Source organism: Citrobacter sp. CK198 (genome assembly GCF_030333295.1).
In the GTDB taxonomy this organism is placed as follows: domain Bacteria; phylum Pseudomonadota; class Gammaproteobacteria; order Enterobacterales; family Enterobacteriaceae; genus Citrobacter_B; species Citrobacter_B koseri.
This window is the reverse complement of the sequence record NZ_JAOWGE010000027.1, coordinates 229,179-286,849: the sequence shown is the minus strand read 5'-3', so window position 1 is coordinate 286,849 and position 57,671 is coordinate 229,179. Positions and strand designations below refer to the sequence as shown.

Sequence of the window (57,671 nt, the reverse complement as noted above, 5' to 3'; positions counted from 1 at the left end):
GTGCCCGGGCTGGTTGACGTTACAGAGGTTTTAAAGTCAAACGTGCGAAAAAATACTTATGCCATGCGCTATATTGCCGGACAACCCGCCGAGCGGATTTTACCGCCTGGGTCGTTTGCGAGTATTGGCCAGGCATTACCCGCCGGAGTGCCGTTAAGCAGTGAAGACCGCATTCGGATTCTGGTGTGGAATATCTTTAAACAGCAGCGGGCCGAATGGTTATCGGTGCTGAAAAACTTTGGCAAAGATGCGCACCTGGTTTTATTACAGGAAGCGCAAACCACGCCCGAACTGGTGCAGTTTGCGACCGCTAACTATCTTGCCGCCGATCAGGTTCCCGCTTTTGTGTTACCTCAGCATCCTTCGGGCGTTATGACGCTTTCTGCTGCTCATCCCGTCTACTGCTGCCCGCTGCGCGAACGTGAGCCTATCTTACGTCTGGCGAAGTCAGCGCTGGTGACCGTTTACCCTTTGCCTGATACGCGATTGTTGATGGTGGTAAACATTCACGCCGTTAACTTCAGTCTTGGGGTGGATGTGTATAGTAAGCAGTTACTTCCTATTGGCGATCAAATTGCGCATCACAGTGGCCCGGTGATTATGGCTGGTGATTTCAATGCCTGGAGCCGACCACGAATGAACGCGCTGTATCGCTTTGCGCGCGAGATGTCCCTGCGGCAGGTGCGTTTTACTGACGATCAGCGCCGACGGGCGTTTGGCCGTCCTCTTGATTTTGTGTTTTATCGAGGTTTGAACGTTAGCGAGGCTTCCGTACTGGTCACGCGCGCCTCCGATCATAACCCGCTACTCGTTGAATTCAGTCCCGGCAAACCTGAGCAATAAGGTGTGTCAGGTCTGCCGTGGGGCAGGCCTGAAGTGGTGCTGCCCTTTATTTTGCAAACAACCAAAGGACAACACGATGACAACACACTCCCACCATGACAACGTCGAAAAGCAGTTTGGCTCTCAGGCAAATGCCTATTTAACCAGCACCGTTCATGCTTCTGGTCGTGACTTACAGCGACTGGCGGAACGGCTGTCCTCTTTTCCACATGCCAGCGTACTGGATATGGGATGTGGCGCCGGGCACGCCAGTTTTATTGCTGCGCAGAACGTAAAGCAAGTGGTGGCTTACGATTTGTCTTCGCAGATGCTTGAGGTCGTCGTACAGGCGGCGAAAGAGAAAGGTTTAGAAAATATCGCGACCCGACAGGGGTATGCTGAAAATCTGCCGTTTGAGGATCACGCCTTTGATGTTGTGATTAGCCGCTATTCTGCACACCACTGGCATGATGTTGGGCAGGCACTGCGTGAAGCCAACCGGGTCCTGAAAGCGGGCGGCGTGTTGATTATGATGGATGTGATGTCGCCTGGGCATCCGGTGCGCGATATCTGGTTACAGACTGTAGAAGCGTTACGCGACACTTCTCATGTACGTAACTATTCCAGCGGTGAGTGGCTGTCCCTGGTTAATGATGCGAATCTGATTGTCGATACGCTGTTAACGGACCGCTTACCGCTGGAGTTCAGTTCATGGGTAACGAGAATGCGTACGCCTGCGGCGCTGGTTGAGGCTATTCGTTTGTATCAGGAGAGCGCATCCGCGGAGGTAAAAGCGTATTTCGCTTTGCAGGAGGACGGTTCGTTTACCAGCGATACGATTATGGTTGAGGCGCATAAAGCGGCATAAATAAAAAAGGCACTGGGGGGAAACCAGTGCCTTTTCTGAGTCATGCTATCAGGAGTCAGGTGTGCTGCTGTTCTTCACAAACAACGTTAGCTGATCGCCTGGTTGCAGATTTGCTGTATCGCTGTTCCAGCGCATCACATCTTTGATGTTCACCCCGTGACGTTTGGCGATACTCGAAAGCGAATCACCTTTCCGCACACGATAAGTAATGCTATCGCTGTTGTTGGCCAGACGCTGTGCGCTACTGCCTGCGCCAATCGTCAGACTTTGGCCCACTTTCAGGTTAGATCCGCGCAGACTATTCCACTGCTGCAAATCTTTCGTGCTCACGCCAAGGCGTGCCGCGATGCCGGAAAGCGTATCGCCAGAGCGAACTTTGTAGCTACGGCTGTTCAGCGGCGTATTGTCTGCGACCAGCGTAGACTGTACGGCAGCAATTTCGCCTGAAGCCAGAGACTCACGCAGTTGTTCTGCATGCATCTTTGGCACCATCACGTACTGTGGACCGCTAACGCCTAGCGTAGAGCCCTTCACGCCAGCATTAAACGCCTTCAGCTTGGTGACGGACATGCCCGCCATATCTGCAACCTGCGCCATCTCAACCGGGCTGCTCAAACGAACGCGCGCCAGCGCACGGCTTTCGTCTGTGGTTGGCAGACGCACGCCATAGCGTTTGCTGTTTTTGAGAATATCGCTCAATGCCAGCATTTTTGGCACGTACAGCTTCGTTTCCTGAGGTAACGAAAGCGACCAGAAGTCGGTGGCTTTGCCACGCGCCTTATTCGCTTTGATTGCCTTCATCACGCGACCTTCGCCGCTATTATAAGCTGCAACGGTCAACAGCCAGTCGCCATCAAACATCTTATTCAGACGCTGCATCATGTCTAACGCGGCCGTTGTGGAAGCCACAACGTCACGACGCGCATCATAATTGCGGGTCTGTTTCAAACCATAATTGCGCCCTGTGCTCGGAATGATCTGCCAGATGCCTGCGGCATTGGCGCCAGACGTTGCGTGAGGGTCAAAAGCGCTCTCCACTATGGGTAGTAGTACCAGTTCCATCGGCATGTTACGTTTCTTAACCTGCCCGGCTATCCAGTACATATACGGCTCTGCCCGTAAAGTTACATCGTGGAGATAGCTCTTATTGCGTAAATACTTCTGTTTCTGTTCGCGTATCCGGTTGTTCTCCGGAATTCCCATCTTTAGCTCGTCGCCAATGAAAGCCCACAAGTCTTGATCTGGCGCGAGAGACGTCCCATCGTCCATCCATCGTGCCTGACTCGTAAACTTTCCTGCTTCCCCTTGACCAGCTGCAGAAAGGCTCTGTGCGTGCTGTTGGACGTTGCCAGTGTTCTGAGACGACTGGCACCCCACAAGCAGGACAGAGGCGAGTAATATCGCTTTTGCCTTCATGTGTGTGTCAATAGTTGCTTAAAAGACGACCGATCATAACGGCGAAGTTCGCCAATGACAAGTAGGAATTGTCAGAAGCTGTCTTTCTTTGACCTTAACCAGGCAAAACGCTCTTCAGGTTGTTGCAACTTTGTTTCTTTGTTTATTTCATTAATTAAATCAGGATCTTCCGTTCTCAAAAAAATATTATTTTTCCGCTCATTTTTCAGAATTACGGGGAGTGTAATTTGGTTTTTTGCGCGTAACTCATTAACTTTACGATAATATTCATTTATGAACGAATCGTGCGGTAGGATGCTCAATGCAAACTTCATGTTTGCTAAAGTATACTCATGTGCGCAACAAATCAGTGTATCGTCATGAAGGGCGCTGATTTTTTTAAGTGATTGATACATCTGTGATGCTGTACCTTCAAACAGGCGTCCACAGCCTCCAGAGAAAAGGGTGTCGCCGCAGAAAAGGTAAGGATGGCTAAAGTAACAGATATGTCCTAAAGTGTGACCTGGTGTGGCAAATATACTAAATTCATGCCCTAAAACGAGGGCGCTATCGCCATCTTTGACTACGCGCGTGGTTCCCTTATCTTGTGTTTCTGCCGGTCCGTAAACCACTACGTGCGGAAAATGTTGAAGAAGTTCTTTCACGCCGCCAACATGGTCGTGGTGATGGTGAGTGAGGAAAATCGCTTCCGGCTGCCAGTTCTTCTCTTTGATGGCATTTAGCACGGGAGCCGCTTCGCCAGGATCAACGATCAGGCAACGTCCTTCATTATTACTCAGAACCCAGATGTAATTGTCCTGAAATGCGGGAATACTGTTAAGATTCATAAATTACCTCTTAGTGCGTAGCGGAAGGTTGTGATGAAACCGGCAAGGATCCCTCAAACAGTCATAGCTCCCCATCGCTGGGGCGATTTGCCCTGGGGTGAATACTATCGTGAGGCGCTGGAGCATCAGCTTAACCCGTGGTTCGCCAAAATGTATGGTTTTCATTTGCTTAAAATTGGTAATTTAAGCGCAGAAATCAACTCTGAAGCGTGCGCCGTTTCTCATCAAGTCAATATTTCCCTGCAAGGCGCGCCCGTCCAGGTTCAGGCCGATCCCTTACATCTTCCCTTTGCCGATAAGTCTGTTGATGTTTGTCTGTTGGCGCATACGCTACCGTGGTGCGTCGACCCACATCGGTTACTGCGTGAAGCCGACCGGGTGTTAATTGATGATGGCTGGCTGGTTTTGAGTGGTTTTAACCCGATTAGCCTGATGGGCCTGCGTAAGCTGGTGCCCGTCTTGCGTAAATCTTCACCTTATAACAGCCGGATGTTTACGCTGATGCGCCAACTGGACTGGCTCTCATTATTGAATTTTGAAGTGCTGCACTACAGCCGTTTTCATGTTTTACCCTGGTCAAAGCAAGGTGGAAAGCTGCTGAGCACGCATATTCCGGCGTTGGGCTGCCTGCAACTGATTGTGGCGCGTAAGCGAACCATTCCGCTTACGCTTAACCCGATGAAACAAAATAAAAGCAAAGCGCGGATTCGCCAGGCCGTGGGCGCGACCCGGCAATACCGTAAGCCAGACGCTTAAGCCTCTGCCTGATAGCCAACGTCTTCCTGCGTAGGATTCATCGCTGCCGCACGCGCCAGCTCATCGCAACGTTCGTTTTCAGGATGGCCGGCATGGCCTTTTACCCATTCCCATTTGATTTGATGTTGGCCCAGCGCGGCATCAAGGCGCTTCCAGAGATCGACATTCTTTACTGGCTTTTTCTCTGCTGTTTTCCAGCCGCGCTTTTTCCAGTTGTGGATCCATTGTGTAATTCCCTGACGGACATACTGGCTGTCCGTGCTTAATGTGACTTCACAATGTTCTTTTAACGCTTCCAGCGCGACGATGGCCGCCATAAGCTCCATGCGATTGTTAGTTGTGAGGCTATATCCTTCACTAAAGGTTTTTTCATGGCCGCGATAGCGTAAAATAGCGCCATAACCACCTGGACCTGGATTTCCCAGGCAAGAGCCATCGGTGAAAATTTCTACCTGTTTAAGCATCTCTGGTAGACTTCCTGTAATTGAAATCGATCGTAAAACGACAAGTCTGACATAAATGACCGCTATGAGCACTGCAATTACACGACAGATCGTCCTCGATACCGAAACCACCGGTATGAACCAGATCGGCGCCCACTACGAAGGCCATAAGATCATTGAGATCGGTGCAGTCGAGGTCGTGAACCGCCGCCTTACCGGCAATAACTTCCACGTCTATCTAAAACCGGACCGACTGGTGGACCCGGAAGCGTTCGGCGTACACGGTATTGCGGATGAATTTCTGCTTGATAAACCCGTTTTTGCCGATGTGGTTGACGACTTCCTGGAGTATATCCGTGGCGCGGAACTGGTGATCCATAACGCATCGTTTGATATCGGCTTTATGGATTATGAGTTCGCCAAACTCAGTCGTGGTATTCCGAAAACAAGCGAGTTCTGCAAAATCACCGATAGCCTGGCGATGGCGAGGAGGATGTTCCCCGGCAAGCGTAACAGCCTTGATGCGCTTTGTTCACGCTATGAGATAGATAACAGCAAACGTACGCTGCACGGCGCATTGCTCGATGCCCAGATTCTGGCCGATGTCTATCTGGCGATGACCGGTGGGCAAACGTCGATGGCCTTCTCAATGGAAGGGGAAACGCAGCAACAGCAGGGTGAAGCGACAATCCAGCGTATTGTCCGCCAGGCCAGCAAGTTACGCGTTGTTTTAGCGACTGATGAAGAGCTGATGGCGCATGAGTCGCGTCTCGACCTGGTGCAGAAGAAAGGCGGAAGTTGCCTCTGGCGGGCGTAATTCGGGGTTTTACGACGTAAAAATAGCCGTCCGGGTGATTTTTACAGCAAACGATTCAAAACGTGAGAAAAACCGTTGACGAGGTGCGAGGCAATCCGTAATATGCGCTTCGTTCCCAAGAGGAACACAACGCGGAGCGGTAGTTCAGTTGGTTAGAATACCTGCCTGTCACGCAGGGGGTCGCGGGTTCGAGTCCCGTCCGTTCCGCCACTATTCAGAAAGCCTGAATCAGAAATGATTCAGGCTTTCGTCGTTTTAGCCTTCAACAAAAATTATCCTTCTCTGTAGAAATGCCAGAATCGTTGCAGAGAAGGATGAACAATCATCAGCGTAACGTGAATGGGTCGGCGTCCTGCCATGCCGGAAATTTCTCGCGGTATTCCCGTAACGCCGTGAGCGACAGGTCTGCATCAATACGTGTCGCCTGATGTGGCTCGGCGGTGGCGATAATCTCTCCTTGCGGGTTAATCACCCGGCTGTCCCCACGGTAATGGTGCCCGTTGCCATCAGTGCCAACACGGTTGCAGCCTGCTACATAGGCCTGGTTTTCAATCGCGCGTGCGGTGAGCAGCGCCTGCCAGTGTAGCGAACGTGGAGCAGGCCAGTTCGCTACATACAGCGCCAGGTCATAATCATTAAGATTGCGGGACCATACCGGAAAACGCAGGTCATAACACACTAACGGTAGAATACGCCAGCCGCGCCATTCAACGACAACACGTTTATCGCCCGCCTGGTAATGATGATGTTCATCCGCCATGCGGAACAGATGGCGTTTATCATAGCAATGAACGTTGCCGTCAGGTTCAACCAGTAAAAAACGGTTTACCGGGCCACGTTCGGTTTGCAACGCAGCGCTGCCCGCAATCAGGGCATCAGTCTGTTGTGCTTTGGCCTGCATCCAGTCGATCGCATCTTCTTGCGGGAGTGACTGAAGTGCGGCTTCCATTGCAAAACCGGTGGTAAACATTTCAGGTAAAACAATGACGTCACGTCCGGTGATGGTTTCCAGCAGTCTGTCAAAATGACGTAAATTGGCCGGACCGTCCATCCAGACCAGCGGTTGTTGCAACAGGGTAATTTTCAAACCAGGCACGATCGGGGCTCCTCGTTGAACAGCATTTTTACACTGTAGCATGAGCATCAACGAAAATGTGGCAATAAAAAGCCCCGCAGAAGCGGGGCTTTCAGGGGAGATGAGGATTAAGCGGCTTCTACTTTACGCACTTGCTTCTCTGGCAACTTTACCGGCTGAGTCGCCAGCGCGTCGGCATCAAAATCATCAACGTTAATGCTGCGCAGACGGCTTTCTTCCGCTTTCACCAGAATGGCGGCTTCATCGTTATCAATCAGCCCTTTTGCTAGCGCGTTATGCGCCAGTTCATCCAGACGGGTAAACGGCAGATTTTTACCCAACTCTTTGCAGATCCGCTGGTGGATAGGATCTGCTGCTATCACGTCCAGCAGCGCTTCTTCCAGCAAGCCGACCGGGTTATGCTCGCTCGGCGTCAGGTATTGACCGCGACCGATACGTGAACGGGTTGCGCTCGGTACTTGTAGAATCTGCGCGACCTTATGATCCAGCTTGTCGGAAGGGGCAAGGTAGTGACGACCGGTTGGGAAGATCACCACGTTCAGCAGACCCGCAACAAAACGGTTTGGGAAGTTTTGCAGCAGTTCATCCATCGCTTGCTCCGCCTGATACAACGCATCCTGTACGCCCCAGTGCACCAGCGGCAGATCGGCTTCGTTACGGCCTTCATCGTCATAGCGTTTCAGCACGGCGGAGGCCAGATACAGCTGGCTTAAAATATCGCCCAGGCGTGCGGAAATACGTTCACGACGTTTCAGGCTACCGCCCAACACCGCCATTGAGACATCAGACAGCAGGGCCAGGTTGGCGCTCAGTCGGTTAAGGTGCTGGTAATAACGTTTCGTTGCGTCGCTGGTCGGGGTGTAGCTGGTCAGGCCGCGGGTCAGACCGAGCCAGAAGCTGCGTACTTTGTTACTACCGACATGGCCGATATGTTTAAACAGCAGATTGTCGAACGCATTCACATCGTTGCTTTGCGCGGCGGCCATCTCTTCCAGAACATACGGATGGCAGCGAATCGCCCCCTGACCGAAGATCATCATGCTGCGGGTCAGGATATTCGCACCTTCAACGGTGATGGCGATAGGCGCTCCCTGGTAAGAACGCGCCAGGAAGTTGCTTTCGCCGAGCATAATGCCTTTACCACCGGTAATGTCCATTGCGTCGATGATGGACTGCTGGCCGCGATGGGTACAGTGGTACTTGACGATAGCTGACAGCACCGCCGGTTTTTCACCCAGCATAATGCCGTAGGTAATCAGTGACGCTGCGGCGTCCATTACGTAGGCGTTACCGGCAATGCGCGCCAGCGCCTCTTCAATACCTTCCATCTTGCCGATAGAGATTTTGAACTGGCGACGAATATGGGCATATGCCCCGGTTGCCAGCGCGACAGATTTAACCCCGCCGGTCGAGTTGGACGGCAGCGTGATACCACGGCCTACCGACAGGCATTCCACCAGCATACGCCAGCCCTGGCCTGCCATCTTCGGCCCGCCAATGATGTAGTCGATTGGCACAAAAATATCTTTGCCGTGCGTAGGTCCGTTCTGGAACGGTACGTTCAGCGGGAAGTGACGGCGACCAATTTCTACGCCAGGCGTTGAGGTCGGGATCAGCGCACAGGTGATACCCAATTCTTCTTCGCCACCCAGCAGTTTTTCCGGGTCAGAGAGTTTAAAGGCCAGGCCCAGCACGGTCGCGATAGGGGCCAGCGTAATGTAACGTTTGTTCCAGGTCAGGCGCATACCCAGCACCTGCTGGCCTTGCCATTCGCCCATGCAGACGACGCCGGTATCAGGAATTGCGCCCGCATCGGAGCCCGCTTCCGGGCTGGTCAGCGCGAAGCAAGGGATCTCCTGACCACGCGCCAGACGCGGCAGGTAATGGTTTTTCTGCTCTTCAGTACCGTAGTGTTGCAGCAGTTCACCTGGGCCTAATGAGTTAGGTACGCCCACGGTAATCGCCAGAATCCCGGAAACGCCGGAGAGTTTTTGCAGCACGCGAGACTGCGCATACGCCGAAAACTCCAGGCCGCCGTACTCTTTCTTGATGATCATCGCGAAGAAGCGATGCTCTTTCAGGTAGTCCCACAGCTCCGGCGGCAGATCGGCTAATTCGTGCGTGATCTGGAAATCATTCGCCATACGGCAGGCTTCTTCTACCGGGCCATCCAGGAACGCCTGTTCTTCAGCGGTCAGATGCGGTTGCGGATAGTTGTGCAATTTTTTCCAGTCAGGTTTGCCCTGGAAGAGATCGCCTTCCCACCATGTTGTACCGGCATCAATGGCCTCTTTCTCCGTGCGCGACATCGGCGGCATCACTTTACGGAAGCTACGAAACGCTGGCGCAGAGATCATCGACTTACGCATCGGCGTAACGTTAAACGGTACGAGGATAATGGCCAGAGGAACCAGCACCCAGATAGACCACAGGCCAGCAACGCCCAGCGCGGCTGTCCATGCGAGTAAAATCAGGCTGCTGAGGAATAAGCTCACGCGGTGATAAAACAGCGCGCCGAGCAGAACAACCGTTGCGAGAATACTCAAAATCATCATAACGAAAAGCTCCCTTGCTTGTAGGAGGTCTGACCACTTGTGATGATATGGTTGTAGTGGATGTCATTTCTTTTAGCAATGTGTTTACAAAATAATTACAACGAAGCTCACATTGTTGCCGTTTTCACCGGCACAAAAAATCAAAAGCCAGCGGCATTCCTGTGGCTTGTGCTTCTCGCTTTCTGCGCTATCCGGTACACTGCATCTGTCAATTACATTCATGCTGAAGGATATCCTCATGTACCAGGATCTTATTCGTAACGAACTGAACGAAGCGGCGGAAACGCTGGCCAATTTTTTAAAAGATGAAGCCAATATTCACGCTATTCAGCGCGCGGCGGTCCTGCTGGCAGACAGTTTTAAAGCGGGTGGCAAGGTACTTTCCTGCGGTAACGGCGGCTCTCATTGCGACGCGATGCATTTTGCCGAAGAGCTGACCGGTCGCTACCGTGAAAACCGTCCAGGCTACCCGGCGATCGCTATTTCTGACGTCAGCCATATCTCCTGTGTCAGTAATGATTTTGGTTACGACTATGTTTTCTCTCGCTACGTTGAAGCGGTTGGCCGTGAAGGGGATGTGCTGTTAGGGATCTCAACTTCGGGCAACTCTGGTAACGTGATTAAAGCGATTGCCGCAGCACGCGAGAAGGGAATGAAAGTCATCACCCTGACCGGGAAAGACGGCGGTAAAATGGCAGGGACGGCGGATATTGAAATTCGCGTGCCGCATTTCGGTTATGCTGATCGTATTCAGGAAATCCATATCAAAGTGATTCATATCCTGATCCAATTGATCGAAAAAGAGATGGTTAAGTAAGCGGATAATTCTTTACTGTGTTTTTGCCGGATGACGACGTTAAAGCGTCTTATCCGGCCTACATTTGATTTGTCCAGGCCTGATAAGCGCAGCGCCATCAGGCGGTTCAGCGTTTTAAGGTAGGTGATGTATGTGCGAACTGCTCGGGATGAGCGCCAATGTGCCAACCGATATTTGCTTTAGTTTCACCGGGCTGGTTCAGCGTGGTGGAGGAACCGGGCCGCACAAAGACGGCTGGGGCATTACGTTTTATGAAGGTAAAGGGTGTCGCACATTTAAAGATCCGCAACCCAGTTTTAATTCGCCCATCGCCAGACTGGTGCAAGACTATCCCATTAAATCCTGTTCCGTCGTCGCCCATATTCGCCAGGCGAATCGTGGGGAAGTGGCGCTGGAAAATACGCATCCGTTTACCCGTGAGCTTTGGGGGCGTAACTGGACGTATGCGCATAACGGGCAGCTCAACGGCTACAAATCGCTTGAAACCGGTAATTTTCGCCCGGTTGGTGAGACGGACAGCGAAAAAGCGTTCTGCTGGCTGCTGCATAAGCTGACGCAGCGTTATCCGCGCACGCCGGGCAATATGATGGCGGTATTTAAATATATTGCGACGCTGGCAGAAGAACTCCGTAAGAAAGGCGTCTTCAACATGCTGCTGTCAGACGGGCGCTATGTCATGGCCTATTGCTCGACCAATTTATTCTGGATCACCCGCCGCGCGCCGTTTGGCGTTGCCACGCTGTTGGACCAGGATGTGGAAATCGACTTCAGTTCACAAACCACACCGAATGATGTGGTTACCGTGATTGCAACGCAGCCGCTGACGGGAAATGAAACCTGGCAAAAGATTATGCCAGGCGAATGGCGATTATTTTGTCTCGGGGAGCGTATAGTTTGACGCCAGCTGTGGCTGAACCACTTCATGGCTCAACGGTTTGCTGACCACGTAACGGCCATCAACAACGGAAACTGTTGGTGGCTTACGGGTTTGCTCAAAGTAGTCGTAGCCCGGTTTTAGCTGCGTCCAGAAATCTTTGTAATACGAATACTTATGGCGCTGCATATTTGCATCGGTCATGCGGAAGGGATAGATGCTCACCTGTACGCTGGATTGCCCGAATACCAGGGCGCCGGTTACAAACTGGAAAATCTCATCAATGCCGCTGTCGGTCATGGCATAGCAACCGACGGAGACGCAGGCGCCGTGGATCATCAGATACTTACCTTCATAACCGTGTGCGCGGTCATAGGCGTTCGGAAAACCGATATTAATGGCCTTATAGAAACGGCTGTCCGGTTTGAGCTGATTACGCTGGACGCTGTAAAAACCTTCCGGGCTTTTAAAGTCACCCTGGCGCTGTTTGGGGCCTAAGCCACCGGAATAGTTGCAAATTTTGTAGCTGTCGAGCAATTGATATTGCTCACCCATCTTGACGTACAGATCGAGCGTACGCTCTTCTTTAAAGATCTGAATATAGACAGGCGACCCCATCAACTGCTGCTTATATTCTTTGCTGACTGGCGTGGTTGGGCTGCTACTGCTTAGCAAACTGGCAAATGAGACGCACGGGATCAGAAGCATCGCAAGAAAAAATGCGATTTTACGCATACTGCTTATTCCTTGATAAAACGGTTACACACGCCAGAACGGCAAACAAAGTCCCCAAATCAGACTAATCCGTATTTGGTGCGCTCACATTATCACCACGGCAGTTTTTCGCAAGCCCCAGGCGATGCGTTTACAATTTAGTTTCTCTTTATACTGAAATTTAGCCGTCAAGGCAGTCAGAACCCGGCGCATTCTGCTGCGGCTTAACTTCCACTCACTTCTCACAATACAAAATGCACTGTATACTTAAACAGTATTGCGGAGGTGAGTCATGCGCAAAATCATACATGTTGATATGGACTGTTTTTACGCGGCGGTTGAAATGCGCGATAACCCGGCCCTGCGTGATATTCCCATTGCTATCGGCGGCAGCCGCGAGCGCAGGGGCGTTATCAGTACGGCTAATTATCCCGCCCGCAAATTTGGCGTGCGCAGCGCGATGCCGACCGGTATGGCGCTTAAGCTTTGCCCGCACCTCACGCTATTGCCGGGGCGGTTTGAGGCGTATAAAGAAGCGTCGCAGCATATCCGTGAAATCTTCTCTCGTTATACCTCGCGTATAGAGCCGCTTTCGCTGGATGAAGCCTATCTGGACGTCACCGACAGCACTTATTGCCACGGCTCCGCCACGCTTATCGCTCAGGAAATCCGTCAGACGATTTTTAACGAACTCCAGCTCACCGCATCAGCAGGTATTGCTCCGGTTAAGTTTCTGGCAAAAATTGCTTCTGACCTTAATAAACCGAATGGGCAATATGTGATTACCCCCGCCGATGTTCCTGAGTTTCTCAAAACCTTACCGCTGGGGAAAATTCCGGGGGTGGGTAAAGTGTCTGCGGCCAGGCTGGAAACGATGGGGCTGCGTACCTGTGAAGACGTGCAAAAGTACGATCTGGCGATGTTACTCAAGCGCTTTGGTAAGTTTGGCCGCGTGTTATGGGAGCGTAGCCAGGGGATTGATGAGCGGGATGTAAACAATGAAAGACTGCGTAAATCGATAGGCGTTGAACGTACGCTGGCGGAGGATATTCACGAATGGGCGGAATGCGAGGCGATCATTGAGCGATTATATCCAGAACTGGAAAGGCGGCTGGCAAAAGTGAAGCCTGACCTGCTCATTGCCCGTCAGGGGGTTAAATTAAAATTTAACGATTTCCAGCTGACCACTCAGGAGCACGTCTGGCCGCGTTTAAGCAAGGACGATTTAATCACGACGGCGCGTAAAACCTGGAATGAGCGGCGGGGAGGGCGGGGCGTGCGGCTGGTAGGGTTACACGTTACACTACTTGACCCGCAACTGGAAAGACAGCTTCTGCTGGGGCTGTGACTTTGATGTATTGCCGGATGGCGGAGTAAATGCCTTATCCGGCCTACAAATCAGCGTGTAGGCCGGGTTAGTTGTAGGCCGGATAAGCGCAGCGCCATCCGGCATTTAGCGCAGAATTTTACTTCGCCGGAATAGACTTCAGCAGTTCAGTCAGAAGCCGCCAGTAGTGACCGACGCTTTCGATATGAACCTGCTCATCTGGAGAGTGCGGGCCGGTAATGGTTGGCCCGATAGAGACCATGTCCATATCCGGGTACGGTTTTTTGAACAGACCGCATTCCAGACCCGCGTGAATAATCTGGATGTTCGGCGTCTTATTGAACAGACGCTGGTAAGTTTCACGCACCAGGTGCATTACCGGCGAGTTCGCATCTGGCTGCCAGCCCGGATAGCCGCCTTTTGCTTCGGTTTTCGCGCCGGCCAGTTTACCCAGTGAATCCAGCATGCTCACCACGTAGTCTTTACCGCTGTCGATCAGCGAGCGGATCAGGCAGTGGATTTCCACGTTGTTGTCGGTCATGGTCACAACGCCCACGTTCAGGGACGTCTCAACCACGCCTTTCGCTACGTCGGAATTGCGAATCACGCCGTTTGGCGTGGCGTTCAGCAGACGGATAAAGCCATCGCGGGACGAGGCAGTCAGCGCCGCTTTGTCGTTAGCGGCTGCTTCCAGCAGAACCACCAGATTCTTCTCTTTCTCTGCCAGCTCGTTTTTCAGGATCTCCTGATAAGCGTTCACCCGCGTTTTCAGCGCATCGACGTTATCTGCCGCTACAGCAACGGTGGCGAAGGCTTCACGCGGGATAGCGTTACGCAGCGTACCGCCGTTGAAATCAACCAGACGCAGACCCAGTTCTTCAGCATGATCCGCCAGGAAGCGCACCAGCAGCTTGTTGGCATTGCCGAGACCGACGTGGATTTCGCCGCCGGAGTGGCCGCCTTTCAGGCCTTTCAGCGTCAGTTTAAAGCTCTGGAAGCCCGCCGGAATGGCTTCACGGGACAGCGGTAGGTTAGAGGTAAAATCGATACCGCCTGCACAGCCCATGTAGATCTCACCTTCTTCTTCGGAGTCGGTATTGATCAGAATATCGGCCTGTAGCCAGCCTGGCTGAAGGCCGAATGCGCCGTCCATACCGGCTTCTTCCGTCATGGTCAGCAGCACTTCCAGCGGGCCGTGCGCGACGTTGTCGTCAGCCAGAACGGCCAGCGCGGAAGCCATACCAATGCCGTTATCCGCGCCCAGCGTGGTGCCGCGGGCTTTTACCCACTCGCCGTCAATATAAGGCTGGATCGGATCTTTGGTGAAGTCGTGTACGGTGTCGTTGTTTTTCTGCGGAACCATATCCAGGTGCGCCTGCAAAACCACTGGCTTGCGGTTTTCCATACCTGCGGTGGCAGGTTTACGAATCAGGATATTACCGACCCGATCGCGCTCAGCGTGGAAACCTTTCTCTTTGGCCCAGCCCATAATGTGTTCAGCGAGCTGCTCTTCATGGTAGGACGGATGAGGAATAGAACAGATTTTTGCAAAAATATCCCACAGCGGTTGTGGAGATAATTGAGACAGTTCAGACACGATAAGTCTCCTTGACGATGTCCTGCAAAACTTTCTTGCAGGCCACAGGGTTAGCAGATTGATTGTCACCACAAGTCGGGCTTGCGAGATGCGATTGAGAATACCACTTTCCTGGTCTTCGGGTAGTATAAAGCACGTAAAAAGAGGGCTGGATTCCGCGAAACACTGGTTTTTAGCGCGTCAGGTCTCTATAATCTCGCGCAACCTGGTTCACCCTCAATTTTTAAGCCGTAGATAAACAGGCTGGGACACTTCACATGAGCGAAAAATACGTCGTCACCTGGGACATGTTGCAGATTCACGCACGCAAACTGGCAAGCCGCCTGATGCCTTCTGAACAATGGAAAGGCATTATTGCCGTCAGCCGTGGTGGTCTGGTACCGGGCGCATTGCTGGCGCGTGAGTTGGGTATTCGCCATGTCGATACCGTTTGCATCTCCAGCTACGACCACGACAACCAGCGCGAACTGAAAGTGCTGAAACGTGCGGAAGGCGATGGTGAAGGTTTCATCGTGATCGACGATCTGGTCGATACCGGCGGCACTGCTGTTGCTATCCGCGAAATGTATCCTAAAGCTCATTTCGTCACTATCTTCGCTAAACCGGCTGGCCGCCCGCTGGTGGATGATTATGTGATTGATATCCCGCAGGACACCTGGATTGAGCAGCCGTGGGATATGGGCGTGGTATTCGTCCCGCCAATCTCTGGTCGCTAATCACTGAAATTTTCAACGCCTGGCAATGCCGGGCGTTGTTTTTTTTAGCCGCACACACGTTACAATAGGCCTCAGTAAGTACCCTTGGAGGCTGCACGAATGTCACAGGCTAACCTCAGCGAAACCCTGTTTAAACCCCGCTTCAAACATCCTGAAACGTCGACGCTTGTCCGGCGCTTCAATCACGGAACGCAGCCGTCCGTGCAGTCCACTCTGGATGGTAAAAACGTGCCGCACTGGTATCGCATGATCAACCGTCTGATGTGGATCTGGCGCGGTATCGATCCGCGAGAAATCCTTGATGTGCAGGCGCGTATCGTAATGAGCGAAGCCGAGCGAACCGACAAAGAGCTGTACGACACGGTGATTGGCTACCGTGGCGGTAACTGGATCTTTGAATGGTCGAAACAGGCGATGGAATGGCAGCAGAAAGCCTGCCAGGAAACAGACCCACAGCGCAGCGGGCGTCACTGGCTGCACGCTTCCTCGCTCTACAACATTGCGGCTTACCCACATCTTAAAGGGGATGAGCTGGCGGAGCAGGCGCAGGCCCTGGCGAACCGCGCGTATGAAGAGGCCGCGCAACGCTTGCCGGGCTCGCTGCGTGAAATGGCGTTTGCGATCCCCGGCGGCGCGCCTGTCACTGCGTTTTTGCATATGCCGAAAGGGGATGGCCCGTTCCCGACCGTACTGATGTGCGGCGGCCTGGACTCCATGCAAACGGACTATTACACCCTGTTCGAACGTTACTTCGCGCCGCGCGGTATGGCGATGCTGACGCTGGACATGCCGTCGGTTGGATTCTCGTCAAAATGGAAACTCACCCAGGACTCCAGTCTGCTGCATCAGCATGTGTTGAAAGCGCTGCCTGGGGTGCCGTGGGTTGATCATACCCGGGTGGCGGCGTTTGGTTTTCGTTTTGGCGCTAACGTTGCGGTACGTCTGGCCTACCTGGAAGCGCCGCGACTGAAAGCGGTAGCCTGTCTGGGGCCGGTGGTCCATGCGTTGTTAAGCGATTCACAACGTCAGGGGACGGTGCCGGAAATGTATCTTGACGTGCTGGCAAGCCGTCTGGGGATGCATGATGCGTCAGATGAAGCGCTGCGCGTTGAGCTAAATCGTTATTCACTGAAGGTGCAGGGGTTGCTTGGCAGACGCTGCCCAACGCCGATGTTATCTGGCTTCTGGAAAAACGATCCGTTTAGCCCGGAAGAGGAGTCCCGGCTCATCACCTCGTCATCTTCCGACGGTAAGCTGATGGAGATTCCGTTTAATCCGGTGTATCGCAATTTTGACACTGCGCTGAAAGAAATTACCGGTTGGATCAATCACAGATTGTGTTAATGGATTGCTAAATTTTATTGTTTTGGTAAAACAGTTGCTTCACCAAAGGAGATCGCAATGACGTTACCGAGTGGACACCCGAAAAGTAGATTGATCAAGAAATTCACTGCGCTTGGCCCGTATATACGCGAAGGGCAGTGCGAAGATAATCGTTTTTTTTTCGATTGCCTGGCTGTTTGCGTCAACGTGAAGCCAGCGCCTGAGAAACGTGAATTCTGGGGCTGGTGGATGGAACTGGAAGCGCAGGAAAAACGCTTTACTTACAGCTACCAGTTTGGCCTGTTTGACAAAGAAGGTAACTGGACCGCCGTGCCGATTAAAGAGACCGAGGTGGTTGAACGCCTGGAGTACACCCTGCGCGAGTTTCATGAAAAATTGCGTGCACTGCTGACTTCGCTGAATCTGGCGCTGGAACCCGCCGATAACTTCAAAGAACCGGTGAAGTTAACGGCGTAACATAGAATAGTGCCGGATGACGCTACGCTTATCCGGCCTGCAACAGTGCAAAAGAGTAGGCCGGATAAGACGCCTGAGCGTCGTCATCCGGCAAATTAAGACAATCAGAACTGGTACGTCATACCAATCGCGACGATATCATCGCTGCTTACGCCCAGCTTGTTATCATCGTCAATCTGGTTGATTTTATAATCAACGAACGCGGACATATTTTTATTGAAATAATATGTTGCGCCCACATCGATATATTTCACGATATCTTCATCACCGATACCTTCAATATCTTTGCCTTTAGACTGAACATAGCCCAGGGAAGGACGCAGACCGAAATCAAACTGATACTGGGCAACCGCTTCGAAGTTTTGCGCTTTATTGGCGAAACCACCGGAAATAGGCGCCATGTTGCGGGTTTCAGAATAGATAGTCGCCAGGTAAATGTTATTGGCGTCATATTTCAGACCCGTCGCCCAACCTTCCGCGTTTTTACCTTGTCCGCGAGATTGCAGGTTCTGCTCATTGGTGCGGTCTGAATTGGCGTATGCGCCGATGATGGCGAAGTCGCTGCCGCCGAAGTCATAGCTCAGAGATGTGCCGAAACCGTCGCCATTCTGCTTTTTGACGTCGCGGTTTTCGTTTTTACCCTGATATTGCAGGGTTAAGTTCAGACCATCGATAACGCCGAAGAAATCGGTGTTACGGTAAGTTGCCAGGCCACTGGCACGTTTGGTCATAAAGTTGTCGGTCTGTGCAAGGCCGTCGCCACCGAATTCAGGGAACATATCCGTCCACGCGGCAACGTCGTACAGGGCGCCCAGGTTACGACCATAATCTAACGAACCGAAATCGTTCAGCTTCAGACCCGCAAAAGCCAGACGGGTTTTCTGACCGCCTTCACTTTCTGTTTTGTTACCGGCGAACTCAGCTTCCCAGCGACCGTAACCGGTCAGCTGATCGTTAATCTGCGTTTCGCCTTTAAAGCCAAAGCGGATATAAGTCTGGTCGCCATCTTTGCTGTCATCATCACTGATGTAGTGCATCGCTTTTACTTTGCCATACACGTCCAGTTTATTACTGTTTTTGTTATACACTTCTGCTGCCTGCACGGATGCCGATGCAACAATACCCATCACCACTAATGCCAGAGTGCTCTTTTTCATTTTCATTCCTGATTTAAAATTACGCGCTAATATTCGCTGGGAGTGATCCCCGTGAAAAACAGGATGGTTTTTAACGCTCTGCAATGAAGGTTTTATGACAAATTAAGAATATTTTTAAAAAAGGATGATTTATTATTGCGGTAATAAAATTGTCAGAAACTGCCGCTACGCTTGCTGATCCTGCGCAACAAAATTTCATGCTTTGTGCTCTGGTTGTTGGCAACCGGGGCCAGTCCTGCTAAAACGTTCGTTTGATATCATTTTCCCCTATTTTGAATGGCAGAGAATCATGAGTGACAGCCAGACGCTGGTGGTAAAACTCGGCACCAGTGTGCTAACGGGCGGATCGCGCCGCCTGAACCGTGCCCATATCGTAGAACTTGTTCGTCAATGCGCGCAGCTACATGCCGCAGGCCATCGTATTGTGATCGTCACGTCGGGCGCTATCGCCGCCGGGCGTGAGCATCTTGGCTACCCGGAACTCCCGGCGACCATAGCGTCTAAACAACTGTTGGCGGCGGTGGGGCAGAGTCGTCTGATTCAGCTTTGGGAACAGCTATTCTCTATCTACGGTATTCACATCGGGCAGATGCTGCTGACGCGTGCGGATATGGAAGACAGAGAGCGCTTCCTGAACGCGCGTGACACCCTGCGTGCGCTGCTGGACAACAATATTGTCCCTGTCATCAATGAAAACGATGCCGTGGCGACCGCTGAAATAAAAGTGGGCGATAACGACAATCTTTCCGCGCTGGCCGCCATTCTGGCGGGCGCCGACAAATTGTTGTTACTGACCGATCAGCAAGGGTTGTTTACCGCCGATCCGCGAACCAACCCGCAGGCTGAACTGATTAAAGACGTGTACGGCATTGATGATGCGCTGCGTGCGATTGCGGGCGACAGCGTCTCTGGCCTGGGAACCGGGGGAATGGGCACGAAATTGCAGGCTGCCGACGTTGCCTGTCGTGCCGGAATCGACACCATCATCGCAGCGGGCAGCAAGCCGGGCGTGATTGGCGATGTTATGGCAGGCATTTCTGCGGGAACCCGTTTCCATGCGCAAGCCTCCCCGCTGGAAAACCGCAAACGCTGGATCTTTGGCGCGCCGCCTGCCGGTGAAATCACTGTGGATGAAGGGGCGACATCTGCGATTCTGGAACGCGGTAGCTCATTATTGCCAAAAGGCATTAAAAGCGTGACAGGTAACTTCTCGCGTGGTGAAGTGATCCGCATCCGTAACCAGGAAGGGCGCGATATCGCCCACGGCGTCACCCGTTATAACAGCGACGCGCTGCGCCGTATTGCTGGTCACCACTCTCAGCAGATTGACGCGATTCTTGGCTATGAATATGGCCCGGTCGCTGTCCATCGCGATGACATGATTACCCGTTAAGGAGCCGACGTATGCTGGAACAAATGGGCATTGCTGCCAAAGCGGCGTCCTACAAACTGGCGCTACTCTCCAGCCGCGAGAAGAATCGCGTACTGGAAAAAATAGCGGACGAACTGGAAGCGCAAACTGAAAGCATCCTGAGCGCTAACGCCCAGGACGTTGCCGAGGCGCGCGAAAACGGCCTCAGCGAAGCGATGCTGGATCGTCTGGCATTGACGCCGGCGCGCCTGAAAGCGATTGCCGATGACGTCCGTCAGGTGTGTAACCTGGCCGACCCGGTCGGACAGGTGATTGATGGCGGTCTGCTGGACAGCGGGCTGCGTCTGGAACGTCGTCGTGTTCCGCTGGGCGTCATTGGCGTGATTTACGAAGCGCGTCCCAATGTGACCGTTGACGTCGCCTCGTTGTGCCTGAAAACCGGCAACGCGGCGATTCTGCGCGGCGGTAAAGAGACATATCGCACCAATGCGGCAACGATTGCGGTGATTCAGCAAGCGCTGGAAGCCTGCGGCTTACCTGCTGGCGCAGTTCAGGCGATCGACAGCCCGGATCGCGCGCTGGTCAATGAAATGCTGCGTATGGATAAATACATCGACATGCTGATCCCTCGTGGCGGCGCGGGCCTGCACAAGCTGTGCCGTGAGCAGTCGACGATCCCGGTGATCACCGGCGGGATTGGCGTATGCCATATCTTTGTTGACGACAGCGCGGAGATCGAACCGGCGCTGAAGATCATCGTCAATGCGAAAACCCAGCGTCCGAGTACCTGCAACACGGTGGAAACGCTGCTGGTGCATCAGGATATCGCTGCGCGTTTTCTGCCTGCGCTGAGCAAGCAAATGGCGGAAAGCGGCGTCACGCTGCATGCTGACGATGCGGCGCTGGCCCAACTGAAATCAGGCCCGGCGAACGTGGTAGCGGTGAAAGCCGAAGAGTATGACGACGAGTTCCTGTCGTTGGATCTGAACGTGAAAATCGTGGCCGGCCTGGATGACGCAATTGCGCATATTCGTGAACACGGCACTCAACATTCTGATGCGATCCTGACGCGCACTCTGCACAACGCCGATCGTTTTGTGAATGAAGTGGATTCGTCCGCCGTTTACGTCAATGCTTCTACCCGATTTACCGATGGCGGACAATTTGGCCTGGGCGCGGAAGTGGCTGTCAGCACGCAAAAATTACACGCACGCGGCCCAATGGGGCTGGAAGCGCTGACCACCTACAAGTGGATCGGCATCGGTGACGATACCATTCGTGCGTAATTAAAACCGGAGTGATGCAAAATCAGCCACTTGATTCACAAGGCTATTGACGCATCACCCGGTTAGTTTTAACCTTCTACCCCGTGATTCACACTCGTGGTCATGTCCTTTCAGGGCCGATATAGCTCAGTTGGTAGAGCAGCGCATTCGTAATGCGAAGGTCGTAGGTTCGACTCCTATTATCGGCACCATTTCAAACTCTTCCCAAGTCTACCGAAATCAACTTAAAGCCCGTATACTGCGGTTTCTGGCCCGTATTTTATCTCCTGTTATCAACTGGACTCAACCGGAATCAAGTCACAGTTGGGGGCATAAGTGGGGGCATTCTGTGTTCGGTCCAGGGAGATGCCCCCAATGAAGCTAAATGCGCGACAGGTAGATGCAGCTAAACCCAGAGAGAAAGCCTATAAGCTGGCAGATGGTGCTGGTTTGTATCTTGAAGTCGTTCCCTCAGGTTCCCGATACTGGCGGATGAAATATCGCTTCAATGGAAAAGAGAAGCGTATGGCTTTTGGGGTCTATCCGGCAGTGTCCCTTGCACAAGCGAGAGCACTGCGTGATGAAGCCAAGAAAAAACTGGCCGAGGGTATCGATCCATCGTTTGCCAAGAAAGAAGAAAAGCTGGTTCGCGATGTGCAGCTCAATAACACGTTCCAGTCTGTGGCGCTTGAGTGGCACGGTACGAAGGTGAGCAGATGGTCAGAAGGCTATGCCTCCGACATCATCGAAGCCTTCAATAAAGATATTTTCCCCTATATCGGCCAACTGCCGGTGAATGAAATCAAACCACTGGTTCTGCTGAATGTGCTGCGTCGTATGGAAAGCCGTGGCGCGACAGAGAAGGCTAAGAAGGTTCGCCAGCGCTGCAGTGAAGTCTTTCGCTACGCCATAGTTACCGGTCGTGCGGAATACAATCCTGCAGCGGATCTAACCAGCGCGATGTCAGGGCATGAATCGAAGCATTATCCCTTCCTGACTGTTGAAGAATTACCAGACTTCTTTAAAGCTCTATCCAGCTATACAGGAAGCCCGCTGGTTGTGCTTGCCGCACGTCTGCTGATCCTTACGGGAGTTCGTACCGGCGAGCTTCGAGGTGCTTTCTGGAGTGAGTTTGATCTTGAGAAAGCGGTGTGGGAAATTCCAGCCGATCGAATGAAGATGAAAAGGCCTCATCTTGTCCCCCTCTCTACCCAAGCACTAAAGATCGTACAGCAGCTCAAAGTGATGTCTGGGCAATATCCTCTGATGTTTCCTGGGAGGAATGATCCCCGCAAAACGATGAGCGAAGCGAGTATAAATCAGGTGTTCAAGCGGATTGGATATACGGGGAAGGTAACGGGGCATGGTTTCCGCCACACGATGAGTACGATTTTGCATGAGGAAGGGTTCAACACGGCATGGATTGAAACCCAGCTTGCGCATGTCGATAAGAACGCGATACGTGGAACGTATAACCATGCGTTGTATCTGGAAGGAAGGAGGGAGATGATGCAGTGGTATGCGGATTATATTGAAGCATCTTTAACTAAGGTTATATAAGCCTGTAAATAGGGAAAACAAGTTTTTAAAGTTTTCCCTAGAGGTGCTATCTTTCAACTGTATAAAAAAACAGTACATAAAACAGTGTATTAGATCACTAAAAATGATCTTACAAATTTATTTTTTTTGATTTTCGTGATACACATCGCCTTAAATGGTTTAATTTGCATCCGCATCCATCACTGGATGACGATGGAAATTTTTAGCTGTTGTAGGAGAGCAGGGTGGCTAAAAATAAAGCGGCAAACGCCGGGGTTGATGCGTTAACAGGTTTTGAGTTTCAAAGAAACTGTGCATTGTATCTTTTGTTAGATAATTTCAATTCTTTTATCAATAAAGAATTCTTTATTTGTATAGAACATCACGATGATTTTCTATTTTGTTATAAAACTGATTGCTTAAGTTATATAAACGAGATACATGCCTATCAAGCAAAGAAACTTAGCGGGAAAATATGGACTATCGACTCTAGGTTTTCTGAGATGGTATCTAAAATACTATTGGTGGGCGAAAACTTAAGAAATGATGCTTTTGAAAAAAGTGAAGATTATAAACACCAGCTAACATTTATATCAAATACAGAAATAGAATTAAAATACTCACCGTCAAAGGCGTTAAAAAAAGAAGGTATTACTGAGCAGATATTAAGGATTAATGAGCAAAACTCTATCTGTGCTTATGATGAGTTACATAAAAACATTCAGAATAAAATTGAAAATAAAGTTACAGATATTTGTAATGAAGAATCTTCTGTTTTCCATCGTAAAGAACTAAGTAACCTAAAAATTCAGTGGGTAGATTTTCCAAGAACGGCTGCAAAACAAAAAGAATCGCTTATTGGGCTTATGTCTAGAAAGTTTTCTCATATAGCTGACTCGAAAGCAGCCATCGAGGTAATACTTGCTCTATTTAGGAATGTGGAAACTGTATATAATCAAGGACAGGAAATATGTCTACTCGATCCAACAAAAAGGGTTGAAGGCGAAGAAGTTAAGAAAGTTATGAATATAATTGATTCAAAGCAAAAGGCATTCGACTATTGGCGTGCCGAAGCACAGCAATTCTCAATGAAATTCAGAATACCACTTAGCATACAGAAAAATCATGAAAACTATATACTTAACTCTTTTGAACTACTCAAGGATATGAGTAATTACGATTATCAAATTATTAAAGACTTTGTTAGAAATAATGATTACACAACTCAATATTTTTCTCTTCAAGACGCATTAACTGCATATGTTGATAATGTTAGAAAATCTCATTCTATAAACCTAGATAATATTGATACATTTTTTGCAGTTCTGTGTTCATACGTTGAGTGCTACGATTAAGGTAAACCATGAAGACAATTATAAAGTTTGATAGATTGTTTGTTGTCTCTGAAAGTCATAATTTATATTTCGACCAAAAGTTTTCAAATAAAATAAACATAATAAGTGGGTGTAATACCTCAGGTAAAAGTACTTTAATACAGAGTATTTTATTTACCTTTGGAATTAACGATGTTAAAGATGGCTTGAGCGAAATTATTCGATACAACCCTACATTCAGATTGGATTTCAGCATCACTAAAGGAGGCGTAGATAAAAAATATATAATAGTAAGAGAACTTGGTAGCATATATTTAAAAGAGGATGGGGGAAATGTTTTTAGTTTTCATGGAATTGACTCTGATGGTCGAGTTGAACATGTGAAGCTTAAGGAGATGTTATCTCAATTATTTGATTTTAACATGCTTTTAGAACAGAAGGGCGAGCTAAAAAAAGCATCGATAGAATGCATGTTCCTGCCTTATTATATTTCTCAATCTGTAGGGTGGGTTTATTTAAGAGAGTCATTCTCTAATCTTGGTTTTTATAAAGACTTTAAAGACACGTATCTTGATTATTATCTTGGTATAGAAAATTCTTTTGATAAAGAATATTTTTATAAATTAACAAAAGAGCGGGCACAACTTCAGTCGAAGATCTCCTCATTGAATAAATATAGTGCCGAGCCTCACTTTGTTGTTTCTAAATTACTGGATGAAGAGTTCGGTGATGAGGCTCAGAAGTATATAGATGGTTATATAAAATTAGTAGCATCATTAGACGAAGAACGTGATGTATATACTAGTTTGTGTAATAAGTTATCCTTAACTAAAAATCATGTCAAGATACTAAGAAGAACTAAAAGAAATATTAAAAACCAAAACTATAACAATATTGATCGTTGTCCTGCATGTACGCAAATACTTCCTTATTCCTTAGAAGGGTTATATGGTTATTATCAAAACATCAATGATACTGATAAACTATCGGAGCAAATAAATAATAAAATACAAAAAATACAGTCTGATATTAATAGTTCACTTGCGAAGATTAAAAAGTTAGAAATTGATATATCTTCAAAGTATTCATATTTTCTTGAGAAAAAATCACAAAATTTATCTGTTAACACATGGATCGATAATAAAGCAAACATACGTCTGTTAGGCAATATTCATGAAGAGATAGAAGAACATACAAAAAGGTCTGATGAAATTAAAGGATTAATTGATGGGATGGGAGAGGAGCAGTCTCTTTTTGTCGAGCGGTTTAACAAAGAAAAAGATTTCAAGGATATATTTAAAAAATATCTTAATGATATGCAGTTGTTCAATGTAACAGAACCTAGATATACAGATCTTTATAAAATAAATTCATTTCCTTTTCAAGGGGTTGAGCTTCATAAAACTGTAATGTCATATCATTTTGCATTAAATTCTGTAATAAGAAAAACAGACAATATACATCGACTTCCATTTATGCTTGACGCAATTCTTAAGGAAGATATCGATGACAGAAATTTTGATCTCATACTGTCGTTTGTGGGAAAAAATCTTCCGACTGATACTCAATCATTTATATCAATGTCTGAGTATGCTGAAGATAACCTCTTGAAAGATGGTAAAGAGATAAGTGCATTCCGAAGAGCCAAGGTTAAAGATATTAAAAATCGATACTTCCCTGATGGTACGAATTTATTCTTTATTGGTGATGGGAAGCATGAGAGAACATTTTTATCAAAACCTTTGGATTTAAACCTCGATATTTTTGTCGATACTTGTCGGCTTACTGAATGATTCCTTTAGTTAATAGCGAACGCACAAACTTGTGCGTTCGCTATTTATGCTATACATTTGATTTACCGCATATGATCTTGCAAGGAATCTTTCGCCGAGTATCATAGAGCCAGATAGGTGGGGAACGACTATGATTTTTACAGCATTACAACTCTTCAAAAACCTCTCCGATGAAACCCGTTTGGGCATCGTGTTGCTGCTTAGAGAGATGGGAGAGTTGTGCGTGTGTGACCTTTGCACTGCGCTAGAACAGTCACAGCCCAAGATCTCCCGCCATCTGGCAATGCTTCGGGAAAGTGGCCTATTGCTGGATCGCAAGCAGGGGAAATGGGTTCATTACCGCTTATCTCCGCATATTCCTTCCTGGGCTGCTCAGGTGATTGAGCAGGCCTGGTTAAGCCAACAGGACGACGTACAAGCCATCGCCCGAAAGCTGGCATCAGCCAACTGCTCTGGCAGAGGTAAGGCTGTTTGTATCTAAAAAATTTGCCTGTACATATATGGTTTTACGAATGTGATGTGTTAAAGATGAAAACGTTAACGGTGTTTGATCCGGCGATGTGCTGCAGTACCGGCGTTTGTGGTTCAGATGTCGATCAGGTTCTGGTCGATTTTTCTGCTGATGTGCAATGGCTGAAAGGACGTGGCGTACAGGTTGAATGTTACAACCTTGCGCAGCAGCCCATGAGCTTTGTTCAGAACGCGAAAGCATTCCTCGAAGCATCTGGAGCAGAAGGGCTTCCGCTACCCGTACTGGCATCGAGAAACTAATAGAGCTGGCCGTTTAATATTTTTTGTATACACAGGGCGACAAAGTCGCCCTGTCAGGAGGTTTTATGTTACTGGCAGGCGCTATTTTTGTCCTGACCATTGTTTTGGTTATCTGGCAACCGAAGGGATTAGGGATCGGCTGGAGTGCGACACTTGGCGCAGTACTGGCGTTGATCTCTGGCGTAGTCCATTTTGCTGATATCCCTGTTGTGTGGAATATCGTCTGGAACGCGACGGCGACCTTTATTGCCGTAATTATTATCAGCCTGCTGCTTGATGAGTCCGGTTTTTTCGAATGGGCAGCGCTGCACGTTTCCCGCTGGGGTAGCGGTCGTGGACGTTTGCTCTTTACGTATATCGTTCTGCTCGGTGCGGCGGTGGCGGCACTGTTTGCCAACGATGGTGCGGCACTTATTCTGACGCCGATAGTCATCGCCATGCTGTTGGCATTAGGGTTCAGCAAAGGCACCACGCTGGCATTCGTCATGGCTGCCGGTTTTATTGCCGATACGGCCAGCCTGCCGCTTATCGTGTCGAACCTGGTGAATATAGTCTCGGCGGACTTCTTTGGACTGGGCTTCACTGAGTATGCGTCGGTAATGGTGCCGGTGGATATTGCCGCTATTATCGCCACGCTGGTGATGCTGCATCTGTTCTTCCGCAAAGATATTCCACCGACTTACGACCTGGCTCTCCTGAAAGCACCGGCAAAGGCGATTAAAGATCTGGCAACCTTCAGAACTGGCTGGATAGTGTTGATCCTTCTTCTGGTTGGTTTTTTCGTCCTTGAGCCGTTGGGTATCCCGGTCAGCGCGATTGCGGCTGTAGGGGCTGTCATTCTGTTTGCGGTGGCGAAACGAGGCCATGCCATTAACACTGGCAAAGTGCTTCGCGGTGCACCATGGCAGATCGTCATCTTCTCTCTGGGGATGTATCTGGTGGTCTATGGCCTGCGTAACGCCGGTCTAACAGAGTATCTCTCTGGCGTACTGAACGTGCTGGCAAATAAAGGTCTTTGGGCCGCGACCTTTGGTACTGGCTTCCTGACGGCTTTCCTGTCTTCCATCATGAACAACATGCCTACCGTGCTGGTTGGCGCTCTCTCTATTGATGGCAGCACCGCAACAGGTGTTATCAAAGAGGCGATGATTTATGCCAACGTGATTGGTTGCGATCTGGGACCGAAAATTACACCTATTGGTAGCCTGGCAACGCTGCTCTGGCTGCATGTCCTTTCACAGAAGAACATGACCATCACCTGGGGATACTATTTCCGCACCGGGATCGTCATGACTCTGCCTGTGCTGTTTGTAACGCTGGCCGCGCTGGCGCTACGTCTCTCTTTCACTTTGTAATGAGATACTGATATGAGCAACATCACCATTTATCACAACCCAGCCTGCGGCACGTCGCGTAATACGCTGGAGATGATCCGCAACAGCGGTATTGAGCCGACCGTTATTCTTTACCTTGAGACTCCACCTTCACGCGATGAGCTGGTCAAACTCATTGCGGATATGGGCATTTCCGTCCGTGCTTTGCTGCGTAAGAACGTCGAGCCGTACGAGGAACTGGGTCTTGCAGAAGATAAATTTACTGACGACCAGCTCATCGACTTTATGCTGCAGCATCCAATTCTGATCAACCGTCCGATCGTAGTGACGCCACTGGGAACTAAACTTTGCCGTCCTTCGGAGTTGGTTCTGGATATCATTCCGGAAGGTCAGAAAGGAGCATTTACCAAAGAGGATGGTGAGAAAGTCATTGGCGAAACGGGGAAGCGTGTTAAGTAATCTGCCCACTTTAAAATATCGGACGCCTGTTAACGCTATGCGGGTGTCCACCTTTCGCTCATAGCAGACCTCGCAACGCTTCAGGCGGTCCGCTTTGTGCCAGGAGCGGACGTTGCTAGTAACACTATTTATTTAAAGGGAAGCCGAGTCTCTGTCATTGCTTGTGATTTTTCAAAATACCTTGATAGATACTGATCCAAACTGCTTATCCCCCTTACCCGTAGGATGTATACCTTACTCTTGCTTAACGTCCTGAGTGCATTTAAAATAATCACTCCCCCTCCCCATTTTATGGTCATTATAAATGGAAAAATTTATTTGCACTTCATGCATCAAAAACGCAGGCTTGAGGTTTTTAGCTGAAAAACTAAGAGACCCAAATGACAAACGTTTTTTCGACACCTGCGGCCATACTGGTGGATTTCTTAATGAGGATAATGTAGACCAACTTGTTCATGAGTTTTTTGTGAATGGTTCAATTCCACCGAGTTTAGGAGGAAATGCGCCTGTGTATAACATTAAAACTATAGGAATAAATGAACTCACTTTTGAATCAGAACTAGACCATGACATTGAACTGCTAAGTCAATATAAGCCTTTACCTCTTTACCATTATGGCCCTCCGCTTTATAAAATAGGGGCAACCACAAACTATCAAGAGTTAGTTATTGACGGAGTTAGTGGGTGTAGACGCAAAGAGATTTGGGAGGAAATAATAAGTGCATGTAAAAGTGTAAAACTTGAACCTGGCTCAATGATTTTTAGAGCGAGAAAAGGAAACTCACTACCACCGGCACTTGAAAATGAATTTGATTCAAATCCCAATCCAACGGAGGGACGTTTTAATAAATCTGGAGAAAAAGTTTTTTATGGTGCGTTTGAGATTGAAACTTGCTTGCATGAGATACGTGTAGCTCTGACTGATTGGATAGCTCTCGCAACTTTCCAAGTAAAAAAAGAACTTCGATTGCTTGATATTACAGACATAACCGAGTTACCTTCTACACCTTTCGAAAGTATCGATATCTTTATTAGGAAGATAATTTATAGTGGAGAATCTGAGTATCTATTATGTCAGGAACTTGCAAATGAAATTAAAAATCGCGGTTATGATGGTTTCACTACAACCAGCTTCTTTAAGCAGGCACATAAGGACGATCTGAAGAACATTATTTTATTCGGTCAGCCAGTCAAGGATAGAAAAATATCAATGACATCCACAAATAAAATTAATCTAAACTTTATTTCGTATGAGTTTTCATTTGGGCCAATGAGTGATAATAAAGGATTGGATATGAAGGCTCTCAGATTGCTGGCGAAACAGTATAAAGACAAGTTTAAACTAGTCGAATCTGGAGAGTTAAAATTCGATGAATTCCAAAAATTTATGGATTACTACATGCATGAGTTCATGACCATTATGGAAAATTCATAACTCTTAAACAACTGGTCTGTTCAATCCCTCCTCCCGCAAATTATGATTTGATGATATACGAATGCTGGGCAGAGTTACTCGGGGTAAGAAAATTTGAGGCTTCCACTTCTCGCTCACAGCGGACCTTCCGCTCAGGTAACTTGTCCGCTCTGTGCCAGAAACGGACCCAGAAAGAAATTATTGCGAAGCTGATCATAAATATCTGTGGTTTTTATTGACATATATATTTTTGGCGAGGACTTTTAGTAAAAAGAAATGCATGGGTTCTTTGATGAATGATACTCATACCTAAGTATTCTAGGGTAAAACAGGGAGTTTATAATGGCATTACCGATTGAATTCAGGAATGAAAGATCAGAATATTTAGAGAAAGAAGCAAATAAACATCAAGCACATGAGTTTTGGAATCTAACAAACGATGATTTTATGCTCTTGGGTAAATATATACAAATGTATTGTTTTATAGAGCTGAATATACATAGATTGTTTAATAAACTTGTATCAGAGGGGGTTATTACAATAAAAACAAATAAAAAAGTGAGTGTTCCATATATTTTAGATAAATTAATCGATTTAGTGAAGGTAAATCTTGTTGAATCTTCTAAAGTTGATGATGTTATCGCTAAACTGAAAGAAATAAAATATCGTAGAGATTATAGAAATATTTTTGCACATTGGGCTGCAAAGAAAATACCTAATGAAGATGGAATGATTTTTTTTACAGGGGATGCCCTAGATTATAAAAAGATTCTCAATAAAAAAATCGATCCACAAACTGTTGCTTATACTATTTTTGATGTAGCTGATATTCGTGGGTTAGTTAATCATATCAATGATTACGAAGAATGGATAGCTCATTTCTATGCTGAGATTTACGAGTGGTATAAAAAATAAGCTGACAACTGAATTAAATAAATGTCAATGCTATTATTAGTTGTATTAGCTCAGACTTGATTTGGCACTGTTACGCCATAGAGCTAAATCTAATCTGACGGGCAGCTCTGTGCCAGAAGCGGACATTATAAGCATATCGGCCCATTAATAATTTTAGTGAAAAACGCAAACTAGTGTGAAGCTATTACGGGAATTCTAATAGGTGATTTCAAACAATGGGGTATTTGCGATATTAGATAATAAATATATTGCATTTGAAGTTTAGTTAGTATTGGTTTTAAGTTTTCATTAACGTTATTTTATGCTTTTCCCGATTTTCACTCCATTTTTTATACCATTTTGAAGCTGTGCGGTATGATATCTTCATTATATAGGCAGCGGCCAGTGGAGTTGCTTTTGCATCATAAAGCATGAACATTCCTTTCATGCCTTCCGGACTGAATGCACCATTCATTTTAGTGTTTTTCGGATGTCCTGGTTGTATAGTATCCATAACCTCACGAGGTATATTGTTTATTATTTTATTTGTAGTTTCTATAGTAACATTCAATCTATCAACCCCATCGTTAACTTTTTTCTTTAATCGTTTAATCTCTTTAAGGTATGTTTGCTCTGCGGCATTAAATGCCAAGGTGTCGAAGGAGAACTCAAAACAAAATGATTGTTCCATCATTCTTCTTTCAACCTTGTTTCTAAGATCTTGTATGTGTTGCACTGCTGAGGAATTATATTTGGCTATTTTATGTCCGTTAGGGAGGTCATACTTTGCGAGATTAGAGTAAGATCCAACATCTATGGTTATTCTGTGGATCTCATGGCCTATAGTATTACGGTAGTCAATAATCTCTCTCAGTTGTAAGCTTTCTTCTTGTGTGATGACTCCTTCTAAAATGAGTAATTCATGTGCTTCTTTAAAACTAATTTGCTCTTTGTCACTTGTTGTGGGTTTCTTGCTATCAAGAATTTTTCTTAGGCGTTTTGTAACCTTGACAGAGCTGATAATAGAATCTTTCAGATTTTCCACATAGAAAAGCACTAACACCATTTCTAGTGCTCGAAGTTTAAGTACATCTGATTCTAATGTGGTTACGGCCCTACCGTGTGGGCGATGTCTTTCCATTACTGAAAACTCCCGATTCAATCATCTTTATGATAATTATTAGCTTCGAAGCTTGAATAATCTGTGCCTTCAAGTCAACCAAAATGAAAAAGCAGTATGTATGAAGTCCCTGGTAATCCAGTTAATTAAATGTCCGATCTTCGCTCACAGCAGCCGCACCTGAGTGAAGTCCCCATAGGGAAACCTGTGGGGGCTTTTTCTCTTTTTTTGACGTCGCACTCTCATCTCCGAAAATTCAGGCGATGGCACTGAGAAATTCTGTCGGGCCTGGAGTCTTTTGCAGGCAGGGTACCGATGCGTTTATCCCAAGCCCTGCCTGGCCTAAGGTTTCTGCCATGGAACGTGCCAGGTGCTGCCATCTTCAGACGTAAAATTTCCTGCCTTATCATCCGTCCGGAAACACCGGGTGACTTTGCCGTCAACGTTGCAATTTCCCCAGTATAACGGGAAGCCCTCAGTCTCCTTATGTAGCTGCGCCAGCGTTGAGCGTCGCTCGTGTATCTCATCCAGTGAGGGAACAAGCGTCAGGATAAGCACAATGACCACACTGCACAGAACCCCCTGTGCAGCCAGAAACCAGAGCCAGCTTCGCCAACCAAGAGACCTGCAGGCTCGTTCATAGCGGTTAGTTGCACCGTCTGCGGCTCGATCGGCTTCGCGGAAATGGTCCGCCAGAAGTCGTGCAGACCTCTGAGCCGTTGAGTCGGCCATTGCTGTAACGGCACTGATAACATCATCTCTGACCTCTCTCATCTGTTTTTCATGAGATGTTGCGGAATGAATCAGTGCTGACGTTGCCCTGTCTGCTGTTTTTCCCTGCTGCTGTGCGGCCTGAAGGAGCCTGTCTGCGGCCTCAAAAAAGAGGCGTATGTCGTGTTCACTGACGGAATTTGTGTTTTTCATAGGCTCAGCTCAATCCCTCTGTCGTGGTCTAATGATTGCTCTCTCTCCAGCTTTGGCTGGCGATCTACTTCATGCCTGTACAGGAGCCATTTCTCATGTGTCATCGAAAGCTCCATCATATTCTTCAGCTCTGCATACCTCAGATTACCGCTGCCGTCACAAACGACGATAAGCGCGCCCGCGTAGCTCTCTGCGTCCACGCCCTGGCACCACCTGACCAGTTTCAGGTAGTCACTGACGGCAACCGGATCTTCGGCATTAACCTGAGTCGAAAAGATGCTACGGGTTGTCTGTGCAATAAAGTTCTCAAGGTTCAGGGGCTCAGCCTGACGGGGGGACCGAGAGAGGGCGATGAGATAGCTCGAAAAGTAGGTTTTCACACCCACCTGAACGTCAGGCGTTGTTTCAACATACCAGTGGATTCGGTGAGAGAGTGGCCTCAGCCTCACATCACTTCCTAGCGCGTGAGAGAGCTTTCTGAAACGGGCGGCCTCTTTACCAGAGCGGTTATCCGCAGATTTGAACTCAATTAGCCGTAGGGTGCCGGGAAAGGAAAGCAGGACATCAGCCAGCGCCTTGTCCTCAGGCGTCTGTTGGAGCAGATTGACAGATGCTGGCAATACATGCCCGCGAAGCTGTGCCCCTACAGAGACGCCCAGTCCGTACAGGAAATTACCAATAACTACGTTCTCATAAAGTTTCACTGTCTGCTTCCCCTCCTCAGTTTTTAGCGCGGCTCCGCACGTATATTTATCCACACGCCGGAGCTGGCATATTTATGACCGCTGTTTACCTATATCCATAGCGATTTATCGGCCTCTACTCTGAGAGGATGATTGTTTTCGAAGGAGATTTTTACATTACACTAAGCGTTGGAGCAAATGAGCCATTTAGAAAGAGCGGACCTTACCGGCCCTGTGTTCAAACTTTTTGGTGAAAGTGCTTTCCCGTCAGACAGCATTAATCATTCAGTAATGAGAAGCCGACGCAGTCACGGGCTGGCCGCTGCATACGCTGAGCTGCTCCGCCAACTACTTGTATTTGAGGCTACTGGCTTAACTTTGACTCTCACATCAGGCAGTATCACATCCTAGCCATGCTCTTGTTCACAACGTCACGCCACTCACGAGCCATCGCCAGACGTATGCACCAGCTGCCCTGCGCGGGCATAGCGATGGGTTTATCTGTTAGGTCATCGCTGTAAAGTTAGGAGGATGTTGACGAGTTTGTGCTTATTGATAATCACAGGCAGGATGAATGGGACTATGAGCGATATTTCAACAACGGGTAACGTTTGTTTGCGAGAAGACATCACTGAACGCTTGGAAATAAAAATTAGCTTCTATAGGCCATAGCAGATATAGTTAATTGAAGATTAACTAAATGATATCGATAAAGTTTTGGACGATCATTCAGCTTCGAAAGAATTGAAATTAAAAGGATGGATATTATGACTTGGGTGGTTGGAGGAAACTGCTTTAATGGGTTTGTCTGCGTAGCCGATATTCAGGCAACAATAACATTGACTGGCGGGGAAGTTCGTTATTTTAATTGCATTCAAAAAATACACCAAATAGGAAGTAATTTATGCGTGGCTTTCAGTGGTGATATTAGGTCAGGTTTCAAAATCATCGAGTTGTTGAGGGAAAATATTCATCAAAACTTTCAGGATGGTGAATACTTTGATATTGATGGTCAATCTAAGATATTGATAGGTTTTCTTAAGTGCTGCTATGATTATATCAATCCGAACCATAAGCCTTATCTTGAATTAATGTTTCTATGGAATTCACAAGAAGGCGATGGACTTCTATATCGCCCATTTTGCATGAAATTTAAATCGCCAAACTTTACTATGAATTCAACCGCATTGCCTGGGGTTGCTCAATCAGGTAGTGGAATGACTAATAGCACCTTTCAGGCAATATCTTCTTTTTTAGAGGGGAAGGAAATTTCCACGCCGGAGTACAAAAAATTATTTTCTAACATTGAAGGTGCTCCAGATATTATCACTCTTAAAAATTTCAAAAACATAATTCTGAATGAAGCGTCAAAAGTTAATCAGCTGGGTATAAGTCGAACATTGATTTCTTTTGAATCAGAAATACCCTTTGACGAGATTTATAGTGAGCAACAAAACAAGAATTTAAGAGAAGCATTTATCACCCTAGGTTTAGGACCCACTGAAATGAAAACTGAAAATTACAGATTATTTCTTTCTGTGCTCTCAGTTCCTGATGTCCAGAAAAAATTAGATTATATCAACCGATATAATCCATTTTTGTATAACTCGATAAGGGATATATTGCAACAGGGGGAAAAGTCAATAAATATACAGCCAATAACAGAACTTCCGCCAATTGTTGTCGATCGTCATGTGAGTGATGAAGAAGAAATTCACTCTTATAAACTAATAACCACGTGGCCTGAACTTAAAGCATTTTTGGGCGAAAAGCGCATTAGCGTATCGGCTATGCAGGCAACAGCGTGAATTAGCTATCCTCTTTCAAACATTGCCACTTACTTATGTTGTTCGCTCACACCGGACTTTTAGCCCGGTTAACGTGTCCGTTCCGTGGGAGGAGCGGACAACACCTAAATGCTCTTGTAGACTTGGCTAGTTCTTCATTGTTTCTGTTGTTTCGTACAAACGAGGGAAGTTACAAAGATTACCTGTAACTTGCACCAGATCTAGATACGGGTATCTTTAGATAGCCATTCGACGCTAGTAACATCTCAATTTCATAATTATTTATTTCACATTTAGGGCCAAGAACAACTTCAAATAGAAGATTTTCTTTTGAGGAAAAATCATATTCGAAATACGATGTTATTCTATTTCCTGTAACTCTTTGCTTTGGCCTTGAAATTGAATGTAAGAAGTTAAATTCGCCACGCTCATTCCCTGTAACAAAGGGAAGGTGTACAATTCTCACTTCTTGCTCTTCTTCAAAGAATTTATTTTTAGTAAATAAGCATTTTGTTCTGACCTCAGTTGTTATATGATTATAGGTCATCCATCTATGAGAGTCATCAAGAAAAGATGATGCAATTACAACATTAGACATACGGTCAGCAAACTCACGGATAACTTTAATATCATCATAAAAAACTTCATTGATGCCTATGGAATGAATATCAGACATACCCAAAACTGGGGCGACGTCAGAAAACCCAAAGGCTTGAGTATTAAAACCAATTGATACTCCACAGCCATCACTAGCATAGGCACGCCATTGACTTAAGAGATCTTTGTTTTTTGAAAAACTACAAATATAAGGATGTGGGAATGAGTTTTGAAAGCAAAGAAGGAACTCATCAATAACATAATTATTAGATGGATTCCTCTTTGAATCCAGAGCATCCAAGAAATAGTTTTAGCATAAGTTATTTCAGTATAATCATTTAGATTTCCAGCCGATGAAATCCAAAGTTTCTTATTATTTATAATGCTCAATAGTGCATTGAGATCACAATAGTGATAAACTTTACCCATCAAAGACACAACCTTCTTTATAATATAAAATCCTCTTGCTTATCTCAAGAGGCTCCCGCGACTTAGCTAACGCCTGTCTTCCAACACTCATGCCTCTCAATGATTTAATCGCAGAAGTATGAGTAGATATCGCATGATAATAAAATGAAGACTGAATCACCATATATTTAACCGATACCTTATTGCTATCCATAGATACTGTTTTATCGTTGTAGAAGGTAACTGCTACACCGATGACGTTACCCAAAACTAACTTCCGCTCCTCACTCACTATGGACCTTGCTGAGCGTGAGTTTCTTCGTGTTCGGGGGCGGAAGTGGCTAACAACAATCTGTGTGGTTCAACGGGGAACGGGTCAATACAGTGACTGAGAGATAAACCATATTCATTCATAACCTTCCTTGGGAGGATACGCTTCGCATGCAGCTAGATATTGCTAATCGATGAGCACAAGTTAACCCTGACCTATTAATGGGTAATGTTATCAAATAAGGAATAAAGTGTTGAGCCTTATGAGGAACTGGGCTTTGCAGATGAGAAATTTACTGACGATCAGTTAATCGTTGTGACGCCGCTGGGAACCAAACTGTTTCGTCCTTCTGAAGTTGTTCTGGATATCCTTCCAGATGCTCAGAAAGTGGCTTTCACCAGGGAAGACGGCGTGAAAGTCGTTGATGATGAAGGTAAACGGCTGAAATAAACATTAAGGGGGGCAAATGCCCCCTTATTTGTTAATTCTCCATACCCTTCCGCAAGTCTGTTCGAACCAGTTCATTATGATGATTACCATTGTCTTCTCTGGATTTTACAATAGTATCATGGGGTTAATGGTATTTAAGTTTGCTTCGTCTGAAGCACCATATCACGATGGTAATGAATTTATACCTTTCATTATGCAACAGCAGATAATGAAACCGATGTATCAAGCTGATCGACCATTTCGCAGATTTGCGATTGTTCATAGCTCAGGACCGGTCGTTGCTTAACCACACTTACTACAAGTGGTTTAATCAGCATATTGGCCGTTGCTCGGTCTTGCTCTTTTGCGGCGAAGATAACCTCCAGGGTTTTTTGGTCAATTACTGTTGCCAGATTCGCGTTCAGGTTTTCAAGTTCGTGTTCTGTAAGCATGAAACTTGTTGCAAGCCATGTAACCTGTTCCTGGATGAGAGCCAGCACTTTAACCCGGTCGTCTTCAACCAGTGCACCCGCTATTTTTCTGGAAATCGCTGTGGCAATCATACCGCCTAACAAGCCACCAGCTGCGCGTCCCGCTAAAGCACCGAAAGGACCTAATGGACTAAGCATCATTCCGCCAGCAATAGAACCAATTGCACCCCCAGCCACACCAGATGAAGTAACTGCCAGATTTTTTATAAACTGTGCCCCAGAAATACGACCTCGCACCATTTTGATCATATCCGGACCAGTGGTCACGGCGACCAGTGCGAAAGAGGTAACCAGTGTGCCACGCATCATCTTGTTAAGGGAGTTGAGATTGTTAGCTCCGACACCCTGTTGAAGCGCATTACGAACTGTCGGGCTGGCAGCGGCAAAATCAATATTTTTAAGTAACCCCTGAACGGCACTGATACGGTGTAATTGCTGTACCGTCACATAAACTGTCAGTGTGCGGGTAAATGTTTTACCTGCCTGTATTGCTGCCGTTTGCAACGCAGCCTTACGATCGCCGGTATTGAGGTAGAAAATAGAAGCTGTCAGACCGAAGCTGATACCTCCAGCTGCGAGGCTGATGATAGACCCTTCCGCAATGTCGTAAGTGATAGATTCGAACGTGCCAAACTTAGTGATATTTTGTGCCTGGCTATAAGTCAGGTGTCCCTGACGCACAAGTTTTGTGGCTTCTGCAGGATCGGTAACGCCGGGGACTTTGCCATCGCGAATTTTGTTCTCCATCGTTTCAAGCGCTTTCGAATACTGGTCTTTCGGAACCTCTAACTGCATTGGGGTTCCGTTGCTGTCATAATAGCGATAATTACCGTTTTGTCCGTCAAAACCAGCACCGACGCTACGTGCAGCGGTTGCACAGTATTTGGTCTGAATCTCTGAACCGTTAACCAGCCTGTCTGCACCATTTTTCGCATTATCATCACCGAGAATATGTGCATCTTTTAGCTGGATTTTGTCAGTAAGATGATTTCCCCGTTCGGCTGCAAAACCATGTCCTTGTCCCCCCACCGCAAACATTTTTTCGTTAGTATTCCAGGCTTCCGGGAGTGTCATGAGAATCAGACCGTTTGTTGCTGCACTGGAAATAAATTCAGCCTGTGGTCGCTTGTGAATTTCAATGCAGAGTTTTTCTGTTTCCCGGCAAATATCAGAGCAATACCATTCCTGGCTCCCACCACCGTCCTGGTGTTTTGCGCTTTTAATCTCACTCAAACCGCATGAAGTGCAGGTACAAAGCTCGTCGACATAGTGAAACGAGACAAATTTTCGACCATCCGAAAAAGAATAATAGTTCCCACCATCAAGGTGACGGTTCAGGAGATCATCATTCGCAGCAGAGGGTAAATTCAGCCTATTACCAAAAAGACTTTTTAGCTCATCTGATGAATGTACAATTTTACTGTTTAACTGCTTATTAAATTCAGCCATCTTTCTTTCATACCAGGCATCATTTAAAAGCCAGTTTTCACCAGCCAGATCCTGCTCTCGAGTATCGCCCTGAAAAATATGCTGTGAGACCAACTTCAGATAGATAGTCTCTACGAAGTCTGCTGAGAGGTTACTTCCTTCTTTTAGTTCCGTCAGCCAAAGTTGGTTATTGATCGCTTTTTGCTCATTTAAACCTGTATTGATGGCATTAGTTAACTTCTTGAGTTCCTGAATTTGGTTTGCCGCATAGAACTGTGTCAGTAAGGCTGCTATCCAGTATAGCAATCCTGTCCACCACATCAGTGAAGATGAGATATTATATTGCCAGGCTATAAACGGTGTAGCCGCAGAGCAGGCCATCAAAAAGTAAGACGTATAAAAACAGCAATAATACTCTTTAAGTTTGGCATTGATATCGGCTGGTATAAGCCCGTTTTGTAGAATAGCCTTGGTTTGTACAGGTACTGCAAGCAGGCCACTGGCAAATGCAGCGGTTAAAATAAACTTCATTGAATCAAATGAATAAGCTTCGTAGGCAATATGTTTACCATCAAGTCCCCACATAAAGCTAATCACCATTCCTGCTATGGCAAGAGGTACACCCAGCAGCCAACGTGAGTGAAGCGCATAGGTTACGCGCTCTATAATATAGCCCGCCAATAAAGGTGGGCCTGCAACAATCAATGCACCCAATCCTAATATCACACCTAGAATATTGAGAGATGCCTTAAACAACGCTTTTATAATAACAAAACCGATTACCAGTAAAATTAACGCACCAATTATCTGTAGCATTGTGGTTTTATCCTTGCTGTAATTTTTATTCGAGTGCTACGCCATCATAAATGTGTCAAGATCATCCGCATTTTTGATTATCTTCGCCTCTTCAACACCGTGGGCCTGGGCAAGCGTGATGCTTGCTTCCAGCAACCGGCGATTATTTTCCACGCTAAATGCAGCGGCGGTAAGCTCACCCAGCGCCGCGAACTCGTTCAAAATTCGGTTGAGTGCTTTCTGCTCAATCTCACTTAAGCGACATGTAAATTGCTCCATTTTTTTCGCCAGCAATTGGCGTGCTTTACTGTCCAGATTTTTAGCTACGGTAACCATAAACTTCCCTGAGATAGAACCAACCAATGCCCCCAAAACAGGCACAGGGATGATTGCCTGACCTGCGACAGACATTGCGCCAACGATGGCCGATTCCGCGCAGATGATAAGGCCAAGATCGGTAAATTCATCAGCATTAATCTCACCGCGCTGATAGGAGAGAGCAAGATTGCTTACACCTTTAGCGGCAGTGACCAGCGCGCTGGCGAACGGTGCTCCCAGAGAGGCATAATTGGTCAGGGTATAAATTGCTCCGGCGGATACACCGCCAATAGCGGCACCTTTCAATGTATCTAAGCCGACATCCTGCCAGTCCTGTCTATTGAAATCTCCACGAAATATATTTTTACCGTCACGGTATTTGCTATATATACCTGTTACAAGAGCAAAGGTTCCACCGAAAGCGGCTCCCATTGCAGTTGCACGCATGCCTTCACTTAGGGAGGGTTGGTGATCGTCAATAATTTCTGCTTTTTTTGCCTCGTTCTGTTCCGCTAATTCCTGATCATGTTTATCAAGCGTTTCGTCAATTTTTCCCCACTGAACATCTTTGTAATCAGAAACTCCAGGACGCACGACATCATTAAAGGATCTTCCCGTTGTACTTTCAATTTCTGCAACTTTATCCCTGATAGCCTGTATTGTTTTTTCGCTCAAGCCCTCCACCGGCTTCCCATCAATAACATCCTGAATCGTTTGCCAGGAGTCTTTGGGGATATGGTAAAAGGATTCTCCCTGGGTGAAATTGGGATAGGTTTCCATGTGCTGAAGGACATGGTTCAGGTTATTATTAACTCCGTTGATAAACTTTGACTGCACGTCAACGCCATCTATCATATAATCCGCCGGAGCGGTTCGACCCACTCCGTCAAATGTGGCGCTAAGATCAGAGGCATCCTGAACCCTTTCTTCTATTGCCTGGCGAGCATTGCGCACGCCAACTTCTACCTGCTCAGCAATTTCACCGTGTTTGGTGCTCATTGAGCCCAGGATGTTACCCGGTGACGCGATGAAATCACGCACCTTTTGCATTTGTTCGCCAGCCAACTCAAATGCACGATCCTGCTGCGATAGTTTTAACAGTTCATTATCAATGCGGGTCTGATTAATGGCGTTAACCGCGCTGCCGATAAGCTGATCGCCAACTGTATTATGGTTAATGCTCATTACTGGATTTTCTTGTTGATCAGTTTTGATAATGCATTGATATGGTTAATCAATGCCCCTAATTGATCTTTCTGATGGGTATTAAACTGGCAATAGTCTTGAGGCGCAGTCTTTTCCAGCACATCAATAATGCTTTCAGTACCATGATAGTGCTCGGATGTGAGCATCTTGAGTTCTTGCGCACCACGTTCCATCACCCGAAGTTCGCTGGTTTTTGCGCGAACCTGGCGCTCTTCCTGTTGTGCTTCATCAATGATTTTACCGTTTTTGCGACGTGCCAGTAAGGTTCCGCCAGCGATGCCTACAGCACCAATCCCCCAGCCTATTGGACCCGCCAGAGCCAGTAGTGCGCTTCCTGCTGACATGCCACCGCCACCCGCAGCCAGTGCGCCGCCGCCGAGCCATGCCAGGGCTGCATTTGTTGCGGCAGCTCCGCTTAACGTAGCAATAGCGGTACCCGTGGATGCTGTACCAAAAGTTGTTGCGACCGCCAGCGCAGCCGTAGGGGCAAATGCGGCGACGCCTGCCCCTACTGCAACCCCCGCAGCAGCCGTTCCTTTACCAATATGTGATGCGCGGTATTCTTCTTCCAGTTTTTCCACCACGTTATCAAATTCAGCGATTTCCGCTTTCAATTCGCTCCAGGATTTATCAAACTCTTTGGGCGTATTCGCCAGTCGATTAACAAAATTTTCACCACGGGCAATAAGGTCCTTACTGCATTTCTGGCGTAACAGAAAGAGGGCAGTGATCTCATCCTGGGTGTCTTTAGCCTGCACCTCATAACGGTTAGTTGCACTTTTGAGACTGGCTAATGCTTCTTTTCTTTCTGAACCACGTAACATTTTTTACTCCTGCTGTATGTTGTCAAAAATAATTTCACTGAAATGGGATTTCATTTCTATTATCTGCTGGTTGAGCTTCAGATAAAAATGTTGTTGTAGGCCAACTGGGGAAATAATAGTGAGATTTGGTAACCAATAACGTAGTAATGGAAATAGCTGGTTTTCGTGTGCCATTTTGGTTTGCACGATCAAGTCGCCATTAGGTTCCTGACGAATTAACTTTTGGGCAGGAAGAACATTTCGACGTTTAAAAAAATGGCTTACGTCGGCTGCAATTTTAATGAGTACAATCTGCTTATCCAAAGAAAACCAGACATCATCTTCTTCAGCAAAGTATTGTGTGATATGGGGTTGTGGTGTGAATTGCTCTGATTTAAGTTTCAGCCAATGAATTTTGGTGAGCTGAAATCCTTTAACCTTTTCATTCTCTACCGCACCGAGATACCAGACGCTTTTTATATTAATAAGCTTATAAGGCGCGACGGTGCGATGTTTCCCTTTATAATGAAATTCACAAAGGTTATTTTCACGAATCGCTTTATCGAACAAACTATAGTTATTCTCAAGCACACGTTTCGCTTCTGGATCTCCGGGCAGCGATCTGATGATCAGTGAAGTCAGGTCAGGCTGGGAGAAGATTTTTTTTGCAGGGAATAATTCTGCCATGCCCAGGGCGCTGATGAGATTTTGTTGTTCTTTTAGAGCCTGAGGTTTAGCGTAAGCGGGAGCCAGCCTGTAAATACCATCACCATCGGGGATGATTCTGTCGCCCAGACGATTAAGATCACGATACAAAGTACGTTCACTGATGTTGAATTCGTCCATCATCTTCTTACGTGATACAAAACCGCACTGGTAAAGTTCCGCAATAATAGCGGTTATTCTTTGTACCATAACCTCATGCCCGCTCATGCGCGTTCTCCTTGTAATTTTTCCTTGAGATTACCAGTCGCTACTGACAGGGCATGTCAGTAGCGACTGGAGGATCATGTTTTCATATCGGCAAATTTCTCACATAACTTAAGGAGATTAAGTCGAAAAGTCAGTTAATGGCTTTTGCGGTCAATAACATAATCAGTCTCCTGCAGGCAGTCGCGAGTAGCCACTCAGAGGTGAAAGAACAACTGACGTGTCAAGGCTTCAAAAGCGGAGTATGCTGAGATTCAGTCGATTAGAGCCAGGCTGAAAAAATCTTTATAGACTTAGTTTGTTTTGCCTCAGGACTGGCTGCAGCCAAATGAGCGTTCATTCCGGCTGTATGACTTGGTGCGCTCTTTCGCAAAATAACTCAGCCTGAAAGTGAGTTTATCGTAAACCGTTTTGTAGTCTAAATTATTGACGTCCAGGTAATACAATGGGTTGTCCGGGATATGTACCAGCGTTCGATATCCGGGGGGAGGGCTCAACTGTAAGGCACTCAGCCAGGCTGCCTGTATCAGGCTGGCTAATCCAGTTCCATCTTCACCGTACGCCCCTAACCCGTTGAAAGTATCTTTATTCACAAAGAGTGCCATGTGGTAATGAGATTTCTTGCTTTTTTCTCCAACCTCCCGGACCCAGGCGTAACGTAAATGACATGGGTAGCATCGAATACCCTGCTTTAGTTTGCTTCGATATCGTGCTTCAATCTTTGCATTAAGCGATTCTATAAATCGAGAGATAAGACCAGCCTTACATTCATCATGGTTATCAGGAAGTCGTAGGTCTACACGAACAGCCATTGTTCGTGGGTATTGTGCTGTAGCGTTATTAATCACGCGAAGCATCCGTTGCAGATACATTGTATTGAATGGGGAATGACGTTGATCAAGATAAATATCGTTAAGCATCATAAATTCCTGTTGTCTGTATAGTATCTAGGGTTGTTTCTTACCTTGGGTTGATGAGGTAATTAAATGGTGATTTATGGTTTTGATTTGAATGCTTGTTAGTTTGATTTGTGGGGGCGTGTATATGTGCAGAGTGTATTGACTATTGTTGTTTATATACTTGCAATGGATGAGTGTGTTGATGGTTGGATGAGTTGTATATATTAATATTACCAATCCGGGGTGTTAATTTTAATGCGTGTCATGCAAGGTGTGATTTTATTAGCTGGTGATCATTTATTTTTACTCCGAAGTTAACATGTGGGTTATAAAATGATATTTATGATATAAACATGCAGTCCGATTGGGGGCATGGGCGTAATTTCATTTCAGCTTCGCGATGCTTTAACTCGTTCTCTTAACCAATTTTCAACTTCACTCTGTAACCAGCGAGAACTTCTCCCTAGCTTAATAGGTTTTGGAAATTCACCATCTTTAATTAATTTATAGAACCACTTGTCAGTTAATCCGGTTAGGGTGGTGATAAATAACATGTCAACTAATTTGTCTTCAGTTAATAGTGTTTCAGTTATCATATTAGATTCTCCGGTTGTTATTAGTGTGGCAGAGCTCAATTTGGAATTGAGTTCGCGTTCAGGCATAACAACCGGTTGTTATGTAAAAAATATAATGAGCCTTTTAAGTGATTCTGGAAATTGAAATGTCCCTCTTCATGCATATAAAGCAGTAAGGTTTTTCATAATTCGTTATGGCTATTTCAATCTGTTTATATTTACGCTTAGAGTTTTATATCCCTTTGTAATCCAGAACCCAAATAGTTCTTTTACTTCTTCCCCTCTGCTATCCCCCCAGTCCTCAAGAAGCCAAATTTTCGTGACCGTATACACGTTATCAACAATAACTCATTGAGTTAATGTGCAAAAATGGGCATTTTTGTACCTATAATCACGTAGTGACAAGGGGGTAGTGGTGGTTTCATTTTATGATGAAAGGAATCTCATTTTATTTTTGTACTTTAAATTAAAGAAATTCGAGATTGATATTCCTCCTGAGTCGTCCGAAGCAAATCTTGCAAACTATGAAAAGAGAGTGCGCAATTTATTATTGAGTGGGAATAAAGGTTCCGAAAGAGAAGTAGATATTTTTATCAATAACACCCGGGTTGAGGCTAAAAAAGAGATTCCATGTGAAGATGAGCTTGAATGGTTCACCACAGATTCCAGGGCTAGTTACTGGTTACTTTGTAAAACAGATCAAGAACAGGTAACCCTAAGTTATGCACCCTATACAGACACATTCCCTGTTCAGGCAGGAAATTCGCTGTTAAATGAACCATTCACTTTAGGATTCGATATTCCACCGGTCCATAATCTTCGGGTGCGGCTTATCAAAGATAAAGTTGTAAAAAGCATTTCTGAAGGAAATGCCAGGCAATATATCCTAAGATTACATAATGAGTGGAATGAATTAATCACAAAGAAAAATTTATTTTCTGATGTTAATGGGAAAGCAGGGGTGACCATTGACTGGTTGCTGAATTATTTGCAGGAAAATAATGTTACCTTGCAAAAATATCGGCATGCTGAAGGAACAGAAGAAAAAATCGCATACTGTTATGCGTCATATTTTATCTGGCGTGAGGATGTTTTTAGAACTGAAGCAGAAAGAGAACTATTCATAAGGAAATTTAAAAGTGCAATGAGCACACAGAAAAGTCGAGAGAAGAAGCGTGCAGATAAAAATAAAGCCCTTAACGTGATCATTTCTCAGGAGACTCATGATAAGCTTCGTGATATATCTGTTAGAGAAGGGCTCTCAAATGCCAGAGTCATTGAATATGCTATTCATCTGGCATGGAAACAAAAATTGAATCCACGCTGAATGCTTTTTTAGATATATATCATCCCCATGAAGGATTAAAAAGGCAGCCGTGTAAGCTGCCTTTTTATTATCAATAAGAGGGTGGTGTTATGAAAAATAAATACGGTTATTCTTCTTTGCTAAAACCGGTATCTGGATTACCTGAATGGGTTACTGAGCATTTATTGCAACAAATAAGACAGATAACTGAGTATGAACCGGTCATAGGTATTATGGGTAAAACGGGAGCAGGCAAAAGTAGCCTTTGCAATGCCCTGTTTGCTGGTGAGGTATCGCCTGTCAGCGATGTGGTGGCCTGTACCCGGGAACCTCTGCACTTTCGCCTTCAGGTTGGCGAGCGCGTTATGACGTTGGTGGACCTGCCCGGCGTAGGGGAAAGTAGTGCACGCGATAGCGAGTATGCCGGGCTGTACCGTGATCAGCTTCCCCGGCTCGACCTGGTGCTGTGGCTAATCAAGGCCGATGATCGGGCGCTGGCGGTGGATGAGCATTTTTATCATCAGATAATTGGTGAGTCATACCGGCATAAGGTGCTGTTTATTATTAGTCAGTCGGACAAGACCGAACCCACTAGCGGTGGCGTTCACTTATCCACAGAGCAGAAGCAAAACATTAGCCGTAAAATTTGCCTGCTGCATGAATTGTTCCAGCCTGTTCATCCTGTATGTGCCGTATCGGTCCGGGCTAAATGGGGATTACGAACAATGGCGGAGAGAATGATTCGCTGCCTGCCGCGCGAGGCCAGCAGCCCGGTGGTCGCGCAACTGCAGCCTCCCTTTCGCACAACAGTAGTCCAGGAAAAAGCGCGCGTTGATTTTGGTGAAACTATCGGTGCGGTGCTGGATACGGTGAGTACTTTCCCGCTGATACCGACTCCGGTGCGGACCATCATTCAGGCCATGCGCACCACCGTGGTATCAGTGGCCCGTGCTGTCTGGGATTTCTTCTTCTGAGCATTTAATTCCAACCTGTTATTCCATGAGCCCTGTCGCCTGTGCGGCAGGGCTTTCTATTATTGTTTTCCTTTATTAGGAGTCTGCTTATGACCCGTCTGGCTTCGCGCTTTGGCGCAGCAAATCTTATCCGTCGTGACCGTCCGTTAACCCGTGAAGAGCTGTTTCGTGTGGTGCCCAGCGTTTTCAGTCAGGACAAACACAAATCCCGCAGCGAACGTTATACCTATATTCCAACCATATCCCTGCTGGACAACCTGCAGCGCGAAGGCTTTCAGCCATTCTTTGCCTGTCAGACCCGCGTGCGTGACCCGGGGCGTCGGGAACACACCAAGCACATGCTTCGCCTGCGTCGGGAGGGGCAAATTACAGGTAAACAGGTGCCGGAAATCATTCTGCTTAACTCTCATGATGGCACCAGTTCGTATCAAATGCTGCCGGGATTATTTCGTGCGGTGTGTCAGAACGGGCTTGTCTGCGGTGAGTCGTTTGGTGAGGTGCGGGTACCACACAAAGGTGATGTGGTGAGTCAGGTGATTGAAGGGGCTTATGAAGTGCTTGGGATTTTTGATCGGGTGGAAGAGAAACGCGATGCCATCAGTCTCTGATGCTACCGCCACCTGCGCAGCAGGCACTTGCGAAAGCAGCGCTTACGTATCGCTTTGGTGAGGACCACCAGCCTGTTACTGAATCGCAGATACTCTCCCCACGCCGCTGGCAGGATGAGAGCAATGATCTGTGGACCACTTATCAGCGTGTACAGGAAAACCTGATTAAGGGCGGGCTTAGTGGACGTAATGCTAAAGGCGGGCGAACGCATACCCGTGCGGTGCGTGGCATTGACAGGGACGTAAAACTCAACCGTGCGCTGTGGGTGATGGCGGAAACGATGTTGTCACAGTTTCAGTCTGTTTAAATTCAGATTCTGCATCTGAAAAGTTAATGCCTCGTTAAAGAATGACATGCCCTGTCAATTCACCTCTTCTTGTATTGCTGATTAATTGAACAAAAACCCCGACTTACCCAGTGAGCAGTGGCTTCCTGTCCATCGAAAAATAGTTATTGCCCCGGACATACCCTGTCAGACCCCTTCTTTAGAATCATAACCCTTTCAGTCAGTTAACTCGTATGGAGAAATGATAATGACACAGACAGAGCGCCGCCACGACAGGCTGGCGATCAGGCTGTCGCTGATTATCAGTCGCCTCGTTGCAGGTGAAACGCTGGATATGCGCAGGCTGACAGCAGAGTTTGGTGTATCTGCTCGTACTCTGTACCGCGATTTTCGCGAACGGCTGATGTATCTGGATCTTGAATGTAGCAACGGTTGTTACCGCCTGCGGACGGGCGTGAGTGGTGCGCAGGCCGAGCTGGATGTGCTGACCTTCGCTCATCGTACAGGTGTAGCCGATCTGTTTCCGGGGCTGGACCGTCGACTGGTCAGCCTGCTGCTGAACTGCAACGACGCGCCCTGTCTGGCGGGTGAAGCTGTGGGTATAACCAGCCCGTCAGCGTCACTGTCATTCTATCGTCTGGTCAAAGCCATTACCGCCTGCTATCGCGTCACGCTGCTCGCTGACGGACAGCGTTGCGAACGGCTGGCACCGTATCGGCTGATGATGCAGGAAGGTCACTGGTATCTGATCGCTGAATATCAGGAGCGCCCGGCTGTTTTCACCCTGAATGAAATCCATGTGGTACAGCCCACAACGGAGATATTCAGACGTAATGAGAGGCTCTGGCGGATGGCTGAGAATACCGGTTTTGCCCGGGCTCTGCCGCATTTCCGCTGCATCCAGCAGTCGCTGAATGCATTTACCTCACCCTGAAGTTTTTCACCAGCCAGCATCCACGGAGAGTGGATGCTGGCTTTTTTATTTACACACAACAAGGTTAATACGATGAAGCGAAATCTAAATACCAGTTATCGGCTGGTCTGGAACGAAGTTCTTGGCGCATTTGTGGTTGTTTCAGAACTGGCAAAAGCAAAAGGAAAGCGTACTGGCGCAGTACTCGCACTAGCCGTTGCCGGACTGACCTCGGGGATAGCACTGGCAGCAGAGACCTCTGTACCTGTCGGGGAGACGACTGACGGGGTGGTTATCAGCAATAACGACACACAGCTGGTTTACGGGCAGGCGAATAACACCACCATTAACACTGGCCTGGAGTACGGCAGCGATGATGAAGATAACAATCAGGGCGGCCAGTTCGTACAGGATGGTGGCGTAGCAAACCACACCACCATAAACAGTAACGGTCTTCAGGCGGTGCTTGCAGGCGGCAGTGCCAGCGATACAACGATAAATGCCGGTGGTGGTCAAAGCGTACACGGTCAGTCTTCCGGTACGGTACTGAACGGTGGCGAGCAATGGGTACATTCCGGCGGGGTTGCCACCGGAACCGTCATTAATGAAGGCGGCTACATGGTAGTGAAAGGGGGTGCTCAGGCAATTGGCACCGTTGTGAATACCGGCGCACAGGGTGGCCCGGATTCGGAAAACAGCGACGGGATGTTTGTTTCTGGTACCGCAACAAATACAACCATCAATGAAAATGGCCGCCAGGTCGTTTTTGAGCAAGGGACCGTCGTCGCCACGACGGTGAATGCTGGCGGTGATCAGAGCGTTCATGGCAGTGCAGAAAATACCACGCTAAATGGCGGCTATCAGTACGTTCATTCCGGTGCGGCAGCAACGGATACCGTCATCAACAGCGGTGGCTGGCAGGTAGTTAAGGACGGCGCTCAGGTCAGCGATACCACGGTCAATAACAGCGGCAGACTCAGCGTAGCTGCGGGTGGCAAGGCCTCAGATGTCATTATCAATGCAGGTGGCGCGCTGGTGACAAATACGGCTGCGGATGTGTCCGGCACCAATCGGCTAGGCAGCTTCAGTGTTGATTCGGTTTCCGGTAACGCAAGCAATGTGGTGCTGGAAAACGGCGGGCGACTGGATGTCCTCACTGGCAATGCTGCAGACACAACAATGGTCGATAAGGGCGGTGTGCTGGCGGTTAACAACGGCGGAACGGCGACAAACGTGACCATGAATGAAGGCGCTGTCCTGATTGCCGACAGCGGTTCAACGGTCAGTGGTACAAACGCGCGTGGTGAATTCAGTATTGATGCTGCATCTGGCAAAGCCCGTGGACTCTGGCTGGAAAACGGCGGCCGCTTTAGCGTTAAATCCGGTGCGATAGCGGAAAATACCACCGTTGGCAGCGGCGGCGAGCTGAGCGTAGAAAATGGTGGCGGATTGAGCGGTACCACCAGCCTGGCTGAGCATGCAAACCTGACGGTTACGGGGGATGTCATCAGTACCGGCACCATTGAAAATGCCGGTACGATAACCTTCGCGCCTGAGCAAAGCGATGCCGCCAGAACTCGCCTGTTTGCTGCTTCCTCTGATAATACCTTTACTCCCCGCAAGCTCACCACGACAAACCTTGTCGGCCAGGGCGGTACCATTAACATGAATATCAACCTGGCGAATCCTGACTTCCCGGCTGATATGCTGATTATCGACGGCGGGCAGGCAACGGGGAAAACCTGGCTGAACTTCACCAATGCCGGTGATGCCGGGCTGGGCCTTGCTACCTCGGGGGACGGTATCAAAGTAGTGGATGCGATTAACGGTGCCACGACGGAGGCCGGGGCCTTTGCGCTTGGCAGCAAGCTGCAGGCAGGTGCGTATAACTACATCCTGAACCACGGTGCTGCGGATGAAAACTGGTATCTGACCAGCGAAGCTGGTTATCGTGCTGAAGTTGCGCTTTATGCTTCGCTGTTTGCGCAGAGCATGGACTATGACCGCGTACTGGCAGGCAGCTACAACCAGCGCAGTGCGGTCAAAGGTGGCAGCAAAGTCTGGGGGCGCATCCAGGGCGGTCATATAGGACGTGAAAATAACGGCGGAATTGCGCAGGGTGCGATACCGGAAAGCAGCGGCAGCTACGGCTTTGTACAACTGGGCAGCGACTTGCTGAGCAACTCTTCGCTGCAAGCCGGTGTGTATGGTGCAGCGGGACATTCTTCTGTTGATATAAAAGACGATGACCGCTCCCGTGCCGGGAGTGCCCGTGATGATGTGTACAGCCTGGGCGGTTATCTGACCGCCGTGCATGCCGCCAGCGGCCTGTGGACAGATGTGGTGGCTCAGGGCTCCCGTCATAACCTGAAAGCGACGTCTGATGCAGACAGTTTCGCTACCCACGGCTGGGGCTGGCTGGGTTCGCTGGAAACGGGTCTGCCGTTCAGTGTGACCAATGGCCTGATACTGGAGCCGCAGCTTCAGTATATCTGGCAGGGGCTGTCCCTGAATAACGGTCATGACAATGGAGGCTACGTGAACTTTGGTGACGGTAGCGCACAGCATATCCGCGCCGGAGTTCGCTTCGGCAGCCAGTCGGAGATGACTTTCGGTAACGGCACTTCCACACAAACAGGTTCTGGCGGCAGCATGAAACACAGCGTAAGTGAACTGCCGGTTAACTGGTGGGTTCGTCCGTCTGTTATTCGCACCTTCAGCTCAGACGGCGATCTGAGCATGGGAACGGCCACGGCGGGAAGTAATGTTACCTTTACCCCGTCTCAGGATGGCACAGCGGTTGATCTCCAGGCGGGTATTGATGCACTTATCCGCCAGAACGTGACGCTTGGTATTCAGGGCGGCTATACCCGTAGCGTTAGCGGTAACAGCGCTGACGGTTACAACGGGCAGGCCACACTGAAAGTCGCCTTCTGATAGCACGGCCCACTAAAACAGAGATAACCACTCTCATTCGGCCCCTGTTGCTTATGCAGCAGGGGCTTTTTGTTTTTAACGTTATGTAATCAACTTCACGCCAGCGCACAGTCGCTGGCTTTTTATTTCGGAGAAACATCATGAACGCATTAAATAGCAATAGCGTTACGCCCTTTCAGGAACAATCGCCAGCGACAGGTATTACCGCCTCTGTTGTACCCAATCGTCAGCGGCTCTCATTCTGGCCGACACACTTTGGCTCCATTCCGCAGTGGATAATCCTGGAACCCCGTATTTTCGCCTGGATGGACCGCTTCTGTGATGAGTACAGCGGTGGTATCTGGTCCTTTTATACGCTCAGCAATGGCGGAGCGTTTATGGCCCCTGATGCTGACGGTGACGATAAATGGCACCTGTTCAACGGCATGAACGGCAATAGTGCGCAAATGAGCGCGGAAGCCGCAGGTATCACTGTCTGCCTGATTGAATACAGCCATCACACCAGTCGCACCGAATGCAATGCCATGACTGAACACTATTACCGCCTGCGGGATTACGTTCTGCAGCACCCTGAATCCAGCGCCATTCTGCGCATTATTGATTAAGGATACTTATGATGGAACAGTCACTTATCCCACTGGCTCCGGCACTACCACTAACCGCACAACGCACGGTAAAACGCGCCTTAACGCTGCTTGACCGACACTTGCGCGAAACAGGCGTGGCATTCACCTCCACTCAGGCTGCCCGTGACTGGCTGAAACTGAAAATGGCGGGACTGGAGCGCGAAGAGTTTATGGTGCTGTACCTGAACCAGCAGAACCAGTTGATTACCCACGAAATCCTGTTTGCCGGTTCCATCAGCAGCACCGAGGTTCATCCCCGTGAGGTGGTCAAGCGGGCCCTGTATTTCAATGCGGCAGCAGTGTTATTTGCGCATAACCACCCTTCCGGTGACACCACACCCAGTCAGGCTGATAAAGCTGTCACGCAGCGTCTGGTGCAGGCGCTTCAGCTCGTTGATATCCGTGTGCCTGACCATCTCATCGTCGGTGGCACGCAGATATTGTCGTTCGCTGAACACGGTTTGCTTTGAGGTATGACATGAAAATTATCAGTAAACGCCGGGCAATGACGATTTACCGTCAGCATCCGGCCTCCCGCATTTTTCGATTCTGCACTGGCAGATACCAGTGGCATGGCAGTGTCTGTCATTACACCGGTAAGGTGGTTCCTGACATTCCCGGTGTGCTGGCGATATACGCCGAACGCCGCCAGGATCGCAACGGGCCTTATGCCTGTCTAATGAGTATCACCCTGAATTGAAAATAAAAGAGGTTTATCAATGAGTAACATCACATGGGGCCTGCAGCGGGATATCACGCCGCGCCTGGGAGCCCGCCTTGTGCAAGAAGGGAACCGGCTGCATTATCTGGCTGACCGGGCCAGCAACACCGGTCAATTCAGTGACGCCGAATGCCGGAAACTGGATGAAACTTTCCCGCACTTTATCAGGCAGATGGAATTGATGCTGACCTCCGGTGAACTGAATCCTCGTCATGCCCACAGCGTCACCCTGTACCACGACGGTTTTACCTGCGAAGCCGATACCCTTGGCAGCTGCGGCTACGTATACATCGCCGTTTATCCCACTCAACGTTAATTACTTTCACGAGAGAAAAAATGAAATTTCAACCTGCAAAAAATATGCGGGCGGCAAAGCCATGCCTATCGCCCGTGACTATCTGGCAAATGTTACTTAGTCGTCTGCTGGAACAGCATTATGGCCTGACGCTAAACGATACACCTTTCTGTGATGAAACCGTCATACAGGAACATATCGATGCCGGTATCACCCTGGCTAATGCTATCAACTTTCTGGTGGAGAAGTATGAGTTAGTCCGTATCGATCGCAGTGGATTTTCCTCACAGGAACAAGCGCCATATCTGACCGTGACAGATATCCTTCATGCCAGGAAAGCATGCGGATTAATGAACAGTTGTTCTTATCGGGAAGTAAGTAATATTGTTCTTAGCCGATCGCGTCAGTGAGGGGGGCTTAAAGAGCTGAGAAGGTTTGCACGGTCTGTGAAGAAATTGGTGAGATTAACGACTCGATGAAAGGCTCATCGAGTCGTATGAAAACCAAGGCGGGGGCACAAAAGGGGGCATTTATAAAGATGAAACAAGAAAATATGTATGTTTATCAATGGTTATATGTGGTGTGTTATGTTCCTATTATCGCACCATTTCAAACTCTTCCCAAGTCTACCGAAATCAACTCAAAGCCCGTATCTTATTAACAGAGTCATTTAGCCGAAAGTTCTCTTCGGATGATTTCTGCGCCTGCGCTTAGGGCATCGAGCTTACCTCTGGCTACCCGACGAGATAAAGGAGCCATACCACAGTTGGTAGAAGGATAGAGCTTGTCGACATCGACAAACTGAAGCGCTTTGCGTAACGTACTGGCGACTTCTTCTGGTGTCTCAATGGTATTGGTTGCCACGTCAATGGCCCCTACCATGACTTTTTTACCGCGAATCAGTTCAAGCAGATCCATTGGAACATGCGAGTTATGACATTCCAGTGAGATGATATCGATATTAGACGTTTGCAGTTTGGGAAAAGCTTCTTCATATTGTCTCCACTCTGACCCCAGCGTCTTTTTCCAGTCGGTATTGGCTTTGATGCCATATCCATAGCAGATATGCACAGCGGTTTCGCATTTTAGCCCTTCAATGGCTTTTTCTAACGCGGCGATCCCCCAGTCATTCACTTCATCAAAAAACACATTAAATGCGGGCTCATCAAACTGGATTATATCGACGCCGGCAGCTTCTAACTCTCTGGCTTCCTGATTGAGAATTTTTGCAAATTCCCAGGCCAGCTTTTCGCGGCTTTTATAGTGGGCATCGTAGAGCGTATCGATCATCGTCATAGGCCCTGGCAGCGCCCATTTAATCGGCTGACGAGTGAGCTGGCGTAAATACTTTGCATCTTCAACAAAAACGGGTTTTTGACGCGCTACCGCATCAACAACGGTCGGTACGCTCGCATCATAGCGATTACGAATTTTAACAACCTGACGTTTCTCAAAATCAACGCCGCTGAGGTGTTCAATAAACGTGGTGACAAAGTGTTGGCGCGTTTGCTCGCCATCACTAACAATATCAATGCCTGCCCGTAGTTGATCATCCAGGGACAAACGTAGCGCATCTTGTTTTCCCTCGATTAATTCCTCATTTTGCAATTTCCAGGGCGACCAAAGCGTCTCAGGTTGAGCAAGCCAGGAAGGTTTAGGTAAACTGCCAGCCGTTGAAGTGGGTAGTAATATTTTCATAATCGATGACCTTTTATTTTCGGTTAATCAGAGAGCGTAGTGAGCAGACCACTTTTCAAGAATATCCTTGTATGGTTTGATGAAATGCTCTTCTGTAAACTTTCCCTGCTCAATAGCCAGCTGGCTGCGTTCTTCCCGATCATAAACAATTTTTGTTAATGAATGATCCTGGTGGTTCAGATTTGGTTGATAGCATTGACCTGCTGCGGCGTTAGCATTGTAAATTTCAGGTCGGTAAATCTTCTGGAACGTCTCCATCGTGCTGATGGTGCTGATAAGTTCAAGATTCGTGTAATCACTAAGTAAATCACCAGAAAAATAAAAGGCTAAAGGTGCAACGCTATTTTGGGGCATAAAATAGCGAACCTGCAAATCCATTTTTTTGAAGTATTTCTCAGTTAACGAAGAACCACCTGGCTGGTATTCGATACCCAATACAGGATGCTGATTTCCAGTCCGATGATAGATATCGTTACTTGACACGCTGAGGCATATCACAGGTGGTTTTTTGAAATGCTCTTTGTATTCATTTGAGTTTATGAAATGTTTAAATATGTTCCCATGCAAATCACCAAAATTATCTGGAATGCTAAACTCAGGTTTGTTTTTGTTATGTTCTGGCAGTAATACGCTAAAATCATAATCTCGTACGTAAGAGGAAAAATTATTCCCGACAATACCTTCAAAACGTTCGTTGTTCTTTTTGTCAATAATATTGGTTTTTAATATTTCAATAGCGGGGAATGTATCGCTGCTGCTATCAACGTTAATATTCATCGCAACAGAAATGATATCAAGTTCCACAGAATAACGATCGCTTTTGGGGTTATCCCAATACGCCAGTGTATTGAAGCGATTGTCAATCATCACTAACGTGTTGCGTAAGTTTTCCTGGCGGTTCTTTCCTCTGGCCAGATTCGCAAAGTTGGTAGTAATACGCGTATTTTCAGAAGGGTTATAATGCTCATCGAAGCGACTGCTTTTGATCGTAAATGTAAAATCGTTATTCATCGTGATCCTGCATCCTAAGTCATGATATGAAAACTGAATTAATTTATTGATTTTACAGAGTTACCTGACTTTATTATTTAGCAGTCTTCATGTTATCAATAAGTGAGTAAGGTCTCTTTTATGCCAGAGTCACTGGATGAGTGAAAGAGACTTAATTTCATTACAACATGAGTCATATTCATGGTCTGCTGTACGGTCAAACCCGGTCATGCTTGTAATCGATTAAGTTGAATAGTGATTCTTCTGACTGACCGGTTCACCTGGCTCTGTTATTCAAGCGCAGTCGGCAGGAGGCTGTGCAGCAGAACATTAGCGCCTTTTTCTGCCCATTCCGGCTGAATATTTTCTGCCTCGTTATGGCTGATGCCTTTTTCGCAGGGGATAAAAATCATGCTGGCGGGCGCGATTTTGCTGATATAACAGGTATCGTGACCGGCGCCGGACACCATCCGTTTGCTGCTGTATCCCAGTGCCTGGGCCGCGTTTGCGCTGCGCTGTAGACAGGTCTCGTCAAATGCGATGGGGGCGTAATCGAAGATGCGTTCCACGTCGAGCTGAATGCCGCGCTGATTCAGATCGGCGGTTGCCTTGCGAAGCGCCGTTTCCATTGCCTGGAGGACGGTAGTCTGTGGATGACGAAACTCCACGCTGCAATGTACTTCCCCTGGCACTACGTTACGCGATCCCGGTGAAATCTGCGCCATGCCGATTGTCGCTCTGCCGTCAGGTTCGTGCTGATTGCCAATGTCTTCCACCGCCAGCGCCAGACGGGCGAAGGTGGTCAACGCATCGCGGCGGCTGGCCATTGGCGTGGTGCCGGCATGGGCGGCAAATCCGCGAATTACAACGTTGAACCAGCGCTGGCCCATAGCGGCATGCACCAGGCCGATATCAATACCTTCCTCTTCGAGAATCGGGCCTTGCTCGATATGTAGCTCGTAACAGGTGTAGACAGGGAAGGCGACGGCGGGCTGGTCGCCACGGTAACCGATGGCCTCAAGCGCTTCGCCGACGCTGATGCCATCCTGATCTTCACGCGCCCATGCGTATTGTTGTGTGAACTGCCCGCTCCAGACGCCGGAGGCCAGCATTGCTGGCGCGAAGCGCGCGCCTTCTTCATTGGTCCAGTTGACCAGTACAATATCGCGTTCGGTCTCAATGTTCTGATCGTTTAACGTACGCAGCACTTCCAGCCCGGCCAGAACGCCGTAAATTCCATCATATCGCCCACCCAGCGGCTGAGAATCAACGTGTGAACCGGTCATCACCGGCGCAAGCTGTGGTTTTTTACCGGCGCGGCGAATAAACATGTTGCCCATGCTATCGATTTCGCAGCGAAATCCGGCTTCCTGCGCCCAGTCGCGCAGTAAATCACGGGCGAGGCGATCCTCATTGCTTAATGCCAGTCGGGTGACGCCACCGGCTGGCGTGCCGCCGATTTGCGCCATTATCTCAAGCGTCGACCATAAACGCTCTGCATTCACGCGGATCATACGTCTTCCTTTTTGGTGCGATAGCGAAAGTCACAGCATGCGCCACCCTGCATGATGGTGGTCGTACGGGTCAGCTCCACGTCGGGCGCGTAGCCGACGATAAATTTCTCATCGCGGGCGCAGGAGAGCAGATGGCCAATCTCACCGAGGCCCATCTCGTGGTACATCTCGGCATAACGGCAGCGGGTGACGTTATAGTTGTACTGCTTGTCGTCGGCGTCGATCACTTTGACATCCAGCGCGTTATCCTTCTCCCACAGGTATTGCAGGGCGATAAAACTCTTCACGTCTGTGCCATTCGGCTCCTTGCGCGCAAATTCTTTACCGGCATCGATCGCCGCCTGCTCAATGGCTTCGCCAA

52 protein-coding genes, 2 tRNA genes and 5 pseudogenes (1 of these 59 only partly in view) are annotated in these 57,671 nt (G+C 47.8%); 35 read left to right on the top strand and 24 right to left on the bottom strand.

Features of this window, described 5'->3' with window-relative positions; translation table 11 throughout:
• The first annotated feature begins 42 nt into the window (after positions 1–42).
• Together OGY62_RS06420 and OGY62_RS06415 are read left to right on the top strand one after the other, a co-directional pair.
• On the top strand, positions 43–843 hold the full coding sequence (locus OGY62_RS06420) for an endonuclease/exonuclease/phosphatase family protein (RefSeq protein WP_024130650.1): 801 nt from the start codon (positions 43–45) through the stop codon (positions 841–843).
• Positions 844–919: 76 nt separating this feature from the next.
• The gene (locus OGY62_RS06415; protein ID WP_286459378.1) at positions 920–1,690 is read left to right on the top strand and encodes a class I SAM-dependent methyltransferase; all 771 of its coding nucleotides are present in this window, start codon (positions 920–922) and stop codon (positions 1,688–1,690) included.
• Positions 1,691–1,738: 48 nt separating this feature from the next.
• Here the strand turns inward: OGY62_RS06415 and mltD are convergent, their stop codons facing one another.
• Both mltD and gloB read right to left on the bottom strand, forming a co-directional pair.
• A complete protein-coding gene (gene mltD, locus OGY62_RS06410) occupies positions 1,739–3,106 on the bottom strand; it encodes a murein transglycosylase D (protein WP_286459377.1) in 1,368 nt (455 codons plus the stop codon).
• A gap of 71 nt (positions 3,107–3,177) precedes the next feature.
• Positions 3,178–3,933, bottom strand: coding sequence for a hydroxyacylglutathione hydrolase (gene gloB / locus OGY62_RS06405; RefSeq protein WP_286459376.1), 756 nt, complete (start codon positions 3,931–3,933; stop codon positions 3,178–3,180).
• Between the two features lie 33 nt (positions 3,934–3,966).
• Between gloB and OGY62_RS06400 the strand changes: the two genes are divergently transcribed.
• Positions 3,967–4,689, top strand: a complete 723-nt coding sequence (locus OGY62_RS06400) for a class I SAM-dependent methyltransferase (protein ID WP_012133785.1) — start codon at positions 3,967–3,969, stop codon at positions 4,687–4,689.
• On the opposite strand, the gene rnhA is transcribed toward OGY62_RS06400, so the two are convergent.
• Positions 4,686–5,153, bottom strand: coding sequence for a ribonuclease HI (gene rnhA / locus OGY62_RS06395; protein ID WP_012133784.1), 468 nt, complete (start codon positions 5,151–5,153; stop codon positions 4,686–4,688). The two genes, OGY62_RS06400 and rnhA, sit on opposite strands and share 4 nt — an antisense overlap.
• A gap of 64 nt (positions 5,154–5,217) precedes the next feature.
• On the opposite strand from rnhA, the gene dnaQ reads away from it, so the two are divergent.
• The gene (gene dnaQ, locus OGY62_RS06390) at positions 5,218–5,949 is read left to right on the top strand and encodes a DNA polymerase III subunit epsilon (protein WP_286459375.1); all 732 of its coding nucleotides are present in this window, start codon (positions 5,218–5,220) and stop codon (positions 5,947–5,949) included.
• Between the two features lie 133 nt (positions 5,950–6,082).
• Positions 6,083–6,159, top strand: a tRNA-Asp gene (locus OGY62_RS06385).
• Between the two features lie 115 nt (positions 6,160–6,274).
• On the opposite strand, the gene OGY62_RS06380 is transcribed toward OGY62_RS06385, so the two are convergent.
• Both OGY62_RS06380 and fadE read right to left on the bottom strand, forming a co-directional pair.
• A complete protein-coding gene (locus OGY62_RS06380; RefSeq protein ID WP_047458766.1) occupies positions 6,275–7,045 on the bottom strand; it encodes an amidohydrolase in 771 nt (256 codons plus the stop codon).
• A gap of 107 nt (positions 7,046–7,152) precedes the next feature.
• Positions 7,153–9,600 (bottom strand): acyl-CoA dehydrogenase FadE, encoded by a 2,448-nt coding sequence (gene fadE, locus OGY62_RS06375; protein ID WP_047458764.1) that lies wholly within the window; start codon positions 9,598–9,600, stop codon positions 7,153–7,155.
• Positions 9,601–9,838: 238 nt separating this feature from the next.
• Between fadE and lpcA the strand changes: the two genes are divergently transcribed.
• Together lpcA and OGY62_RS06365 are read left to right on the top strand one after the other, a co-directional pair.
• A complete protein-coding gene (gene lpcA, locus OGY62_RS06370; RefSeq protein ID WP_024130646.1) occupies positions 9,839–10,417 on the top strand; it encodes a D-sedoheptulose 7-phosphate isomerase in 579 nt (192 codons plus the stop codon).
• Between the two features lie 130 nt (positions 10,418–10,547).
• Complete coding sequence (locus OGY62_RS06365) at positions 10,548–11,315, top strand: class II glutamine amidotransferase (protein ID WP_012133779.1); 768 nt, start codon at positions 10,548–10,550, stop codon at positions 11,313–11,315.
• Here OGY62_RS06365 and dpaA read toward each other — a convergent pair.
• Entirely contained in the window at positions 11,286–12,026 is a 741-nt protein-coding gene (gene dpaA / locus OGY62_RS06360) for a peptidoglycan meso-diaminopimelic acid protein amidase (RefSeq protein WP_115626379.1), read from the bottom strand. The genes OGY62_RS06365 and dpaA overlap by 30 nt on opposite strands.
• A gap of 271 nt (positions 12,027–12,297) precedes the next feature.
• On the opposite strand from dpaA, the gene dinB reads away from it, so the two are divergent.
• A complete protein-coding gene (gene dinB, locus OGY62_RS06355) occupies positions 12,298–13,353 on the top strand; it encodes a DNA polymerase IV (RefSeq protein WP_012133777.1) in 1,056 nt (351 codons plus the stop codon).
• Here dinB and OGY62_RS23370 read toward each other — a convergent pair.
• Together OGY62_RS23370 and pepD are read right to left on the bottom strand one after the other, a co-directional pair.
• Positions 13,309–13,458, bottom strand: a pseudogene (locus OGY62_RS23370) (hypothetical protein); the annotation flags it as partial. The gene dinB and the pseudogene OGY62_RS23370 overlap by 45 nt on opposite strands.
• 13 nt (positions 13,459–13,471) lie before the next feature.
• Positions 13,472–14,929, bottom strand: coding sequence for a cytosol nonspecific dipeptidase (gene pepD, locus OGY62_RS06350; RefSeq protein WP_049011679.1), 1,458 nt, complete (start codon positions 14,927–14,929; stop codon positions 13,472–13,474).
• 257 nt (positions 14,930–15,186) lie between these two features.
• Between pepD and gpt the strand changes: the two genes are divergently transcribed.
• From gpt to crl, 3 genes are all read left to right on the top strand, one after another.
• Positions 15,187–15,645 carry a xanthine phosphoribosyltransferase gene (gene gpt, locus OGY62_RS06345; RefSeq protein ID WP_006685917.1) on the top strand — a complete coding sequence of 153 codons (459 nt, stop codon included), beginning with the start codon at positions 15,187–15,189 and terminating at the stop codon, positions 15,643–15,645.
• A 99-nt stretch (positions 15,646–15,744) separates the two neighbouring features.
• Positions 15,745–16,989, top strand: coding sequence for an esterase FrsA (gene frsA, locus OGY62_RS06340; RefSeq protein ID WP_058668603.1), 1,245 nt, complete (start codon positions 15,745–15,747; stop codon positions 16,987–16,989).
• A gap of 57 nt (positions 16,990–17,046) precedes the next feature.
• Positions 17,047–17,445 carry a sigma factor-binding protein Crl gene (crl, locus tag OGY62_RS06335; RefSeq protein WP_047458752.1) on the top strand — a complete coding sequence of 133 codons (399 nt, stop codon included), beginning with the start codon at positions 17,047–17,049 and terminating at the stop codon, positions 17,443–17,445.
• 104 nt (positions 17,446–17,549) lie between these two features.
• Here crl and phoE read toward each other — a convergent pair whose 3' ends face one another.
• Positions 17,550–18,602, bottom strand: coding sequence for a phosphoporin PhoE (gene phoE, locus OGY62_RS06330; protein ID WP_024130644.1), 1,053 nt, complete (start codon positions 18,600–18,602; stop codon positions 17,550–17,552).
• 289 nt (positions 18,603–18,891) lie between these two features.
• On the opposite strand from phoE, the gene proB reads away from it, so the two are divergent.
• From proB to OGY62_RS06270, 12 genes and pseudogenes are all read left to right on the top strand, one after another.
• Positions 18,892–19,995: a glutamate 5-kinase gene (gene proB, locus OGY62_RS06325; RefSeq protein ID WP_012133771.1), complete on the top strand. Its 1,104-nt coding sequence runs from the start codon at positions 18,892–18,894 to the stop codon at positions 19,993–19,995.
• A gap of 11 nt (positions 19,996–20,006) precedes the next feature.
• Positions 20,007–21,260, top strand: coding sequence for a glutamate-5-semialdehyde dehydrogenase (proA, locus tag OGY62_RS06320; RefSeq protein ID WP_286459372.1), 1,254 nt, complete (start codon positions 20,007–20,009; stop codon positions 21,258–21,260).
• A 115-nt stretch (positions 21,261–21,375) separates the two neighbouring features.
• Positions 21,376–21,451, top strand: a tRNA-Thr gene (locus OGY62_RS06315).
• A gap of 163 nt (positions 21,452–21,614) precedes the next feature.
• The gene (locus tag OGY62_RS06310) at positions 21,615–22,799 is read left to right on the top strand and encodes a tyrosine-type recombinase/integrase (protein WP_114647532.1); all 1,185 of its coding nucleotides are present in this window, start codon (positions 21,615–21,617) and stop codon (positions 22,797–22,799) included.
• Between the two features lie 224 nt (positions 22,800–23,023).
• Positions 23,024–24,133, top strand: coding sequence for a hypothetical protein (locus OGY62_RS06305; RefSeq protein WP_114647531.1), 1,110 nt, complete (start codon positions 23,024–23,026; stop codon positions 24,131–24,133).
• A gap of 8 nt (positions 24,134–24,141) precedes the next feature.
• Positions 24,142–25,905: a P-loop NTPase family protein gene (locus OGY62_RS06300; RefSeq protein WP_112001144.1), complete on the top strand. Its 1,764-nt coding sequence runs from the start codon at positions 24,142–24,144 to the stop codon at positions 25,903–25,905.
• A gap of 130 nt (positions 25,906–26,035) precedes the next feature.
• Positions 26,036–26,386 (top strand): As(III)-sensing metalloregulatory transcriptional repressor ArsR, encoded by a 351-nt coding sequence (gene arsR / locus OGY62_RS06295; protein WP_286459369.1) that lies wholly within the window; start codon positions 26,036–26,038, stop codon positions 26,384–26,386.
• A 47-nt stretch (positions 26,387–26,433) separates the two neighbouring features.
• Positions 26,434–26,661 (top strand): annotated as a pseudogene (gene arsD, locus OGY62_RS06290) (arsenite efflux transporter metallochaperone ArsD); the annotation flags it as partial.
• Positions 26,662–26,741: 80 nt separating this feature from the next.
• Entirely contained in the window at positions 26,742–28,031 is a 1,290-nt protein-coding gene (gene arsB, locus OGY62_RS06285) for an arsenite efflux transporter membrane subunit ArsB (RefSeq protein WP_114647529.1), read from the top strand.
• 12 nt (positions 28,032–28,043) lie between these two features.
• Positions 28,044–28,469 carry a glutaredoxin-dependent arsenate reductase gene (gene arsC / locus OGY62_RS06280; protein WP_114647528.1) on the top strand — a complete coding sequence of 142 codons (426 nt, stop codon included), beginning with the start codon at positions 28,044–28,046 and terminating at the stop codon, positions 28,467–28,469.
• 304 nt (positions 28,470–28,773) lie between these two features.
• On the top strand, positions 28,774–29,904 hold the full coding sequence (locus tag OGY62_RS06275; RefSeq protein WP_286459364.1) for an RES family NAD+ phosphorylase: 1,131 nt from the start codon (positions 28,774–28,776) through the stop codon (positions 29,902–29,904).
• A gap of 321 nt (positions 29,905–30,225) precedes the next feature.
• Positions 30,226–30,798: a hypothetical protein gene (locus tag OGY62_RS06270; RefSeq protein ID WP_286459362.1), complete on the top strand. Its 573-nt coding sequence runs from the start codon at positions 30,226–30,228 to the stop codon at positions 30,796–30,798.
• A gap of 277 nt (positions 30,799–31,075) precedes the next feature.
• Here the strand turns inward: OGY62_RS06270 and OGY62_RS06265 are convergent, their stop codons facing one another.
• The 4 genes and pseudogenes from OGY62_RS06265 to OGY62_RS06250 form a co-directional block, all read right to left on the bottom strand.
• The gene (locus OGY62_RS06265) at positions 31,076–31,918 is read right to left on the bottom strand and encodes a hypothetical protein (RefSeq protein WP_286459360.1); all 843 of its coding nucleotides are present in this window, start codon (positions 31,916–31,918) and stop codon (positions 31,076–31,078) included.
• Between the two features lie 321 nt (positions 31,919–32,239).
• Positions 32,240–32,821 carry a hypothetical protein gene (locus OGY62_RS06260; protein WP_060571118.1) on the bottom strand — a complete coding sequence of 194 codons (582 nt, stop codon included), beginning with the start codon at positions 32,819–32,821 and terminating at the stop codon, positions 32,240–32,242.
• On the bottom strand, positions 32,818–33,525 hold the full coding sequence (locus OGY62_RS06255; RefSeq protein ID WP_147273963.1) for a hypothetical protein: 708 nt from the start codon (positions 33,523–33,525) through the stop codon (positions 32,818–32,820). Before OGY62_RS06255 ends, OGY62_RS06260 begins: the two co-directional genes overlap by 4 nt.
• 397 nt (positions 33,526–33,922) lie before the next feature.
• A pseudogene (locus OGY62_RS06250) lies at positions 33,923–34,018 on the bottom strand (alpha/beta hydrolase); the annotation flags it as partial.
• Between the two features lie 253 nt (positions 34,019–34,271).
• Between OGY62_RS06250 and OGY62_RS06245 the strand changes: the two are divergent.
• Positions 34,272–35,312 carry an Ntn hydrolase family protein gene (locus OGY62_RS06245; RefSeq protein WP_181821206.1) on the top strand — a complete coding sequence of 347 codons (1,041 nt, stop codon included), beginning with the start codon at positions 34,272–34,274 and terminating at the stop codon, positions 35,310–35,312.
• A gap of 178 nt (positions 35,313–35,490) precedes the next feature.
• On the opposite strand, the gene OGY62_RS06240 is transcribed toward OGY62_RS06245, so the two are convergent.
• Complete coding sequence (locus OGY62_RS06240; protein WP_286459355.1) at positions 35,491–36,189, bottom strand: DUF2971 domain-containing protein; 699 nt, start codon at positions 36,187–36,189, stop codon at positions 35,491–35,493.
• A 627-nt stretch (positions 36,190–36,816) separates the two neighbouring features.
• Between OGY62_RS06240 and OGY62_RS06235 the strand changes: the two are divergent.
• Positions 36,817–37,017, top strand: a pseudogene (locus OGY62_RS06235) (thioredoxin domain-containing protein); the annotation flags it as partial.
• Positions 37,018–37,208: 191 nt separating this feature from the next.
• Here the strand turns inward: OGY62_RS06235 and OGY62_RS06230 are convergent.
• The 6 genes from OGY62_RS06230 to OGY62_RS06205 form a co-directional block, all read right to left on the bottom strand.
• The gene (locus OGY62_RS06230) at positions 37,209–39,731 is read right to left on the bottom strand and encodes a YeeR family protein (RefSeq protein WP_114647523.1); all 2,523 of its coding nucleotides are present in this window, start codon (positions 39,729–39,731) and stop codon (positions 37,209–37,211) included.
• 36 nt (positions 39,732–39,767) lie between these two features.
• Positions 39,768–41,213, bottom strand: a complete 1,446-nt coding sequence (locus OGY62_RS06225) for a hypothetical protein (protein ID WP_114647522.1) — start codon at positions 41,211–41,213, stop codon at positions 39,768–39,770.
• Complete coding sequence (locus tag OGY62_RS06220) at positions 41,213–42,058, bottom strand: hypothetical protein (protein ID WP_114647521.1); 846 nt, start codon at positions 42,056–42,058, stop codon at positions 41,213–41,215. Before OGY62_RS06220 ends, OGY62_RS06225 begins: the two co-directional genes overlap by 1 nt.
• A gap of 3 nt (positions 42,059–42,061) precedes the next feature.
• Positions 42,062–42,970, bottom strand: a complete 909-nt coding sequence (locus OGY62_RS06215; RefSeq protein WP_114647520.1) for a helix-turn-helix transcriptional regulator — start codon at positions 42,968–42,970, stop codon at positions 42,062–42,064.
• Between the two features lie 305 nt (positions 42,971–43,275).
• Positions 43,276–43,887, bottom strand: coding sequence for an inovirus Gp2 family protein (locus OGY62_RS06210; RefSeq protein WP_286459383.1), 612 nt, complete (start codon positions 43,885–43,887; stop codon positions 43,276–43,278).
• A 368-nt stretch (positions 43,888–44,255) separates the two neighbouring features.
• Positions 44,256–44,462, bottom strand: a complete 207-nt coding sequence (locus OGY62_RS06205; protein ID WP_072197167.1) for a helix-turn-helix transcriptional regulator — start codon at positions 44,460–44,462, stop codon at positions 44,256–44,258.
• A gap of 394 nt (positions 44,463–44,856) precedes the next feature.
• Between OGY62_RS06205 and OGY62_RS06200 the strand changes: the two genes are divergently transcribed.
• The 10 genes and pseudogenes from OGY62_RS06200 to OGY62_RS06155 all read left to right on the top strand — a co-directional run bounded on the left by OGY62_RS06200 (position 44,857) and on the right by OGY62_RS06155 (position 53,518).
• On the top strand, positions 44,857–45,768 hold the full coding sequence (locus OGY62_RS06200) for a hypothetical protein (RefSeq protein WP_286459352.1): 912 nt from the start codon (positions 44,857–44,859) through the stop codon (positions 45,766–45,768).
• A gap of 89 nt (positions 45,769–45,857) precedes the next feature.
• Positions 45,858–46,721 (top strand): GTPase family protein, encoded by an 864-nt coding sequence (locus tag OGY62_RS06195; RefSeq protein WP_114647517.1) that lies wholly within the window; start codon positions 45,858–45,860, stop codon positions 46,719–46,721.
• Between the two features lie 89 nt (positions 46,722–46,810).
• Positions 46,811–47,637, top strand: a pseudogene (locus tag OGY62_RS06190) (DUF932 domain-containing protein).
• 226 nt (positions 47,638–47,863) lie between these two features.
• Positions 47,864–48,550 carry a WYL domain-containing protein gene (locus tag OGY62_RS06185; protein ID WP_047738081.1) on the top strand — a complete coding sequence of 229 codons (687 nt, stop codon included), beginning with the start codon at positions 47,864–47,866 and terminating at the stop codon, positions 48,548–48,550.
• Positions 48,551–48,622: 72 nt separating this feature from the next.
• Complete coding sequence (locus OGY62_RS06180) at positions 48,623–51,466, top strand: Ag43/Cah family autotransporter adhesin (RefSeq protein ID WP_286459351.1); 2,844 nt, start codon at positions 48,623–48,625, stop codon at positions 51,464–51,466.
• 140 nt (positions 51,467–51,606) lie between these two features.
• The gene (locus tag OGY62_RS06175) at positions 51,607–52,071 is read left to right on the top strand and encodes an antirestriction protein (protein ID WP_286459350.1); all 465 of its coding nucleotides are present in this window, start codon (positions 51,607–51,609) and stop codon (positions 52,069–52,071) included.
• Positions 52,072–52,079: 8 nt separating this feature from the next.
• Entirely contained in the window at positions 52,080–52,562 is a 483-nt protein-coding gene (radC, locus tag OGY62_RS06170) for a RadC family protein (protein ID WP_114647515.1), read from the top strand.
• 8 nt (positions 52,563–52,570) lie between these two features.
• Entirely contained in the window at positions 52,571–52,792 is a 222-nt protein-coding gene (locus OGY62_RS06165) for a DUF987 domain-containing protein (protein WP_047738075.1), read from the top strand.
• Between the two features lie 19 nt (positions 52,793–52,811).
• Positions 52,812–53,129: a type IV toxin-antitoxin system YeeU family antitoxin gene (locus OGY62_RS06160; protein ID WP_114647514.1), complete on the top strand. Its 318-nt coding sequence runs from the start codon at positions 52,812–52,814 to the stop codon at positions 53,127–53,129.
• Between the two features lie 20 nt (positions 53,130–53,149).
• Positions 53,150–53,518, top strand: coding sequence for a TA system toxin CbtA family protein (locus OGY62_RS06155; RefSeq protein WP_060659174.1), 369 nt, complete (start codon positions 53,150–53,152; stop codon positions 53,516–53,518).
• Between the two features lie 256 nt (positions 53,519–53,774).
• On the opposite strand, the gene OGY62_RS06150 is transcribed toward OGY62_RS06155, so the two are convergent.
• From OGY62_RS06150 to OGY62_RS06135, 4 genes are all read right to left on the bottom strand, one after another.
• Positions 53,775–54,806: a methionine synthase gene (locus OGY62_RS06150; RefSeq protein ID WP_286459347.1), complete on the bottom strand. Its 1,032-nt coding sequence runs from the start codon at positions 54,804–54,806 to the stop codon at positions 53,775–53,777.
• Between the two features lie 27 nt (positions 54,807–54,833).
• Positions 54,834–55,817, bottom strand: coding sequence for a DUF1852 domain-containing protein (locus OGY62_RS06145; protein ID WP_049009669.1), 984 nt, complete (start codon positions 55,815–55,817; stop codon positions 54,834–54,836).
• A 269-nt stretch (positions 55,818–56,086) separates the two neighbouring features.
• Positions 56,087–57,310 (bottom strand): Zn-dependent hydrolase, encoded by a 1,224-nt coding sequence (locus OGY62_RS06140; RefSeq protein ID WP_286459345.1) that lies wholly within the window; start codon positions 57,308–57,310, stop codon positions 56,087–56,089.
• A protein-coding gene (locus OGY62_RS06135; RefSeq protein WP_012133757.1) for an L-2-amino-thiazoline-4-carboxylic acid hydrolase crosses the window boundary here: on the bottom strand, positions 57,307–57,671 show its 3' portion. 118 nt of this gene lie beyond the right edge of the window; the window shows 365 of its 483 coding nt (coding positions 119–483); its start codon lies off the right edge, out of view; its stop codon occupies positions 57,307–57,309. Before OGY62_RS06135 ends, OGY62_RS06140 begins: the two co-directional genes overlap by 4 nt.

What these genes read in the sequence shown, in the direction of transcription:
- OGY62_RS06270 (WP_286459362.1), top strand. Translation starts at nt 30,226, where the DNA reads ATGGCATTACCGATTGAATTCAGGAATGAAAGATCAGAATATTTAGAG.
- OGY62_RS06310 (WP_114647532.1), top strand. Translation starts at nt 21,615, where the DNA reads ATGAAGCTAAATGCGCGACAGGTAGATGCAGCTAAACCCAGAGAGAAA.
- OGY62_RS06415 (WP_286459378.1), top strand. Translation starts at nt 920, where the DNA reads ATGACAACACACTCCCACCATGACAACGTCGAAAAGCAGTTTGGCTCT.
- OGY62_RS06220 (WP_114647521.1), bottom strand. Translation starts at nt 42,058, where the DNA reads ATGTTACGTGGTTCAGAAAGAAAAGAAGCATTAGCCAGTCTCAAAAGT.
- OGY62_RS06210 (WP_286459383.1), bottom strand. Translation starts at nt 43,887, where the DNA reads ATGCTTAACGATATTTATCTTGATCAACGTCATTCCCCATTCAATACA.
- OGY62_RS06300 (WP_112001144.1), top strand. Translation starts at nt 24,142, where the DNA reads ATGAAGACAATTATAAAGTTTGATAGATTGTTTGTTGTCTCTGAAAGT.
- arsC (WP_114647528.1), top strand. Translation starts at nt 28,044, where the DNA reads ATGAGCAACATCACCATTTATCACAACCCAGCCTGCGGCACGTCGCGT.
- OGY62_RS06215 (WP_114647520.1), bottom strand. Translation starts at nt 42,970, where the DNA reads ATGAGCGGGCATGAGGTTATGGTACAAAGAATAACCGCTATTATTGCG.
- OGY62_RS06195 (WP_114647517.1), top strand. Translation starts at nt 45,858, where the DNA reads ATGAAAAATAAATACGGTTATTCTTCTTTGCTAAAACCGGTATCTGGA.
- dpaA (WP_115626379.1), bottom strand. Translation starts at nt 12,026, where the DNA reads ATGCGTAAAATCGCATTTTTTCTTGCGATGCTTCTGATCCCGTGCGTC.
- frsA (WP_058668603.1), top strand. Translation starts at nt 15,745, where the DNA reads ATGTCACAGGCTAACCTCAGCGAAACCCTGTTTAAACCCCGCTTCAAA.
- arsB (WP_114647529.1), top strand. Translation starts at nt 26,742, where the DNA reads ATGTTACTGGCAGGCGCTATTTTTGTCCTGACCATTGTTTTGGTTATC.
- OGY62_RS06165 (WP_047738075.1), top strand. Translation starts at nt 52,571, where the DNA reads ATGAAAATTATCAGTAAACGCCGGGCAATGACGATTTACCGTCAGCAT.
- OGY62_RS06230 (WP_114647523.1), bottom strand. Translation starts at nt 39,731, where the DNA reads ATGCTACAGATAATTGGTGCGTTAATTTTACTGGTAATCGGTTTTGTT.
- dnaQ (WP_286459375.1), top strand. Translation starts at nt 5,218, where the DNA reads ATGAGCACTGCAATTACACGACAGATCGTCCTCGATACCGAAACCACC.
- OGY62_RS06155 (WP_060659174.1), top strand. Translation starts at nt 53,150, where the DNA reads ATGAAATTTCAACCTGCAAAAAATATGCGGGCGGCAAAGCCATGCCTA.
- OGY62_RS06180 (WP_286459351.1), top strand. Translation starts at nt 48,623, where the DNA reads ATGAAGCGAAATCTAAATACCAGTTATCGGCTGGTCTGGAACGAAGTT.
- OGY62_RS06205 (WP_072197167.1), bottom strand. Translation starts at nt 44,462, where the DNA reads ATGATAACTGAAACACTATTAACTGAAGACAAATTAGTTGACATGTTA.
- phoE (WP_024130644.1), bottom strand. Translation starts at nt 18,602, where the DNA reads ATGAAAAAGAGCACTCTGGCATTAGTGGTGATGGGTATTGTTGCATCG.
- crl (WP_047458752.1), top strand. Translation starts at nt 17,047, where the DNA reads ATGACGTTACCGAGTGGACACCCGAAAAGTAGATTGATCAAGAAATTC.
- gloB (WP_286459376.1), bottom strand. Translation starts at nt 3,933, where the DNA reads ATGAATCTTAACAGTATTCCCGCATTTCAGGACAATTACATCTGGGTT.
- fadE (WP_047458764.1), bottom strand. Translation starts at nt 9,600, where the DNA reads ATGATGATTTTGAGTATTCTCGCAACGGTTGTTCTGCTCGGCGCGCTG.
- OGY62_RS06275 (WP_286459364.1), top strand. Translation starts at nt 28,774, where the DNA reads ATGGAAAAATTTATTTGCACTTCATGCATCAAAAACGCAGGCTTGAGG.
- OGY62_RS06260 (WP_060571118.1), bottom strand. Translation starts at nt 32,821, where the DNA reads ATGAAAAACACAAATTCCGTCAGTGAACACGACATACGCCTCTTTTTT.
- OGY62_RS06185 (WP_047738081.1), top strand. Translation starts at nt 47,864, where the DNA reads ATGACACAGACAGAGCGCCGCCACGACAGGCTGGCGATCAGGCTGTCG.
- OGY62_RS06145 (WP_049009669.1), bottom strand. Translation starts at nt 55,817, where the DNA reads ATGAATAACGATTTTACATTTACGATCAAAAGCAGTCGCTTCGATGAG.
- OGY62_RS06140 (WP_286459345.1), bottom strand. Translation starts at nt 57,310, where the DNA reads ATGATCCGCGTGAATGCAGAGCGTTTATGGTCGACGCTTGAGATAATG.
- gpt (WP_006685917.1), top strand. Translation starts at nt 15,187, where the DNA reads ATGAGCGAAAAATACGTCGTCACCTGGGACATGTTGCAGATTCACGCA.
- OGY62_RS06400 (WP_012133785.1), top strand. Translation starts at nt 3,967, where the DNA reads ATGAAACCGGCAAGGATCCCTCAAACAGTCATAGCTCCCCATCGCTGG.
- OGY62_RS06225 (WP_114647522.1), bottom strand. Translation starts at nt 41,213, where the DNA reads ATGAGCATTAACCATAATACAGTTGGCGATCAGCTTATCGGCAGCGCG.
- radC (WP_114647515.1), top strand. Translation starts at nt 52,080, where the DNA reads ATGATGGAACAGTCACTTATCCCACTGGCTCCGGCACTACCACTAACC.
- OGY62_RS06265 (WP_286459360.1), bottom strand. Translation starts at nt 31,918, where the DNA reads ATGGAAAGACATCGCCCACACGGTAGGGCCGTAACCACATTAGAATCA.
- OGY62_RS06245 (WP_181821206.1), top strand. Translation starts at nt 34,272, where the DNA reads ATGACTTGGGTGGTTGGAGGAAACTGCTTTAATGGGTTTGTCTGCGTA.
- lpcA (WP_024130646.1), top strand. Translation starts at nt 9,839, where the DNA reads ATGTACCAGGATCTTATTCGTAACGAACTGAACGAAGCGGCGGAAACG.
- OGY62_RS06150 (WP_286459347.1), bottom strand. Translation starts at nt 54,806, where the DNA reads ATGAAAATATTACTACCCACTTCAACGGCTGGCAGTTTACCTAAACCT.
- dinB (WP_012133777.1), top strand. Translation starts at nt 12,298, where the DNA reads ATGCGCAAAATCATACATGTTGATATGGACTGTTTTTACGCGGCGGTT.
- proA (WP_286459372.1), top strand. Translation starts at nt 20,007, where the DNA reads ATGCTGGAACAAATGGGCATTGCTGCCAAAGCGGCGTCCTACAAACTG.
- OGY62_RS06365 (WP_012133779.1), top strand. Translation starts at nt 10,548, where the DNA reads ATGTGCGAACTGCTCGGGATGAGCGCCAATGTGCCAACCGATATTTGC.
- mltD (WP_286459377.1), bottom strand. Translation starts at nt 3,106, where the DNA reads ATGAAGGCAAAAGCGATATTACTCGCCTCTGTCCTGCTTGTGGGGTGC.
- rnhA (WP_012133784.1), bottom strand. Translation starts at nt 5,153, where the DNA reads ATGCTTAAACAGGTAGAAATTTTCACCGATGGCTCTTGCCTGGGAAAT.
- OGY62_RS06175 (WP_286459350.1), top strand. Translation starts at nt 51,607, where the DNA reads ATGAACGCATTAAATAGCAATAGCGTTACGCCCTTTCAGGAACAATCG.
- OGY62_RS06160 (WP_114647514.1), top strand. Translation starts at nt 52,812, where the DNA reads ATGAGTAACATCACATGGGGCCTGCAGCGGGATATCACGCCGCGCCTG.
- arsR (WP_286459369.1), top strand. Translation starts at nt 26,036, where the DNA reads ATGATTTTTACAGCATTACAACTCTTCAAAAACCTCTCCGATGAAACC.
- proB (WP_012133771.1), top strand. Translation starts at nt 18,892, where the DNA reads ATGAGTGACAGCCAGACGCTGGTGGTAAAACTCGGCACCAGTGTGCTA.